Raw genomic sequence first — 56850 nt, forward strand, 5'->3', positions numbered from 1 at the left:
GTGGGAGGGTCAGGTCTTGCGCACGAATTGGTCGTGCATTTCGCTGGTCAGCCCTTCGATGCGTTCGGTCAGTTGTTTGGTCATCTCGGTGAGCTTGGTGTTCTGCTCCAACAGTTCCAGGAGTTGCTTGGTGGTCTGCGCCGCCTGGGCCTGGCGTTCGGTGTTGGCCACGGCCAGGGCTTCGCGGTGCTGGGCGTCGGCGTCGGATTGGGCCTTGTCCCGTGCGGCCTGGCGGGTCTGGGCGAGCAAAATCAACGGCGCGGCGTAGGCCGATTGCAGGCTGAACGCCAGGTTCAAGAGGATGAACGGGTAGACGTCAAAGTGCGTGATGCCGGTCATGTTGAGCACGACCCACAGAATCACGATTGCCGTTTGCGCCCCCAGGAACGTCGGCGTACCAAAGAAGCGTGCGAAGGCTTCGGCTTTCAACGCAAAGGTGTCGTTGCCAAAGGTCGGCGCGAGATGGGCGTGTTTACGATGAAAGCGCAGGTGGTCAACGTTGGCTTCAGGTTTATCCGGGGTCATGGCGGGCTCGAATCCGTGGCGTAAGACAAGCCACCACTATAGACCGAGCCCTCGGCCTGGCACATGAAGAAGCCTGTTGCTTACCTGTTGCCCCGTTCATTGGCAAACGCACTCACAGCCTGCACCGCCTCGCTGGCGCCTTCGCGAATCTGCAGGATCACGGTGCCGGCCTGGTTGGCGAGGTCCACGCCCTGGGCGGCGCGGTCGCGGGTACCGTCCATGCTGTCGATGGCCTGGCGGGTTTCGGTCTGGATCATCTCGATCATCGACGAAATCTCGGCCGTTGAACCGCTGGTGCGCGCCGCCAATTGCCGCACTTCATCGGCCACCACCGCAAAGCCACGCCCTTGTTCGCCGGCGCGTGCGGCTTCGATGGCAGCGTTCAATGCCAGCAGGTTGGTCTGGTCGGCAATCCCGCGAATGGTGTTGACGATGGCGGTGATCTGCTGCGAACGCTCGCCCAGCTTGGCGATCAGCGCGGAAGAACCGTCGATATTGGCGGCAATCTCACGCATGCCGGTGGCGGTCTGCTGGATCACCTCGGCGCCTTTTTCGGCGATGTCCCGGGTTTGCAGCGAGATGTGATAAGCCTGGGTGGCGCTTTGCGCGTCGGCCGCGTGTTTCTCCACCATGGCCGTGACGTCGGAGGCGTATTTCACCACCTTGCACAGGCGCCCGCTGGCGTCGTACACCGGGTTGTAGTTGGCTTCCAGCCACACCACCTGGCCGTTTTTGTCGATGCGTTCGAACTGGCCGTTGAACAGCTCACCCTGGTTCAGCCGTCGCCAGAAATCGCTGTAGGCGCTGCTGTTGGCCAGCTCCGGTGTGCAGAACATGCGGTGATGCTTGCCCTGCACCTGCGCCAGGTTGTAGCCCATGCGCTGCAGGAAATTCTGGTTGGCGCTGATGATGGTGCCGTCGAGGTTGAACTCGATCACCGCCATGGCGCGGTCGATGGCCTGCAACTTGGCGTTGGCTTCACTCTCGGCCTGCATTTTCGGGGTGACGTCCATGGCGTACTTCACCACTTTCACCACGCTGCCGGACTCGTCGCGCACCGGGTTGTAGCTGGCCTCCAGCCAGATCGGCTGGCCGCCGCTGGTCACCCGTTCGAAGGTCCCGGACTGGAATTGGCCGTTGCGCAATTGCGTCCACAGTTGGCCGTACTCGGCGCTGCGGGCAAAGGCCGGGGTGCAGAACAGGCGGTGGGACTGGCCCACGACTTGGTCGGCGGTGTAGCCCATGGCCTTGAGGAAATTCTCGTTGGCCCGCAGGACCGTGCCTTGCAGATCAAATTCAATCACCGCCATTGAGCGGTCGATGGCGTCGAGAAGGCTGGCTTGCTGGGCAAGGGTGGCTTGCAGGGTACTGATGGTTTTTTTATGGGCGTTGAATAGCATGGTCGTGTGCTCGGGGGAAGCAAGCGTCAGGGGTATCCATGGGGGCGCCTGCCACCGTAAGGCCTGGCCATACGGCAAACGTGCTCATTGCCAGCTTCCTTGTGCTGGCAGCGGGGTGGAACAGCGGGTTCTGAGTCGTATGGCCGGCAAGAAGTTCTATGCCAGTCGACCAATGGCGGCATTATGCTATCGGTCGGCGACGGGCGCGTTTAATTCAGACGAGATGCAGAGGGCGGGATTCAGGCGGAATGGGCGACCACGTAGTCGCTGATATTAACTCGGTTACGGCCGGTGTCCTTGGCCGCGTACAGCGCGCGGTCCGCTGCGTTGAGCCACATGGCCGCGTCGGTGAAGGTGCTCTGGAAAGACGCCAGGCCAATGCTCAGGCTGACCCGCAGTTCGGGGATTTCCGGGTTGCGGTAATTGCTGAACACCTCGCGCATGCGTTCCATGACTTGCGCGGCCTGTTCCATGGGCATGTCCGGAAGAATCACACAGAACTCGTCGCCGCCGTATCGCCCGGCCAGGTCGTTTGCCCGCAGGTTGCGTCGAAGTTCCAGGCTTAGTTGGCGCAGAACCTGGTCACCGATGATGTGCCCATAGCTGTCGTTGATCTGCTTGAAATGGTCGATGTCGATCAGTGCGATGGTGGCGTTCCCATGTTGTTGCTGGCACTTGTGAAACTTCAGGTGCAGCAGGTCTTTCCACGAACCGTGGTTGAGCAGGCCGGTGAGGCTGTCGGTGCGGCTCAAGGCGCTCAGGGCGCGTTTGTGTTCCGACAATTTGATCGCCAGGCGGTAGCAGACCATGCCCAGCGCCATGGGATACAGGGTCAGCATCGGCAGGCAGGCGTAGACCTGGACCAGGCTGACGTCGGGATTGAAGTGGATGCCAAACAGCAGCCAGGACACGCCGATACCTGCCAGTTGCGCCACGATGCCGTGGAGGAACAGGCGTTTGCCGCCGGCGGCGACGTTGTTCATGGTCATCATCGACAGGATGGTCACGGCCGTCAGTGGCGTGAACTGTGTAGTCGCCGCCCAGAACCCGCCGAGCAGTGAGTCGTAGAGCAGGTTTCGCCGTTCCGCCTTGTAGGGGAAATCGGAGCGGGTCGAAAGTTGATAGGCCAGGTGCGCCCAGCCAAAACCATTGAACAGCAGCAACGCCCAGACCCAGCCTGGCATTTGCAGTGGGTAGAGCGCGGCGATGACGCTGATGCAGCCGATGCCCAGGCCGATGATCCTTGGCCTGTAGATACGTCTGGCAAATGACAGCCCTTTGCCTCGTTGGTTTTCCATAGATTCCTGGGTCGATTCTTTTTTTGCAGGTACGACGGCACACGTGATCGGGAAAACCACTGGTCGGATAATACGTGTGAATATTGTCAGTTATTCGCGTGGGAATAATCAGTGTCCTTCCAGGCCATTTGCAAAGGACACGCGGCGAATCAGATAAAAAACGACCTTGGATGTCGTTCCTGCAACAGGTCAGTGCTGCGGCACGACCTCATAGCCTGCGAGGAACAGGTCGATGGCCGACTCGATGACGTTCGCTTGGGCGTCGGCGTCCAGGGTCGGCTGGCCGAGGGTGATCTGTGGCCAGAAGGCAAAGGCCTTGAGCAGGCTTTGCACCTGGTGGGCGGCGAAGCATGGGTCGGTGCAGCTCAGCCGGCCGTCTTCCTGGGCGGCGCGCACCCATTGGGTGAAGCCTTCTTCACGCTTGCTCAGGCGGTTGACCATGTCCTGGGCACGTTCCGGCGAGTGGATGGTGGCGGCAATCGCGACCCGGGCCAGGTCGAGGAAGTTGGCGTCCGACATCATCGTCATCTTGGCCTGCAGCAACCCGCGCAGTTGCTCCCGCAGCGGGCGGTCGCTGGCGTAGCTGACGTCCAGTTGCGCAACACTGCTGGCCCACAGTTGATGCAGGATCTCGGCGAACAGCTCTTCCTTGCTCGGGAAGTGGTTGTACACCGTGCGCTTGGAAACCCCCGCCGTGGCGGCAATCTTGTCCATGCTGGTGACCTCGAACCCGTTGTCACGAAACTCGGCAATGGCGGCTGCCACGATGGCTTCGCGTTTACGGTCGGTGAGGCGCAGGGGTACAGTCATGGTGGGAGTTCGGCTCTGAAGGGAAACTTACACTCGGTAGTTTACTTGCTCCCGGTTTTGTTGCAATCTAGAAACTACACTGTGCAGTGTAATTTTTAGAGCAGTCTGCAGGAGTTCCTCGGTAATGGCCACGATCTCAACCCGTCTCGACAGTTCTTCTACAGCGCCCAAGTCTTCCGAACAGCATCAAGGTCACTTCACCAATCAGAAGCCCATCCAGCATGGCGGCTTGGGCAAGACCCTGGGCATCATGTGGAAGATGCTCTTCCAGAAGCCCCGCAGCACGCGCCCGGTGGGTGAGATCCCGGTGCAGCCGCTGACTCGCGAGCAACTGTTTGCCGCCCCGGACCATAGCGTTTTCCGCCTCGGCCATTCCACCGTGCTGCTGAAAATGCGCGGCAAGTTCTGGCTGACCGACCCGGTGTTCGCCGAGCGTGCTTCGCCGTTCAGTTGGGCGGGCCCCAAGCGTTTCCATCAGCCGCCGATCAGCCTTGAGGACCTGCCGCCGATCGAGGCGGTGATTCTTTCCCACAACCACTACGACCATCTGGACCACAAGGCGGTGGTGCAACTGGCGGACAAGACCCGCTATTTCCTCGCGCCGCTGGGTGTGGGCGATACCCTGGTCAAGTGGGGCGTGGATGCCAGCAAGGTGCGGCAGCTGGATTGGTGGCAGGGCACTGAAGTGGACGGGATTCGTTTTGTGTCCACGCCGGCCCAGCACTTTTCCGGGCGCGGCCTGTTCGATGGCAACCAGACGCTGTGGTGTTCGTGGGTGATGATCGACGGCTCACGGCGAATTTTCTTCAGCGGTGATACCGGCTATTTCGAGGGCTTCAAGCGTATCGGCGAGCAGTACGGCCCGTTTGACCTGACCCTGATGGAGACGGGTGCCTACAACGTCGACTGGCCCCACGTGCACATGCAACCGGAAGAAACCCTGCAGGCGCACATCGACTTGAAGGGCCGCTGGCTGCTGCCGATCCATAACGGCACGTTCGACCTGGCGTTTCATGCATGGCACGAACCCTTCGACCGCATCATGGCGCTGGCATGGGAGCGTAACGTGTCGATCACCACACCGGCGATGGGGCAGGCGTTCATGCTCAACCAGCCGGAGCGCGGGCAGGCCTGGTGGCTGGACGTCGAGCATCAGGGCAGTGAAGCGCACGTCAGCGGATAATCACCGTCTGATCGCGCTTTCAGGGCTTTTGAACGAGCCAAAACCAGCCATTTCCGACAGACATCCACCTCGCTGAAGGGATGCAATCACGCCTCGAAACTTTATTCCGGGGCGTGGGAGTGTATGGACGATAAGAGTAGGAAGGTCACGGGGCCGGGCGTGCGCTGCCTGTTCAAGCCTTCAGGATCGGGGGACAGTTGTACTCCCCAGCCTTGCGCCCCCACTGTCAGCCAGGGTGTTGTGTTTGGCAGTCATGCGGCCGGTACGATCGTCAATTCGGCCACTCACCAGGGCGGCCTGGAGTTTGGCTCCACGGGCGGTTACGGCCCCAGGCTCGACCTCCCTGGCCCCATGATGCACAGCGTGCGCGATCCCGCGTTATCACTGATTGCCCTCAGCGGTGTCGACCCTGAGGGGCGGGTGATGGTGGAGATTCCACCCGTCGCTGATCCGGGTCATCTGATCAACACACCGCCCCTGGCTGGCAGCCGTATTGGTTTTGCCAGCGAGTACGTTACCGGTGATGTGCGCAAACCCGCCAAACACAGCTCGCACTTTGCCCGGGTACTGGACGTACTGCGTGCAGCCGGTGCGCAATTGGTGCCTGTGACGGCGCGGGTGACCGATGACACACGTCACTTCACCCTGGACCCCGGCAATGAGATTAACGACCGGGTCACGGAAAACCGCCTGGATGGGGTGGTGGCGGATGCGCAAGGTGTTGCTTTCCACAAAGCAGCGACTGCCGATAACCCACGCTTCAGCGTGCCCGCGGGCACCGACGTCGACGGGGTGTCGAGGGTCGTCTGGTTCTATGGTGCGCACTGGTCCAGAGATCGTCTGGCGGCGTTGGTGCGAGATTGTCAGCAGGTTCTAGGGCGGCATTAAGGGCCTACGCCATGGGGAGAGTGATCGTACGCCGCGGTAAGAGTTGCCCCCGAGTCATCGAGTATTTCGCTTCTTAGACTGAGGCAGGGATATCGAACGGTATTCCCAACATTCAGGCAGGCGGGGAGTATTTATGATCGGACCAGGTTTGGGCGCGGGATGGGCAGCGGAGCTTTTCGATGCAGTGGTGAACCCGCCACAGGCCTACAGGAGTGCCGACGATTTGGTGGCGGCCATGACCCGGCCCAATGGGGCCAGTTCCGATTCGGTGGTGAGGGATTCGCTGAAGCTGATCGCCAACATGGACAAGGGCTTGCAGGGCGGCAATGCATTCATTGAAATCAATCCTGACGCTCGTGTGAAAGCCCGTGCGCTGGATCTGGAACGGGCCGAAGGCAAAGTGCGCGGGCCTTTGCATGGCGTTCCGATAGCGCTCAAGGATGTGTTCGAAACCGGCGACAAGATGCAGACCAGCGGTGGCTCCATGGCGCTGGTGGGCAGGCCCGCTTCAAGGAACGCCAAGGTGGTGGACAACCTGCTGAAGGCTGGCGTTGTGATTATTGGAAAAACCAACATGAGCGAATTGTCCAATTTTCGCTCTGAGGCTCCGGTTGATGGCTGGAGCTCCAGGGGCGGCTTGACCCTCAACCCGCATCGGCTGGATGGCCAGGCGGCGGGATCGAGTACGGGCTCTGCGGTAGCCGTTGCTCAAGGGATTGTGCCCTTGGCATTGGGGGTCGAAACCAATGGTTCAATCATTACGCCGGCGGCTTACAACGGTGTTATTGGTTTCAAACCGACCGAAGGGTTAGTGAGCACTGAAGGGGTGATGACCAGTTCCCGCCAGGACACGGTGGGCACCTTCACCCGTAACGTACGTGATGCGGCGCAAGCACTGGATGCGATGACGGATACCAACCGCTACACCCAGGGAATCAAGCCTGACGCCTTGGTGGGCAAGCGCATCGGCTATACGCCGTTGCCTGAGTTATCAGCAGAAGATGCCAACGCCCCGGCGAAAATAGCCGACAGGCAGCACTTCGAGGATGCCATTACGTTGCTGCGGGGCAAGGGCGCGACATTGGTACCCGTGGGTCAACTGGGTGAGGGCGTCCCGTACGAAACCCATGAACAATATAACGACGCGTTGTTATCGGACGTTAAACACCAGCTTGAAGCCTACCTGGCCGGACGGGCAGGCTTGCCGGTGAAGTCGCTGGCTGAGCTGATTGAATTCAACGAGCGCAACAGCGGTCCGGGTGTGCCGGATCAACAGATGCTCACCATGATCAACGGGATGGATATCAGTGATGAGGCGCGCAATGAGTTATGGGCTGCCATCGGCCCGATTTTCAAAAGCACCATCGATAAGCCGCTGGCCGAGCATAAGCTTGACGCAATAGTGTCCAATTTTCACTCGTACAGTTACTACTACTCGGCAGTGGCCGGTTATCCCGGTATCTCCATGCCATCGGGAATGGACGACGAAGGGATGCCAACGGCTGTTCACTTTTATGGGGCAAATTTGAGCGAAGCCACGTTGCTGTCGGTCGCCTACGGGTATGAACAGGCCTCCCAGGCAATCAGGAAGCCTGCGTTTAAACCCGGCCTGCGCTAGTCCGGATTACTTCAACCCATAACGAGCGGCGGGTTCACGGTGCGACAGGTTCGGACCCAGGGCCAGCCGCGCGCGTTCGTAGGTGTCCCAATCTGCGCTGTCCGGCAGGGACGGAATCGTCACGGCTTCGCCCTGGGCAAGGCCTGCCAGGGCGGCGTCCACCAGGTTCTCGGTGGTCATCACCATGGCTTCCGGCAGGTTGTTCACAGGCAGGCCGGCGATGTCCCAGAACTCCGTGGCGGTAGCGCCTGGCAGCACCACCTGGACCACCACGCCCTTGTCACTCAGCTCATGCTGCAGCGATTCGCTGAACGCCTGTACGAACGCTTTGGTACCGCCATACACGCCGTTCAGCACTTTGGGAGCGAGAGCGACAATCGAGCCGATGTTGATGATCGTGCCACGCCCTTGGGCGACAAAGTTGGTTGCCGCGGCTTTGGCCAGGCGGGTCAGCGCCAGTACGTTCAGCAGAATCATCGCGTCCATTTTGTCGGCATCCGACTCCAGCAGCGAAGCCGTGGCGCCCACACCGGCGTTATTCACCAGCAGGCTGATACGGCTGTCTTCGTGCGCGATCCGGGCGATTCGCGCCAAGTCGGCTGGCAGATTGAGATCGGCCGCTATCACCTGCACGTCACGCTGGGTATTGGCTTTCAAGCGTGTTGCCAACTGCTCCAGACGTTGCTGGTTGCGGGCCACCAGAATCAGATCGTAGCCGGCACGGGCCAGGCGGTCGGCATACACCGCACCAATTCCTGACGAGGCACCGGTAATCAGGGCATAACCTTTGTGTTGCGACATGGCAGTTGCTCCAAATGGGCCGGGGAGGGGGGCGGCCTTGTTGGAACCAAGATTATGGGTGTAATGTGGTGGCTGCAATGTCGTATATCCCTCCTTTAGAGACATGAGGTTTGGCCATGGTGTCCGTCGGTATCCTGCTTTTTCCCGGTTTCCAGGTGCTCAGCCTGTCCACCAGTAGCGTGTTCGAGTTTGCCAACTTCGTTGTGGGGCGACCGTTCTACCGCGTGGACTTGTTGTCGGAGCATGGCGGGCCGATAAAAAGCTCCATGGGCTTTGCCATTGATAGCCTGGCGTTCGGACAGCAGGTCTACGACACGATCCTGGTGCTGGGGGACAACGAACTACTTGAGCCCACTCCTGGCATGGTGGAGTACCTGCAAGCATCATTGACGGCGTCGCGCCGGGTTACATCGGCCTGCACCGGTTCGTTCCACCTGGCAGCGGCCGGCCTGCTGGAAGGGCGCAAGGCAACCACCCACTGGTACCACGCCATGACGTTTCGCCAGCGCTACCCCAATGTGAAGCTGGAGGAAGACCGGATCTTCACCGTCGATGGCCCGCTCTGGACCTCTGCCGGGATGACCGCCTGCATCGACCTGGCCCTGGCCCTGGTCGAGCACGATTTGGGCGTGGAAGTGGCCCGCGACGTGGCGAAAAAACTGGTGGTTTACCATCGCCGTGCCGGTGGCCAGTCACAGTTCTCGGCGTTGCTGGAACTGGACCCAAAGTCTGACCGCGTACAAACCGCCCTGGCGTGGGCCAAAGGGCACTTGCACGAGGACCTCTCGGTAGAACAACTGGCGCAAGCGGCACACCTCAGCCCGCGTCAGTTCAGCCGACTGTTCCGCGCCGAAACCGGGCAATCGCCGGCCAAGGCGGTAGAACACCTGCGCATTGAAGCCGCCCGGTTGATGCTCGAATCCGGCAGCCACTCCATCGACGTTGTCGCCCGGGAGACGGGCTTCGGTGACCCTGAGCGCATGCGTCGAGCCTTCCTGCGAGCGTTTGGCCAACCGCCACAAATGATCCGTCGGGCGTTGCAGTTGCAGGCGTGAGTTGATGGCCTTGCGCGCTACGCACCATTGGGCTGAGGTGTTGTTGGGTCAATGGACGCCGCTGTTGAATCCAGAAACCTTGAGATGATCCCTTTGGCGGCCGGTTGTGCCGGAGTGCTGGCGCGGCCCCGCACATTCATCCCCCAACCCGGCGCAAAGCCCGGGAAAAACACCAACCCTTCAGCCTCCAGGCGAAACGCCACACTCAGGCGGACTTCATCGTCCACATCGCCATGGCTTTCAAAACGTTGAAGGGCGTCCACTTCCACATCCGCTTCCCGGGCCAGGTCTTCCCGGCTCCAGCCCAGCATCAGGCGGGCCTGGACGCTGTGCCGTGGGGTGAATTGATGAAGGACGATCTGCTGTTCTACGGTGCTGCTCATTGCCAGAGAGGACATGGACTTTCTCCAGGTTCGACGGGGGGAGGGCAAACTATACTGTGTTTTTGTACAGTTGTTTTGACCGCTCATCAACTGGATTTTCCGATAGCGCTGCCGCCGCTCTATTTCGCCCCTTCCAGGTAGGTGCTCGGTGACTGCCCAAGCACCCGGCGGAACATGCTGGAAAATGCCGCCGGGTTTTCATAGCCCAGGTCCAGGGCGATCCGGGTGACGCTTTCACCGCTGGCCAACCGCGCCAAGGCCTGCACAACACAGGCCCGCTGGCGCCACTGCACGAAGCTCAGGCCGGTTTGTTGGCGGAAATGCCGGCTGAAGGTGCGCAGGCTCAGGTGCGATTGTTGCGCCCATTGAACCGGTGACTGGTGCACGTCCGGCCGCTGCAGAAACGTCAGGCACAGAGCAAGCAGGCGAGGGTCCTCCGGCAGCGGGATATGCAGGGGCAAGTGCGTGGCGCGTGCCAGTTCATGCAACAGCAGGCTGACCAGCGCACCGTCGCGCCCGGCCTCGTCGTATTCCAGCGGCAGCTCCACCGCCTCCATCAGCAGCTGGCGCATCAGGGGGGAAACGTTGATGACGTGGCAGTCGGTGCCCAAGTCGGTGACGGCGTGCGGTTCGATATACAGGCTGCGCGTCGACACGCCGAGCATCAGCACTTCATGGGGCACTTGGGCGGGAATCCACACCGCGCGCTGGGGCGGCACAACCCAGTTGCCTTGCTGGGTGCTGACTTGCATCACCCCGGTGGCGCCATACAACAACTGGCCGCGCCGATGGCTGTGGCGCTTGAGCAGATAGCCGTGGGGATAGTCGGTGCCGATTGCCACGACCGTTCGCGGGGTCAGGTCGAGCTGAGCGATGGAAACGTTGCGCATGGAGCTGATCCCGGAAGTGGCAATATCTCGCACATTATTGGCCGACATGCGCAAGCGGGCCAAGCCTTGAATCTCTATCGTCGACAGCTCTCCCTGATACTGAAGGCGATTCTCGATGTTCTATCTATTACTGGCACTGTTCGGCTGCATGACCGGCGTGACCGCTGTGCTGTTCGGCTTCGGTGGCGGGTTCGTGGTGGTGCCGTTGCTGTACGGCATGCTCAAGCTCAGCCACGACGCGGGCGTGAGTGAATCAGCGATGCATATCGCGGTCGCCACCTCGACCTGCGTGATGATCGTCAACGCGCTGCTTGCCACCGGAAAACACCAGCGCAAAGGTAATCTGATTCGCCATTACCTGTGGCCGTTGGGCGGGTACATCGGGGGCGGCGCCGTGCTGGGCGCAGGGGCTGCAATGTTCGCCAGCGGTGATTTCATGCGGTACGCCTTTATCGCCTACCTGGCCATCACCATTGTCGATTGCCTGTTGCGCAGGGGCTTTCTCAGCCAGGACGACACACTCCAGCCACGACGCCTGAGCGGCATGGAAGTGACGGGCGGCGGCATCGCCATTGGCCTGATCGCGACCTTCCTGGGGGTGGGCGGCAGCGTGATGACCGTGCCGCTGTTGCGCCGTTGTGGCTTGAGCATGTCCCAGTCCACGTCCATGGCTAATCCGCTGAGCGTGCCGGTGGCGCTGGCCGGTACATTTACCTACATGCTCATGGCGGGATTCGCCAAGGTGCAATTGGGCGCGTGGTTTGTCGGCTATGTCGATTTGCTGGCGTTCGCCATCCTCACCCTGGGCTCGCTGCTGGGCATTCGTCTGGCCACGCCGTGGATCGGTCGCATCCCGGATGCACTGCATGCGCGGGTGTATATCGGGTTGTTGGGCGTGGTGATGGTGAGCATGCTGGTCTGACGCAAGTGGATTTTGCGTTCTTTTAGCCTCAGGCTAGGGTTACTTCTCTATTCAAAAGAAAGTGACCGGGGGAATATCATGTCCATCTCCGAAAGCGATTGGCAGAAGTTCAAAGTCCTCAGGGCATTGGCGCTTGAACGCTTTTACCTAGGCGTACTGGCTGATGCAAAGACCATCAGCGAGCGCGAAACGCTTTCTGCCGAGGCTCGGTACAGGACGCTGTATAGCCTCACCAGGGATCGCGATAACGATGTCGTCCGAATGTTTGATCTCTACAGTCGTTCGAAAGCCCGCGAGAGCCTTGCGCAAATGATCAGGCATGATTTGTTGAGTGATTCAGAGTTGTCGGTATTAAGCGAAGAGACATTGAGCGCTATCGGCTACGCGGTCAGGCAGCGTTACGAAATCGAGTGGGTTGCTGCACACGTACAAGGCGACTGAGTCTTGTCTTAGACTTCAGTCAGAATGTTCAGGAAATATCTTGATGCTTAGTTTTAATTGTACGCAGGCGGCTGGTAATTTTTTTAGCCGGGTTCACAAAGGCAAAAAAATTACCCCGGTTCAAAAAACGCCGACACAAGAGCGCCAGGGCGATGACCTGTTCGCCGACCCTCATCAGTGGCTGGTCCATGCCGCGACGGTGCAACGTAAACATGTGCTGTTGGCGATACATCTGAAAACCCGCTATTGCATGCTGTTTTTTGATATGAAAAAAGCCGACGCCGATGGCTTCGTGCGCACCTTTATTAATCGGTGGATGAGTGGTGTTTTGGATCTCGCCTTGAAGTCTGATGTTTTGGATTTGGTTGATCCGTCTGTGCCTGAGCAGCAATTTGTCAGTTTGGTCGAGTCGTACTCTCTACAGCAGCGGGGTGATCGGAGTGCGCAGACTCAAATCAACGAAATATTGCGGAGTTTTGAGATGGACGCAGAAGGCGTGGATCTTGTTGCAATGCCTTGGAGCGCTCTGCATTACGACGCTCGAATCAACCATACGCCTCGAAGCTTGAAAGATGTGAAGGGGCTTCATTTACCGGATGAGGAAATGCTGATTCACTGGTTGGTCACGGTAGGCGGCTTGGACCCTGCGGGCGCCGCACTTGCACGTGAAAAGTACCGTTTATTCAGCCGAAGGGCCTGACCTGGAATCGCATTACCGTTCTCCCAACCCCGGCGCCTCGCGAATAATCAGGTGATCGAGGTTCTCGATATTGGCACTGAATACCCCGAACGTCTGCTCGGGGTTTTTCTTGCTTGGCACCTGTTTCAGCTCCGGCGTTACCCCGTAGAAGAAGCAATACAGCGCTCGATCACTGTCCACCGCGGCCTTGATCTGCTCCAGGAACGCCTTGCGCTTGCGGTAGTTCTCGATCAGTTTTTTGCTCAGGTAAACGTTGATGGAATAGGGCTTTTTGTCGAGCCAGGCTTTCTTTTCGAAGTCGATGCGAAAGCTGCTGGTGTAGTCCTTGATCTCCTTGATCCTGCCCCAGTAGATCAGGCCTTTATTGTCTTGCAGGTATTCGATCCTCTTGAAAAACGTCCAGTAGGTCGCGGTGTGATCGCCGATCTTCAAGGGCATGCTTTTCAGCTTTTCCTTATCGCCAATATTGGACACGTAGCATTCCACCGGGTGGGCAAAGACGCTGGTCTTGTCCGGGGTGGTGTCGCTTGAGCTGTGAGACAAGGCGTAGCGGGTTGCCGGCGTTTTCGGTGGCTCTTGTGCGGTGCCACCCTCAGCACCGATGACCGGCGTTTTACGTTCGTACTGGCGCCGCGTCAGGACAAATTCCGACGGGAAGTTTTCCTCCGGCCCATCCTCAGATTCGCCTTTTCCGGCAGGGCGACTGGCGTAACGGCAACCCTCGATATGCCGGGTGCTGGGGATGTTCTTGAAGTGGGGCGTACGCAGGTAATTGACGTTTTTCGCATTGAACGTGCCCAACACATTGCCCGCCGCAAACGCCGCCCGGCATTCGTCGTTGGGGCACAGGAAACTGTCCTTGTCGGAATCGAAGGCGGCGGTTTCGTCGAAATTCAGGTCGCGCACGTCATAGATCGACAGCTTGTCGTCGAGACTCAGGCTGTAGGCCGTGTCGAATTTCATGGGGCTCGGGTCCGTGAGAGATTTCGCTATTAATAGCGGGATATCGAGCAAATATCAGTAGAAATTACGCACGGACCACCACACGCCGGCCACTCAGGAAACACAAGGTGCCACCCACTGCCGTCAACCCGCTCAGTACATAGAACATCGAGGCGGGGGATGCATTGATCAGCAGGTAGCCGCAGATTACCGGGCTCAAGGCGCCGCCAAATGCCGCCAGGTTTTGTGCGCCGTAATAACTGCCGCGCAGGGCGTCCGGGGCGATGGTGTCGATAAACAGGAACTCGGACGGGTAGATGATCATCTCCCCGAGGGTGAACACAAACATCGCGACACACCACGACACCAGGCCGTCCGCCATGCTGAAGCCGATCAACCCGGCAATAAACAGCGAGGTGCCAAGCACGATCCAGTAGCGCAGTTGTTCACGTTTGAGGAAGCGGCCGATCTGGTACTGCATCAGGATCACCGTGATGGCGTTGCACGCCAGCACCGCAGAGAGGATTTTCAGCGCGTTCTCCGGCTTGTAGGCCACCAGCAGAAACTGCGACAGATACAGGGTGTAGCGCCCGTGGACAATGGTGCTCAACAGGCTGCCGCTGGTGAACAGGATCAAGGTGCGATCGCTGCGCAGGGTCCTCAGGGTGCTGAGAAAACTTAAGGGTTTGTTGCTGTCGTCGCGCTGGGTCGGTGGGATGCCGATCATCAGGAACAGGCTGCCAAAGGCAATCGCGCTGGCGATCAGGAACGGTGCCAGGGGCATCTGCCCGGCAATCACCACGCCGAGCATCGGGCCGGTGGCATAGCCGACATTGGTCAGGGTGTAGCGCAGGGAAAACACCTTGGCCCGCTGGCCCACCGGCAGGTTCTCGCTGATGATCGCCTTGGAGCCGATCAGGAACAGTGCCGAAGCGGCTTCGGTGATCACCAGGGTCAGGGTGGTCAGGTACAGGTTGCTGGCAAAGGTCAGCAACAGAAAACCGATGGAGCTGGAAAGCATCGCCAGGATCAGCAGCTTGCGCTTTTCCAGGCGGTCGATGATGTAGCCACCATATAGGCCCAGCAGGGTGGCGATGAACACGGCGATGCCCATCAGCAAGCCGATGTCTTGCTGGTTGAGGCCCAGGCGGGTGCTCAGCAACAGGGCGAGCAATGGGCTGGTCATGGCGCGGCTGACGACGATGGTCACCGAGCAGATCATCAGGCGGCGGATTACCAGGGAGTACGTGGCCACGGTGGGGCGGATGTCCTTATTCTTTTTTCAAGACGATGAAGATCCAGTGTGGGAGCGGGCTTGCTCGCGAATGCGGTGTGTCAGTGCCAACTGTACTGGCTGATCCACCGCATTCGCGAGCAAGCCCGCTCCCACATTTAGATCGAGTTACTGGCCGGCATTGATGCTGATTTTTTCCACCGCACCTTGCTCCAGATCCCACTTCTGCAGAATCTTGCCGTACGTCCCGTCATCGATCATGCCCTGCAACGCCTCACTGATCGCCGTGACCAACTCGGTATTGCTCTTCTCAATCCCAAGCCCCGTGAACTGCTTGGAAATCGCCAGGCCCACCGGCTTGTATTTACCTTTGTCCAGCGACATCAGGTAAGGAATGGTTTCACTGCCTTGCATCGCCGCATCCAGACGGTTCTGCTGCAACTGTGCCCGCGCATCCGCCGAACCCTCAGTGCCAATCACTACGATGGCTGGCTTACCGGCCTTCTCGCAGTTTTCCTTGCTCCACGCGGCAATTTCCGACGGCCAGGTCGTACGTCGGCTGGTGCCGACTTTTTTACCGCACAGGTCAGTCAATTCCTTGAGGTCTTCACGCTTGGCCAGGGTGTACAGCTGCGGGCCGCTGGTGAAGTAGTCGATAAAGGTCACCGCCTTCTGACGCTCGGCAGTGTCGGTCATGCCCGACAGCACAATGTCCACGCGCTTGGTGGTCAGGCCGCTGAGCATTTGTTCGAAGCCGGTTTCCTGCCACTTGATCTTCACCCCCAAACGCTCGGCCAGGGCGTTGCCCAGGTCAAAGTCCAGGCCGGTGAGCTTGTTGGTGGCGGTGTCCTTGAAATCCATCGGCGGGTAGTTCGGCACGATGGCCGCGCTGATCTCACCCTTGTCCTTGATCGCTGCCGGCAATGCCGCCAAAACCGAAGTGGAGGCCATCAGGCCTACGAGCAAACTTGGAAGAAACAGATTTTTCATGGGGGCGTTCTCGTTAGTTTTTTAGTTAAGTGCGAACGGCAGAAATAAAGCTTTGGGTACGCGGGTTTTGTGGGCTTATTAGAATTTCTTCCGGGCTGCCGGCTTCCACAATCTGGCCGGCATCCATAAACACCATGCGGTTGGACACTTCGCGGGCGAAGCCCAACTCATGGGTGACCACAATCATGGTCATGCCGGTGGTGGCCAAATCGCGCATCACCGACAGCACTTCTCCTACCAGCTCCGGGTCGAGGGCTGACGTGGGTTCGTCAAACAACATCAGCTTGGGGCGCATCGCCAACGCACGGGCAATTGCCACACGTTGTTGCTGGCCGCCGGACAACTCCACCGGGTAGGCATTGCGTTTGTCCGCCAGGCCGACGCGGGCCAGCAACTCCAGCGCGTCCTCGGTGGCTTCCTTGGGCGAGCGCTTGAGCACCTGGCACGGGCCCTCGATGATGTTCTGCAACACAGTCATGTGCGGGAACAGATTGAAGCGCTGAAACACCATGCCGGTGGCCAGGCGCTGACGAGCAATCTGTGATTCATTCAACTCATGCAGCTTGTTGCCGACGACCCGGTAGCCCACCAGTTCGCCATCGACCCACAGGCCGCCCTTGTCGATTTTTTCCAGCTGATTGACGCAGCGCAGCAGGGTACTTTTGCCGGAACCGGACGGGCCGATGATGCACAGCACTTCGCCTTGTTCGACTTCCAGGTTGATGTCCTGCAACGCGTGATACTGGTCGTAATACTTGTTCAGGTTCACGGCCTTGACGATGCTTCTCATGGGCAAATCTCCTCAGTCAGGGCTTACGAACGCTTGCCGGCGCCGCGGGCAAAACGACGCTCGAGGCGGCTCTGACCGAATGAAAGAACAGTCACCACCGCCAGGTACCAGATGCCGGCAACAATCAGCAGCTCCATGACCCGGGCGTTGGCGTAGTAGATGTTTTGCGCGTTGTGCAGCAGCTCCGAGTACTGGATCACACTCGCCAGGCTGGTCATTTTCACCATGCTGATGAACTCGTTGCCTACAGGCGGAATGATCACCCGCATCGCCTGGGGCAGAATCACCCTACGCAGCGCCTGAAGGCTCGGCATGCCGATGGACTTGGCGGCTTCGTACTGACCGGTGTCCACCGACAACAGGCCGGCGCGCACCACTTCAGCGGTGTAGGCACCCTGGTTGATGCTCAGGCCGAGGAGGGCGGCCACGAACGGCGTCATCAGGTCCACGGTGTCGATGCTGAACAGCCCGGGAATCGCGATCACCGGGAAAATCAGCGCCAGGTTGAACCACAACAGCAGTTGCAGAATCAGCGGCGTACCCCGGAACAGCCAGGTGTAGGTGATGGCCACGTAGCGCAGGATCGGGTTGGCCGACATGCGCATGATCGCCGTGATCACCCCGATCACCACGCCCAGCGCCATGGCCAGGATCGACATGATGATGGTGTTCACCAGGCCCCAGATGATCGCCTCGGACGTGAGGAACTGACCGATGTAGGACCATTCGATCTGACCGTTGGCGAATGCACGCAGCAAGGCAGCCAGTGCGATCACGATCAACGTGGCAAAAAACATCCGCCCGTAATAGCGACGGGGCACGTGCTCGTACTGGGTGATATCGAACTGGTTCTCGGTCTGCTGGCGCTCGGCTTGCAAGCGCTCTGCCGGGGTTTGTTTCATGGTGACTCTCCAAAACAACTGAATACACTGATCGTTCCCACGCTCTGCGTGGGAATGCAGCAAGGGATGCTCTGCGTCCCCAAAGCGTGACGCGGAGCATCACAAGAGGCATTCCCACGCAGAGCGTGGGAACGATCTTTAAATTCGAAAGCCGGTGTAGTTTTCTGCCCACTTCTGTTGCGCAGCCAGGGCCACCTTCAACCGCCCAATCTGCTCCCGCACCCGCTCCGGCGCCGTACCGCCCCAACCACTGCGCGCCGCAATCGCCGCTTCCAGGGTCAGGCACTCACGCACTTGCGGCGTCAGCCGCGTATCCACCTCTGCCAACAACGCCGGCGAGGCTTCCCACAATTCAATTTCATGCTTCTCACAGGCCTGCACCAAGGCACCGGTAATCTCATGGGCCTCCTTGAACGGCACACCACGAGTGGCCAGCCAATCCGCCACCTCAGTTGCCAATGTGAAACCCATCGGCGCCTGACGCCGCAGCTCTTCCACCTGCACCTTCATCGTCGCGACCATCCCGGCCATCGCCGGCAGCACCAGCAGCAACGTATCCACGCTGTCCAACACACTGTGCTTGTCTTCACTCAAATCGCGGTTGTACGACAGCGGCAAGGATTTGAGCGTCGACATCAACCCGGTCAGGTTGCCAATCAAGCGCCCCGCTTTACCCCGTGCCAATTCGGCAATGTCCGGGTTCTTCTTCTGCGGCATGATCGAGCTACCGGTGGCGTAGGCATCGTCCAACTGCACCCAGCGAAACTGCCGCGACGACCACAGGCAAAACTCCTCCGAAAGCCGCGAAATATTCACCCCGAGCATGCCTGCCACAAACAGAAACTCCGCCACGTGGTCGCGACTGGCTACAGCATCAATCGAGTTTTCGCACGGCCCGGTGTAACCCATCTCCTTGGCCGAATACTCCGGCTGGCGAGCAATCGCCGAGCCCGCCATCGCCGCAGCACCCAACGGCGACAACGCCGTACGCGCATCCCAATCCACCAGGCGCTGCACATCCCGCAGCATCGATTGCGCATGGGCCAGCAAGTGATGGGCGAACACAATCGGCTGCGCCTGCTGCAAGTGGGTGAAGCCCGGGCAGATACTCTCGATATGCTGCTCGGCCTGGTCCACCAGCGCCTGCTGCAACCCCAACACCTCGGTGGTGATGGTGCGCGCGTGGTCTCGCAGGAACAGGCGCAAATCGTTGGCCGTCTGGTCATTGCGCGAACGCCCGGCGCGCAGCTTGCCGCCCAGGGCGCCCAAACGCTCGGTCAACACCCGCTCGATGAAGGTGTGCACATCCTCGTCATCCAGCGTCGGGTGCAGTCGGCCAGCGGCAAAGTCCTCACCAATCCGGTCCAGCGCTTCCAGGGTGCGCAAGGTTTCCGACTCATCCAGCAACCCGGCGCGCTGCAACTCACGGGCATGGGCCCGGGAGCCGGCCAGGTCGTAGGGCGTCAGGCGAAAATAGCGCTCGGGGCAACGGGACAGCGCCGCCAAAGCAGCAGACGGGCCGGACTTGAAACGAGCACCCCAGAGGCGATCGGTGGGCTGAGACATGGTGTTCCTCACGCTTGTTTTTAGAAGTGACAAGCCCGATGGACGTGGCTTGGCCTTATGGATTCGGAGGGCAGTAGCAAAACGAAAAGTCCTGATCGTAGTGTCAGGTTTTTAGGGGCGTTAAATCAGCCGGTAAAAGCTGTTCAACCCGCTATATTCAAGGTTGCCAAGGGCGGTTAAGTATGTTCATTATTGCCGCCCGGCGATGTTCATGGAGTAGGTCAAAGCCTGTTGAATATGGCACTTGAGGTCAACACGTATTATGGAAACCCCACTTTCCAATTCTGGAAACATACCGCCAAAACCCGGCACAAGACCGCCCCTGCAACTCAGCGGCCTGGACTTCAAATTGCTGCGGGTGTTCAAGGCTGTGGTCGAAGCGGGCGGCTTCAGCGCGGCGCAGAACGAGCTGAATGTGGGCTTGGCGGCGATCAGCAAGCAGATTTCCGACCTGGAAATTCGCATCGGCATGCGCCTGTGTACGCGAGGGAGGGAAGGGTTTGGCCTGACCGAAGAAGGCAAATTAGTCTATCAAGCGTCCATTGAATTATTTGCCTCGGTAGACAGTTTCAGAGACAAGCTTAGTTCGGCACAGAATGAACTGATCGGCGACCTTAGTGTGGGCGTTATTGATAACACCGTCTCCGACGTTAATTCACCATTGATTAACGCGCTGGGAAGATTACATACAGAGTCGCCAAAAATAAGATTACGTCTACATGCCTCGCAACTGGACGAAGTTGAACGGGGCGTGGTGGAAGGGCGGCTGATTGTCGGCATCGTCCCGGTGTACCAGCGACGGGAAGAATTCGATTATTTCCCGCTGTACGAAGAAAAGTCCCACGCGTACTGCGGCGTCGGGCATCCGCTGTTTGAAGCGAGTGACATCAACGCAGATGTGTTGCGCCAGCATGAAGTGGTCAACCATCGTTACGCGATCCACAGCGACAAGGCCAACTTCGTCAGCTACGACAGCCAGTCCGCCTCGGCCTCACAGGTTGAAGCCGTGGCCATCCTCATCCTCACCGGCCGCTTCCTGGGCTTCCTCCCGGAACACTACGCCGCGCCGCTGGTGAAGGAAGGGCGCCTGCGCGTGTTATGCCCGGAGCAGATCCACCTGAGCACAGCGTTCAACCTCATCCTGCGCCACAACGCCCCACGAAGCCCGCTGGTCAAAGCCTTCGCAACGGCACTAGGCGTGGACCTCAAAGCGCCAATCTAATGAATTCCCACCACCCTTAGAACCTACAGAGATCCCCTGTGGGAGCTGTCGAGCCCCAGCGAGGCTGCGATGGGATCAACTCGGTCTACCCGCAGACCCTATCCACCCGCATCACCGCCGCAACTTGCCCAACTTCGTCTTCGCATGAAAATGCGCTTCCTGCGCCGCCACCAACAGCTACCTGTTCGGCTACGCTCGTCGGGTAGCTGCTATAGAGCTATGCAATAGAGCACCTGCAAACTATCATTTTTACCTGTCTTCCCATGCCTAGAGAGGTGTTCCTTATGTCTACTGGAACGATCTTCACCAATAACCGTACACAAAATATCCGCATCCCTGCTGACATGCGTTTTCCCGCTGGGGTGAAAACTGTAGAGGTGCGTGCCGTGGGGCGCGAACTGATTATTTCGCCGGTTGAAAACACTTGGGACAGCTTTTTCCTTGCAAGCGAATCGGTATCTGATGATTTTATGGAGGAGCGCGCCGACCAAACCCAGCAAGAGCGAGAGTCCTTTGATGATTAAGTACATGCTTGATACGAACATCGTGATCTACATCATCAAGCGTCGGCCTATGGAAATACTGGAAAAATTCAATGCGAATGTAGGTCGTATGGTGATCTCTTCGATCACCCTTGCGGAATTGATGCACGGGGCCGAAAAAAGCCAGTTTGTTGAGAAAAATACTCGGGCGGTGGAGGACTTCATCTCCCGGCTTGACGTCATTCACTACGATGACAAGGCCGCTTTTCACTACGGCTCGATCCGCTCCGATCTCGAAAAGAAGGGCACTCCAATCGGCGTAAATGACCTGCACATCGCGGGCCACGCCAGAAGCTCAGGATTGGTCTTGGTGACTAACAACGAAGGTGAGTTCAAGCGAGTGAATGGCTTGATCGTGGAAAACTGGATCGCCGCCTAAGGCAGTCAATCCAGCGCACACAGATAGGTCGTCCAGGCGATTCAGCGTTGCTTGATTCGTTTCTTCTTCGCATGAAAATGCCGAAAATGCGCATCCTGCGCCGCCGCCAACAACTCCCGATCCCCGCGCGTATCACCCCAGGCCCTGAGCCGATACTCCCCCAGATCCCCATAAACCGCCTCAAGCCGAAGCACTTTGTTCTCGCACCGGCAATTATTCCCCGTGAGCTTGCCCGTCAATACCCCGTCAACCACCTCAAGCTCAGTGCCGATCAACCGGATCCCAAGCCGATCCGCAAACGGCTGCAACACCAACGCCGGCGACGCCGAACACAGCGTCACCACCGCCCCGGACTTCACCTCATCGGCCACCGATTGCAGCCCGGTTGGCCGCATCAACTTGTTCCAATAGGCCTGGCAATACGCTTCCGCTTTCTGCTGAACCCACGCCTTATCCACGCCGGTCATAAAGGTGCGGATCAACTGCGCCTTGAGCTCATCACGGCTAATGACGCGCAACAGAAACTGCGCGCCAGGCACCGCCAGCTTCACCATCCTGCGCACGAACTCGCCTTTACCAAAGGCGAACTTCAGGAACGGCACGAAGCTGTCGTGGTGGGTCAGGGTGCCGTCGAAGTCAAAGACGGAGAGTACTTTGGCATCCAAGGGGCCGGATTCGAGCATGTCTGGGTTCACGGGCGGGTCTCGATTATTTGGAGCGGGTCATCTGGTGTTCTGACAGGGACTCGTCTGCACGGTTCAGGCGGAAGACGGTGATCTGCCAGAGCGATCGCTCTCTCTGTTTTCTCGGACGCGAAAATCACACGTCCGGTTGATCGGCGCAGTTTACTACCTCAAGGTCCATGGTTGGGCCTTCTCGAACCAATCCAGCGCGCGGTCCGGCATCCAGCATGCGGCATAAGGCGAAATTTCCTACTCATGACTCGTACCGTTTAAAGCGAAGCGTCCGATATTTCCTATTTTGTATTTTTCGTAAGGTGCCCTTCAAAACAACAGGGCGCTTACCTTATGGCTAACCACGGCTACATGACCATCAGCGGCAAATCCCAGGGCCTCATCTCTGCAAGCTGTTCGACTCAGGACTCCATAGGCAACAAGTGCCAGGACGGGCATCGCGACGAGATAATGGTGCTGTCCTTCCACCACAATATGGCCAACCGCGGAAACGTCAGGGCATCGAGTCACGGCCCGATTGCCATTACCAAAAACATCGACAAGTCATCTCCTTTACTGGCGGTAGCGCTTTCCAATAGGGAAGAGCTTAACTGTGTCATCAATTTTTACCGTATTGCCCAAACGGGTTGGCACGAAAAGTACTACAGCGTCGATATTCGAGGCTGCATCATTACCGACCTCACCGTCGACGTGCCGCATTCTGTTCTGCATATTGACGCCGAGCCACAAGAGCATGTTGCGCTTCAATATCGGGAAATTATCTGGACTCACCATCAAGCCAGAACAAGTGGTTTCAGCACTTGGGAGACGGGTCGGTGACGATTGAAAAGAAAAAACAGAATCCGACGTTTCACGATATCTGGATGGTTAGTCAGGCGGGTGCATACTTGACTAATCAGGCATGTACGATAAGTGCTCGCCATATTAAAAGTGGAATTGTTCGGTTGCAGTTCAATCGGGAGGTGGCTTATTACGCTCGGAGTATTGTCAGGGATGTCGAGGAAGGCAAGAAGAGTGTTGATCAAGGTTTGCTGGAAATAAAGAACGAACAAAAAAACCTGATGAATCAGTCTCTGGAGGTGGGAAGGAAAGGCGTTGGGGTTATCGCGGGGGCGCTTCAATTTGCGACAGGTGCAGGGATTTGCTACGCCTCAGTCGGAACGCTGTGTGTGCTGGCGGGCATCCCGATTATGGCGCATGGGGCTAATAATATGTATGAGAACGGTCATAACTTATGGAAGGGGCATTCAAATACAAAGGGCCCGGTAAGGGAGCTTTATCAAAAGGCCGCTGTAGAGTTTGGACGAAATGAAGCACTTGGGGATAAGGGTTATGGAGTCGTAGATCTGGCAATGTCTGGCTACGGTGCTATGAGGCTAGTGTTGAAACCTGACTCTTGGCTCTTATTTAGATATATCCGTACTGACTACATCAGGTGATATCAAAAAATGGGGCCTGGCTCAAGGGCTGCTGAGATAGGGGCCGGTGCTCTGACTCTGGATCAATTGCTCGATGATGCGAGAGAGTAATGTGTTTGCTCATTTTTATTTTGGAAGTTCTCGGTGTCTGTTTTGCTTTTTATCTGAAGGCAAAACTATCGGGTGTTAATATTAATGAGGTAAAGATCTATGTTGGGGTTCTTGTAAATTCAATATTTATTACTGTGTATATAAAAATGATCAAGTATGACGAGTTTTGGTTGTTGGGTTATCGTCCAGATATTTTCTATGATTGTATTTTTGTAGGTTGGTTTACGTTTTTCTGTGTTTTTGCCCATGCGATGGCTATTCCGGTGGGGAGAAAGGTCAAGTGGTGGTTTTCGCGTAAAAATGGAGACTGGAATTGACCGTTTGGTTTGTTATGACATTTCCATTGTTTGCGTTATGGGGATTGCTTTGTGCTTTTGCTTTGAGGATACGATTCTCCGGAGCGCATTTGTGGGAATGGTTCGGGATAAGGTTCATAATTTGCGTCGCGTTTAATCTTTTGTTTGCGATGATCTATTTTTTTATTATGAAGCTTCAAGTTTTTCCCGTGTTGGGATATAGGCCTGACATAATTTTAGAATATCCGTTCATCGAGTGGATTGCTTTTTTCTGCGGTTATATTCATGTTTTTGCATGGCCCATCGAGAGAGAGCTTCGGTGGTGGTTTTGATTGGTAATCTTTATTGGTTTTGGTCGGGTGGGTGGCAATGAATGATCGTCTTTTGGGTGTTGGTGTTCGTGGTGGGGGGTGTCGTGTTTGCTTATTTTCTGAAGATACGTTTTTCTGGAGATAAGTTAGGTTATATAAAGTTGTATACTTGTCTGATTGTTAATGGTTTTTTCGTAGTCTCTTATATGGATGTCATTCAGTATAGCCAATTTTTATTTTTGGGATATAGGCCTGATTTGGTGGTAAGTTATCCGGCTATTGAATGGGTTGTGTTTTTTGGTATATTGGCTCACGCATTTGCACTTCCAATGAAGTGGAAGGTTAGGCGATGGTTTTTGAATGATAAAACAGAAGGCGACTGACTGGAGTGGCCGTCCGAACATCTGCTCGGACGTTCTTCGCAGGCTTATAGCCCTCGATTCGGTTCAAGCCCATACGTACGAGAACAGTGGAGATGTTTTGCACGCGAAGTTCGATAGAGCCCTTCGCGCGCCCTGCCACCGGCCCCTCACGCAGCAGACGGTTTTCGAGTGCTTTGTTGAAAGGTCGGCCGTTTTTTTCCACGGCAACATCTTCAAATAGGCCTCGACTGCCGCAGCCAACTCCGAGTCGTTCCAATCCGTTTTGTCTTTCGTAATATCCATACAGCCGCCGAGGGTAGAAAACCCTCGGACGATACTGACTAGCCATTATTGCGTCTACGAAGTTTCCTACTAGCGGGTAGGATTTTGTAGGCAACTTTATTAGAGAAATCGCTTCTTCATTCGGAATGGTTGAGTGAACCTTCTCCACCAAGGAGTCTTTGATGACTCTTTCCGATAGGTTCGATTTACCAACAGATACGGCATGTCCCGAAGCCGTATCCAGCCTTCATCCTGCCAATGCAGTAGGTTTAACGACATCTCTGGCCAGTCCAACATGCTCAACAGCGGCCGCTCCACCGTTTGGGACTGACGCTCGTCTCGCAAGGTTGGAACCACTTCATGAGTGAGCCAGCCACGTAGAAGTCGATTCCCCGGTGTGTAGTGATAAACCAGCAACGCGTAAGCACCGGACTCGCTGATCATCAGCATTTCTTCCGGCTGACCGTGGAATAGCAGCGTTATGTTTCTTCGTTGATCTCCATCGAGCTTGCGAGTCGTTCGTTCATCCAGGTAGTAGCCCATCAAGCGCCCAAGATCACGAGCGCAAAACCAGGGTTGGTTTTCTAAAAGGAGGGCGTGTAGGTGAAGATTATGACGAGTGAAAACAAGAGCGATAGACGGTTCGCGCTTTGCTATCTTATTAGTAGCCGACAAGTCGAGCAGATATTGGCTAGGCATTTCCTATGACCTCTACGTGGTGTTCGGGAGGGCCAAAGCCCAACGCAGAGGACGGATTTAAGAAACTCCAACTCGCGTAGCCTCAATACAGCATGAATTGCGCACGAATTTAGATCGGGCGGATTTTTGGCTGCGTGAGTGAGGCTGGCTTCTACGTTGGGCGTTTCTTAGGCACCGGCGGACGAGGCTATTCAGTATTGAAACTCGCATCAACCCGTTGGTGGATGATCTTTACGTACGAAGAATCTTGTTCCGAATGCTGAGCACATAAAAAAGCCCTGAACGTGTCAGGGCTTTCTAGTTTCACTTGGCGAAGGAATCAATCCCAGCTCAGCGCACCACCAGTCTGATACTCGATCACACGGGTCTCAAAGAAATTCTTCTCTTTCTTCAAGTCCATGATCTCGCTCATCCACGGGAACGGGTTGGTGGTGCCTGGGTATTCTTCTTTCAAACCAATCTGCGACAGACGACGGTTCGCGATGAACTTGAGGTAATCCTCCATCATCGCCGCATTCATCCCCAACACCCCACGCGGCATGGTGTCACGCGCGTATTCGATCTCCAACTGAGTCCCTTGCAGGATCATCTGGGTCGCTTCTTCCTTCATCTCGGTATCCCACAAGTGTGGGTTTTCGATTTTGATCTGGTTGATCACATCGATGCCGAAGTTCAGGTGCATCGACTCGTCCCGCAGGATGTACTGGAACTGCTCGGCCACGCCGGTCATTTTGTTGCGACGGCCCATGGACAGGATCTGGGTGAAGCCGCAGTAGAAGAAGATGCCTTCCAGGACGCAGTAGTACGCCACCAGGTTGCGCAACAACTCTTTGTCAGTCTCGACAGTGCCGGTTTCGAACTTCGGATCGGAGATCGAGCGGGTGTACTTCAAGCCCCAAGCCGCTTTCTTCGCGACCGATGGAATCTCGTGGTACATGTTGAAGATCTCGCCTTCATCCATGGCCAGCGATTCGATGCAGTACTGGTAGGCGTGGGTGTGGATCGCTTCTTCGAAGGCCTGGCGCAGGATGTACTGGCGGCACTCCGGGTTGGTGATCAGGCGGTACACAGCCAGTACCAGGTTGTTCGCGACCAACGAATCCGCAGTGGAGAAGAAGCCGAGGTTGCGCATCACGATGCGACGTTCGTCGTCGGTCAGGCCTTCCGGATTTTTCCACAGGGCGATGTCGGCGGTCATGTTGACCTCTTGCGGCATCCAGTGGTTGGCGCAGCCGTCGAGGTATTTCTGCCAGGCCCAGTCGTACTTGAAAGGTACGAGTTGGTTGAGGTCGGCGCGGCAGTTGATCATGCGCTTTTCGTCAACGGCGACGCGGGCGGCGGAGCCTTCGAGTTCGGCTAGGCCTTCGGCGACGTCGAGTTTGTCGAGGGCGGCCTTGGCCCGGATGATCGCGGCGGAGTCATTGGCGGTGACGGCGCGGGCTTCGATGGCGGCAGCAGCGCCGGCACCGTCGAGGCGGTCCATGTTGGCTTCGGTGGCGTGGCCGGCGTTGGCGCCTTTGGCAACTACTTCGCCGTCTTCTTCTTTGTCGAATTCGTCCCAGCTCAGCATGACGTGTCGTCTCCTGCGTGAGGGCTCTAAGGTGCCCGTGTGAAACCGGATGGTGGGGTGTTCACACGGCCCAAAGGCCGCGGTGGATCTTAAGGAATCGTTTGTTGCAGCTAACGCACGCATTAAACGGAATCAGGGTTACGGGTGTTCTGCTTGAGGCTTGAGGGGCGGAGCAATGCTTACTGGCTCCAGCGGGGGCCTCAGGTCTGGCTCTTCGTCCCAGTGTAAAGGGATATTGCAGGCCCGATTTACCCGCGCATTATAGGGAAAAATTCGACTTTGTGTTGCGGCGGATGGTCTCGGTGAGCGGCCAAAATGGTGGTGTTTGCAGCCAAGGTCCGGGTTTACAAGGCTTTGCCTGGCTTGGATTTTTTTGACGGGCGGTAGGCGTTTGTTTCAGCGCGCCGAACTGGGGCAGATTCGGTCTGGAAGTTCTTGCGCCGTTTGGCGCAAGAACGGGTCGCGGGGGGTTACTGGGCTGCGGCTTTGATGCTGGCAAACATCTGCTTGCCAGCCTTGGCGGGGTCCGCGTCTTTATTGCTCATGAAGTTGCTGACCACATCAAACACCGCCCCTTGCACCGCCTGGGACGTGGACATGTTGAAGGCCATGCTCGGCTCCAGCGTGCCGGCGTTCTCGGCTTCGGCGAAGTCCTTGGCGGAAGCCTGGGCACAGCTGTCGAACTGGCTCATGTCCAGGCCCTTGATCACCGGGATGGAGCCTTTGTTCTGGTTGAACACGCTCTGGAATTGCGGCTCCAGGGCGATCTTGGCCAGGTCGTCGCGAGCCGCGTTGTTGCCCGGCGTATCATTTTTACTGGACGGTTTGAACATGGCCAGTGAGTCGATGGTGTAGCTATAAATGCCTTGTGAGCCGGGGAAGGGCACGCATTCATAATCGGCCCCGGCTTTTTTACCCGCCGCGGTCCACTCACTCTTGGCCCAGTCCCCCATGATTTGCATGCCGGCCTGGCCATTGATGACTTTGGCGGTTTCCATGTTCCAGTCCTGGCCTGCGCCGTTGGGGTCCATGTAGGTCTTCAGCTTGCGCAGCGCGACGAAGACTTCGGTCATTTTGGGGCCGGTGAAGGTGGCTTCGTCGTTGTCGATAAAGGCTTTCTGGAAGCCATCGGCGCCCAGGATGCTGAGCACCAGGCCTTCAAATACGGTGGTGTCCTGCCAGGGTTGGCCGCCGTGGGCGATGGCGATGAAGCCGGCGGCCTTGAGTTTGTCGCCGGCGGCGTAGAGTTCTTCCAGGGTGGCCGGGGCTTTGGACACGCCGGCTTTCTTGAGCACCTCGGGGTTGATCCATAACCAGTTGATGCGGTGGATGTTGAGCGGTACGGCGACGTAGTGGTCGTCGAACTTCATCAGTTGCGCAATGCTTTCGGGCAGCAGGCTGTCCCAGTGATTGGCCTTGGCGACGTTGTCGACGCTGGTCAGCAGGCCCAGCTTGCCCCACTCCTGAATGTCCGGAGCTTTGATCTGCGCGGCAGAGGGCGGGTTGCCGGAGACGGCGCGGCTCTTGAGGACGGTCATGGCAGCAGCGCCACCGCCGCCGGCCACGGCACTGTTTTGCCAGGTGAAGCCGTCTTTCTCGATCAGTTGTTGCAGCACCTGCACAGACTTGGCTTCCCCGCCCGAGGTCCAGTAGTGGACGACTTCAACAGTGCCTTTGCTGTCGGCTGCGTGAGCGGCGAACGTGCAAAGGCTGGCGAGGGAGATGGCAACGGCAAGGCGATGGGGGATTTTCATGTGGGATAACCCTTTTTGTTGTTTTGGGGAGCGGTGCTTATTCCAGCCCCAGCCCTTTGCGGCCGAGGGTGTTCAGTTGCGGCGTCATGAAGCGGTCTTTCCACTCTTTCTCGTAGTCCTCCCGGGCAAAGTCATCCGGCGAAACCCCTTGCTCGAACGCCCTGAGCACATCCTTGGCGTACCGCAGGTTTTTCGGGCACATGGGCGCGGCGGGCACGTACATCACGTTGCCCCAGCCCTGTTGGTTTTCGACGGGGGCGACGCTGTGGATCACGTCGCAGTGCCACCACACCGAATCGCCGGCCTGTACGTCCGGAATCGGGGTCATGCCCTGGACCAGCAGCGGGTGCCATTTCTCTGAAACTGGCAGCACCTTGCCCGGCGCGACGCCGCACAGCTCATCCTCGGGGACATCGTCCAGCAACGGGCGCAGCAGCATGTATGCCATGGCTTTGGGGATCGGCAAGGTATGCAGCACGCCCTGGTCGGCCTGCATGTCGCACAGTGCGGTCCAGCCCTGGAAGGTGCGGAAGGCCGAACATTTCACTGTGTCCTTGTAGGCGTATTCATCGACTTCGGTACGATGGGCGGCGTCCCAGGGGTCGTAGGACTTGAAGTCGTTGCGGTAGATCTTGTCGAACAGCTTGAGGTAGGCGGGGTGCAGCCAGCGTTCCAGGGCGCCCGAGTCGGTGTGGGGGCCAAGCCCTTTGGAGGTGGTGCCGGGTGGGCGGCGGCGGACGCGGTCGGGGTACAGCGCATTGATGTCTGGGTCGAACCATTGCCGGCCTTGGGAGTTGTAGGTCCACAGGCGGTTCAGGAACGACTGTGCGGCGCCCATGCGCTGGTGTTGGCGCAGTTGCATCTGGGCGTCGGACCAATAGATGGGGAATATTTCCGGGCGTGAGGCTTCGAGGTTGCCGAAGAAGTTGTCAGCCGGGCCGCGATACACCTCGTCGAAATGGTTGTGGTCGAGGTAGTCCAGCAGGCTCTTGTCCCACGCGAGCACCTGTTCCCTGGGGAAGTGGTTGCGGATCACCAGGCAGCCCCGGCGCTTGATGAGGGCTCGTTGTGCTTCGGTGACCTGGCCGGTGGCGATGGTTTCAAAGTCGAGTTCGGGCCAGGCAGACTGCTGGGCCTTGATCGAGGCGATTTCAGCCCTGATGAACTCGCTGACCTCGGCGAACAGCCCAGGCACGTCGCCGATCTGCGCGCGCAGGGCCTTTTTCATGGCGACGATGCTGCGCTTGTAGTCGTCCGGCAGCTCGGCACATTCGAAGGTGTGGTAGTTGCTCATGGGGTGACCTGTCTTGTTGTTGTGCATACAGGTATGGAATCACCCCGGCCTGCTTGGGCGGCAGCCTGATTTGGAGCGTTGAGCAGTACGATTGTGGCGTTTGTTGCGAAGCGTATAGAAGAATCGGCTTATTGAAAGTGATGCCCGTGTTGCAGCCGAAACTGTGACGGCGTCATGCCTTTGTGCGCCTTGAACTGCCGATTGAACAGCGCCTGGGAGGCATAGCCGACCTGTTCGGAAATCGCGCTGACCGCCAGTTTGCCCTGCATCAATAAGGCGCAGGCATGTCCGATGCGTAGCCGGACGATGTAGTCCAGCGCCGTGCAGCGCGTGTGTTTGCGGAACATGCGATGGAAGGCTGAAACGCTGATGCAGGCCATTTGCGCCAGCTCGGGAATGCCGACAGGTTGCGCATAGTGGCCGTGCAGGTAGTCCAGAACGCGGCGGATGCGGGCGTCCTCAACGATGTGAGGGGCGGCGTTTTCCGTCGCGATGCGCTGCGCGGTGATGTCCCGGGACAATGTGTTGAGCACGGTGAGCAACGAGATCAGTCGCTGGGAAGCGTCTTGCTCGACCATTGCTTCGATCACCGGGCGCAGCGCCCGGGACGTAGCATCACTGAAACTCAACGCTTGTCGCGCAGCAGCCAATAGCGCTCGCGTCGACCCCATCTCCGGAAACAGCTGCACCAGCGAATCCGCCCAGGCCTCGGAAAACCAGATGACCAGGGCAATGTGCGGTTTGGCGGGGTCGATCAGCTCGGCGGAAGACCAGCTATGAGGCACGTTCGGGCCCACCAGCACCAGGTCGCCGTCATCGTACAGCGCCACATCGTTGCTGATATAGCGGTGCCCGCGGCTGTTGAGGGTGAGGGTCAGTTCGTATTCGGGATGGTGATGCCATTCAAACGGAATCGCCTCCGGTAGACGCCTGTTCAGCAGGGTCCAGGAGGTGTTCGCCTCGGTGGGGATTTTTTCGAAACTGGCTCGCATGAATGCATCCTGCCTTGCAGGTGAGGTGGCGGCGCCACAATCGTAGCATTCGATTCAAGCGGTAGGGGATAAGCCGGCTCTTTGCCGCAAGAACGATTTCTTGCGGCGAATAAGATCAGGTTCAGTTCAAACTAACGAAGTTATTATCCGTTAGAGCAACCGTTACCCATGACCTGATATTGAAGAATATGACGCTGACCTTGTGAGTCTTCATATTCCATTTTTACCGGTACAACTTTGCATACATCCGGGACTTCACTCATGGACACTACTTTGGCGACGTCCAGATGGGTGCTGTAAGTGTAATCCTCAACAATCGGGGTGCTCTGGCTGGCTACGTCAGTCGGGGCTTCGTCGGCCAGGGCGGCGGTGGCGCACAAGCTGCTAAGGGCCATAACTAATAACGCTTTCATTTGACTATTTACCTTTTGGCGGTCGAAAGGGGTCGCGGGGCCCTTGTGAGGCCACGTGTGTAACTTGATTGGGAAGTTCGGATTAACGTTGCCTTCGTGGGGGCTGTTACGTTGTTAATCACAGTGCCTTGATGGCGAGGTTGATTTTAGGCGTCCGAGTTATATTCATATACCCGTGCTTTTGATAAACACTATTGGTGGTTTTTGTAACAATCGCGAAATGAAGGTTTTTTCAGAAACCTGCAAAGCGCCACGGGCCGCGGGCCAGAGCGCTGCCGGGGGATAGGTGGGCAATTTGTAGGGGCTTGTTACTACCATCGTCGAATGGTTCTATAGGTCCGGCCCGGCTACAACAGGGCCATACAACAACAACTATGTCACCGAGGTAAGAAAGATGAGTGCGGCTTCTCTGTACCCCGTTCGCCCCGAAGTAGCAGCCAATACGCTGACCGATGAGGCGACCTACAAGGCCATGTACCAGCAGTCGGTGGTCAACCCCGACGGTTTCTGGCGCGAGCAAGCCAAGCGCCTTGACTGGATCAAGCCTTTCACCACGGTGAAGCAGACCTCCTTCGACGATCACCATGTCGACATCAAATGGTTTGCCGACGGCACCCTCAACGTTTCCTACAACTGCCTGGACCGCCACCTCGCCGAGCGTGGCGACCAGCCAGCAATCATCTGGGAGGGCGACGACCCTGCCGAAAGCCGCACCATCACCTACCGCGAGCTGCATGAAGAAGTCTGCAAGTTCGCCAACGCCCTGCGCGGCCAGGATGTGCACCGCGGCGACGTGGTGACTATCTATATGCCGATGATTCCCGAAGCCGCGGTCGCCATGCTGGCCTGTGCCCGGATCGGTGCGATTCACTCGGTGGTGTTTGGCGGGTTCTCGCCAGAGGCCCTGGCCGGTCGGATCATCGACTGCAAATCCAAGGTGGTGATCACCGCCGACGAAGGCATTCGTGCCGGCAAGAAAATTTCCCTGAAGGCCAACGTCGACGACGCCCTGACCAACCCGGAAACCAGCAGCATCCAGAAAGTCATCGTGTGCAAGCGCACCGGTGGCAACATCAAGTGGAACCAGCATCGCGACATCTGGTACGAAGACCTGATGAAAGTGGCGGGCACCGTGTGTGCGCCGAAAGAGATGGGCGCCGAAGAAGCGCTGTTCATCCTTTACACCTCCGGCTCCACCGGCAAGCCGAAGGGCGTGCAGCACACCACCGGCGGCTACCTGTTGTACGCAGCCCTGACCCACGAGCGCGTGTTTGACTACCGCCCGGGCGAAATCTACTGGTGCACCGCCGACGTCGGCTGGGTCACCGGCCACACCTATATCGTCTATGGCCCACTGGCCAACGGCGCGACCACGCTGATGTTCGAAGGCGTGCCGAACTATCCGGACATCACCCGGGTGGCGAAGATCGTCGACAAGCACAAAGTGAACATCCTCTACACCGCACCGACCGCGATCCGCGCCATGATGGCTTCCGGCACCGCCGCCTGCGAAGGCGCCGATGGCAGCAGCTTGCGCCTGCTGGGTTCGGTGGGTGAGCCGATTAACCCGGAAGCGTGGGACTGGTACTACAAGAACGTCGGCCAATCCCGTTGCCCGATCGTGGACACCTGGTGGCAGACCGAGACCGGCGGCAACATGATGAGCCCGCTGCCGGGCGCCCATGCGCTCAAGCCGGGTTCGGCGGCACGTCCGTTCTTTGGCGTGGTACCGGCGCTGGTGGACAACCTCGGCAACCTGATTGAAGGCGTGGCCGAGGGTAACCTGGTGATCCTGGATTCGTGGCCGGGCCAGGCACGTACGCTGTATGGCGACCATGACCGGTTTGTGGACACCTACTTCAAGACCTTCCGTGGCATGTACTTCACCGGTGACGGTGCGCGTCGTGACGAGGATGGCTACTATTGGATCACCGGGCGGGTGGATGACGTGCTGAACGTGTCCGGCCATCGCATGGGCACCGCCGAGATTGAAAGCGCCATGGTTGCCCACCCGAAAGTCGCGGAAGCGGCGGTGGTGGGTGTGCCTCATGACATCAAGGGCCAGGGCATCTATGTGTATGTCACGCTGAAAAACGGCGAAGAGCCGAATGAAGCGTTGCGCCTGGAGTTGAAAAACTGGGTGCGTAAAGAGATCGGGCCGATTGCTTCACCGGATGTGATCCAGTGGGCACCGGGCTTGCCGAAGACCCGTTCGGGGAAAATCATGCGCCGGATCCTGCGCAAGATTGCCACCGCTGAATACGACGGGTTGGGCGATATCTCCACCCTGGCGGATCCGAGTGTGGTGGCGCATTTGATCGAGACGCACAAGACCATGAACGTCGCGTAAGGCGGGTTTGTGGGACATAGCCCCATTCGGCGTAGGCCGGGTGGGGCTTTTTTGTGCGATCGGACAGGCGACCTATAACCCCTGTGGGAGCGGGCTTGCTCGCGAAGGCGGCGTGTCAGCCAGCACATCACCCACTGACACACCGCCTTCGCGAGCAAGCCCGCTCCCACATTTTGATTGCATTCCAAGATTGGTCATTCAGTGGGGCGACTTACACAAGGCCAATAAATATCGGATTGTGTTGTAGGAAGTTTCTGAATGTTACCGAACCCGGCAAATGTGTAACCCCACGCCCAAACATGAGGCAAAGTGCTACGCCCATGCCCCGAAAACCCGCGTCTTAGACGCCCTGAAAAATTAGATCCCACGCTACACTTGCCGTGCTAGAAGGGTTTGCGAATAATAGGCCCGCAACTTGCAGCGTTAACAGGTTTAATATCTTTTGCCTCTGCATAAAATCAAGAGGCTGTCAATGTGCTGGAACCGCTTTCTCGGTGCTTCTGTAAATTGTTGTCGCATTGAGGAAATATCGGCTTCCGGCCTGTCGTTAGAATGCCGATCACTCGCTCGTCGTCGCCGATGCTGAACTGGCGCAGGACGCAGCACCGCTATTCGGTTTCACTCATTCGCATCGTGGGCCCTGGCTCATACTGCTGTTTTGCCCTATACCGATGGAGTCCCAAGATGAAGAAACTCGTGCTGTTGGGCGCCCTGGCGCTGTCCGTGCTGTCCATGCAGGCTTTCGCCGAAGGCAAGCCACTGAAGATTGGTATTGAAGCGGCTTACCCTCCGTTTGCCTCCAAGGCACCGGACGGCAGCATCGTCGGTTTTGACTACGACATCGGCAACGCCCTGTGTGAGCAGATGCAGGTCAAGTGCACCTGGGTCGAGCAGGAATTCGACGGCCTGATCCCGGCGCTGAAAGTGCGCAAGATCGACGCCATCCTGTCCTCGATGTCCATCACTGACGATCGCAAGAAGTCCGTGGACTTCACCAACCGCTACTACCTGACCCCAGCTCGCCTGGTATTGAAGGAAGGCACTGCCGTCAGCGACAGCCTGGATGAATTGAAAGGCAAGAAAATCGGCGTGCAGCGCGGTTCGATCCACGACCGTTTCGCCAAGGAAGTGCTGGCTCCCAAAGGCGCCACCATTGTTCCTTACAGCTCGCAGAACGAAATCTATCTGGACGTAGAAGCCGGTCGCCTTGATGGCACCGTGGCCGACGCCACCCTGTTGCAGGAAGGCTTCCTCGACACGCCAGCCGGTAAAGGCTACGCGTTCACCGGCCCGGCCTTCACCGACGCCAAGTACTTCGGCGACGGTATCGGCATCGCGGTACGTAAAGGCGACAAGGAAAACCTGGACCGCATCAACGCTGCAATCGCTGCGATCCGTGCCAACGGCAAGTACAAGGCAATCCAGGACAAGTACTTCAACTTCGACATTTACGGCCCAGAAGCCAAGTAAACCGTCGCAGCTGTCTGTCCAGAATGGCGCAAGCACCAGGATCTCTGAAGTTTGCGCCATTTTTTCATCCCCCTTTTCGAGGACCTGAATCATGTTGAAAGGCTACGGGGCTGTCATCCTCGATGGCGCTTGGTTGACGCTTCAGCTCGCCTTGTCGTCCATGGCCCTGGCCATTGTTCTGGGTCTGATCGGGGTCGCGTTGCGCCTCTCGCCGGTGCGCTGGTTGGCCTGGCTGGGCGACCTGTACTCCACGGTGATCCGCGGGATCCCCGACCTGGTGCTGATCCTGCTGATTTTCTACGGCGGTCAGGACCTGCTTAACCGCGTTGCGCCGTTGCTCGGCTACAACGACTACATTGACTTGAACCCCTTGGCCGCCGGTATCGGCACCCTGGGTTTCATCTTTGGCGCCTACCTTTCGGAAACCTTCCGTGGCGCCTTCATGGCCATTCCCAAGGGCCAGGCCGAAGCCGGCCTGGCGTATGGCATGAGCCCGTTCCAGGTGTTTTTCCGGGTGATGGTGCCGCAGATGATTCGGCTGGCGATCCCCGGGTTTACCAACAACTGGCTGGTACTGACCAAGGCCACCGCATTGATTTCGGTGGTGGGCCTGCAAGACATGATGTTCAAGGCCAAGCAGGCGGCAGACGCCACCCGCGAACCTTTTACCTTCTTCCTCGCAGTGGCGGCGATGTACCTGGTGATCACCAGCGTGTCGTTGCTGGCCCTGCGTCATCTTGAGAAGCGCTACTCGGTAGGCGTAAAGGCGGCTGATCTATGATCTTCGACTACAACGTCATCTGGGAGGCCATGCCGCTGTACCTCGGCGGCTTGCTGACCACCCTGAAACTGCTGGCCATTTCGCTGTTCTTCGGCTTGCTCGCGGCCTTGCCCCTGGGCCTGATGCGCGTGTCCAAGCAGCCGATCGTCAACGGTGTTGCCTGGCTCTACACCTATGTGATTCGCGGCACGCCGATGCTGGTGCAGCTGTTCTTGATCTACTATGGCCTGGCCCAGTTCGAAGCGGTGCGCGAAAGCTTCATGTGGCCACTGCTGTCCAGCGCGACCTTCTGCGCGTGCCTGGCGTTTGCCGTGAACACCAGCGCCTACACCGCCGAGATCATCGCCGGCAGCCTCAAGGCCACGCCCCACGGCGAGATCGAGGCAGCCAAGGCCATGGGCATGTCGCGCTACAAGCTGTATCGCCGGATCCTGCTGCCATCGGCCCTGCGCCGGGCGCTGCCGCAATACAGCAACGAAGTGATCATGATGCTCCAGACCACGAGCCTTGCGTCCATCGTCACCCTGATCGACATCACCGGTGCCGCACGCACGGTGAACGCCCAGTACTACTTGCCGTTCGAAGCCTATATCACTGCGGGTGCGTTCTACCTGTGCCTGACCTTTATCCTGGTGCGCCTGTTCAAGTTGGCCGAAGGCCGCTGGCTGAGCTACCTGGCTCCACGGAAGCATTGATATGGAACGTATCGATCACCTGTTGCCCTGGGGTCACCTGGGCTGCGAACGCCAGCTGACGGTGTTTCGTTTCGGCAGCGGCGAGCGCAAGGCTTATATCCAGGCCAGCCTGCACGCGGATGAGCTGCCCGGCATGCGCGCCGCCTGGGAGCTGAAAAAGCGCCTGACGGAACTGGAACAGCAAGGCGCCCTCAACGGCGTGATCGAGCTGGTTCCCGTCGCCAATCCGATGGGCTTGGGGCAACTGCTGCAAGGCAGTCACCAGGGCCGTTTCGAGATCGGCAGCGGCAAGAACTTCAACCGCGACTTCGTTGAGTTGAGCGAGCCGGTTACCGAGTTGCTCAACGGCAAGCTGGGGGATGATCCTCACGCCAATGTGCGCTTGATCCGCCAGGCCATGAGCGATGCGCTCAATGCGTTGCCGGCGCCGAGCAGCCAGTTGCAAGGCATGCAGCGGGTGTTGCTGAGCCATGCCTGCACCGCCGACGTGGTCCTCGACCTGCATTGCGACGCCGAAGCCGCGTTGCACATGTACGCGCTGCCGCAACACTGGCCGCAGTGGCGTTCGCTGTCGGCGCACCTGAATGTGAAGGTCGGCCTGCTGGCGGAAGATTCCGGCGGCAGTTCGTTTGACGAAGCCTGTTCGCTGCCGTGGCTGCGGCTGTCCCGGGCGTTCCCCGAGGCGCAGATTCCCCTGGCGTGCCTGGCGACGACCTTGGAGTTGGGCGGCCAGGCCGATACCGGTCGTGACGAGGCGATTTTCCACGCCGAAGGCATCCTGGCGTTCCTCGCCGAGCAAGGCCTGATCCGTGGTGAATGGCCCGCGCCGCAGCACGAGTCCTGCGAAGGCCTGCCCTTCGAAGGCACCGAGTTGTTGTTCGCGCCCCACGCCGGCGTGATCAGCTACCTGCGTAAAGCCGGTGACGTAGTCGAAGCCGGCGACCCGATATTTGAAGTGATCGATCCCTTGTCCGACCGCGTGAGCATTGTTTGCGCGGGCACGCCTGGGGTGCTGTTTGCCGTTGAACGGCTACGTTATGCCCAAGCGGGTTTCTGGCTGGCCAAGGTGGCGGGGCGCGAAGCGCTGCGGCACGGGCGCTTGCTCAACGACTGACCAACTGTTTTTGTGAGAACCGACCGCATGTACAAACTTGAAGTCCAAGACCTGCATAAACGCTATGGCAGTCATGAAGTGCTCAAAGGTGTTTCCCTGGCCGCCGCGGCCGGTGATGTGATCAGCATCATCGGGTCCAGTGGCTCGGGCAAAAGTACCTTTTTGCGCTGCATCAACCTGCTGGAGCAGCCCCACGCCGGCAAGATTCTGCTCAATAACGAAGAGCTGAAACTGGTGGCCAACAAAGACGGCGCCATGAAGGCTGCAGACCCGAAACAGCTGCAACGCATGCGTTCGCGACTGTCGATGGTGTTTCAGCATTTCAACCTGTGGTCCCATATGACCGCGCTGGAAAACGTCATGGAAGCACCGGTGCACGTCTTGGGCATGTCGAAAAAAGACGCCCGGGAAAAGGCCGAGCACTACCTGGCTAAAGTCGGTGTGGGCCATCGCAAGGATGCGTTCCCTGGCCACATGTCCGGCGGTGAACAGCAACGCGTGGCGATTGCCCGTGCCCTGGCGATGGAGCCTGAGGTGATGCTGTTCGACGAACCCACCTCGGCGCTGGACCCGGAGCTGGTGGGCGAAGTGCTCAAGGTGATGCAGGACCTGGCCCAGGAAGGCCGGACCATGGTGGTGGTGACCCACGAAATGGGCTTTGCCCGTGAAGTCTCCAACCAACTGGTGTTCCTGCACAAGGGCATCGTCGAAGAGCGTGGCAACCCGCGCGAAGTGCTGGTCAACCCACAGTCCGAGCGTTTGCAGCAGTTTCTTTCCGGCAGCTTGAAGTAAACAGAACTGCTTTTATGCACTGAATTAGTGCAAGCTTCACAATCCTGAGGTTGCCCAATCCCCTGTGGGAGCGGGCTTGCTCGCGAATGCGGTGTATCAGTTGATACATCCGGTGACTGATCCACCGCATTCGCGAGCAAGCCCGCTCCCACATTTGGATCTTCACCCGCTTTAGAGATTTGTGTTGGTTTACCGGCTAGCATTGGCCTTTGTCTTCATTACTGTTACTCGCTTCGGATAGCACTCCATGACTGCCCATCGAATTGGTTTCCTGATTTGGCCCAGCACTAAAGCACTGACGCTTGCGCTGGCTGAGGAGGCCTTGCGCGTTGCTCAGCGGGTGCATCCGGACGTGGTGTACGAACTCTCGTTTTTGCAGGCCGAACCGCCAATCGACGGCGCCTGGCAACTGCCGGGTGAGCCCTGGGCTGGCAAGCTGGAAGGTTTCCAAAAGCTGTTCCTGCTGGCCGATGAGCCACCGACCGTCATCGCCTCCCAGCTCAGCACCGCCCTCAAGCAACTGGTGCGTGTCGGGTGTGTGATCGGCGGCCTGTCGGCCGGTGTGTATCCGCTGGCCCAGCTCGGTCTGCTCGACGGTTACCGCGCCGCTGTGCACTGGCGCTGGCAGGACGATTTCGCCGAGCGTTTCCCCAAGGTCATCGCCACCAGCCATCTGTTCGACTGGGACCGTGACCGCCTGACCGCCTGCGGTGGCATGTCGGTACTCGACCTGCTGCTGGCAGTGCTGGCCCGTGACCACGGCGCCGAACTGGCCGGGGCAGTCTCGGAAGAACTGGTGGTGGAGCGCATCCGCGAAGGCGGCGAGCGCCAGCGCATTCCGCTGCAAAACCGCCTGGGTTCCAGCCATCCAAAGCTGACCCAGGCGGTTTTGCTGATGGAGGCCAACATCGAAGAGCCGCTGACCACCGACGAAATCGCCCAGCATGTGTGCGTGTCCCGACGACAGCTCGAGCGGATCTTCAAGCAATACCTCAATCGCGTCCCCAGCCAGTACTACCTGGAACTGCGCCTGAACAAGGCCCGCCAGATGCTCATGCAAACCAGCAAGTCGATCATCCAGATCGGCCTGTCCTGCGGCTTCTCCTCGGGGCCGCACTTCTCCAGCGCCTACCGCAACTTCTTCGGCGCCACCCCTCGTGAAGACCGCAACCAGCGCCGCAGCAGCAGCCCGTTCGAATTGTCGTCGGTGCCGTCCGAGCGCGGCTAGGCATCAGTGCTCGGCCGGCATCTCCAGGCATGACGCTGTTCCTGTGCGCGGATGAGATCAACAGCAGACCAAAACGGCCATCGGCGACGGCATTGGATAGTTGTGCCTCACCGACCGCCCAAAACCGGCCCGGGCGGTTTAAACTGCGCCATTGCGATGCTATTTGTCGCATTGGCGTAAACCCGCGAAAATCGCGGGTTGGCGCTATAAGAAGTTGTCGCTTGGCGGCAAGGCCGCGCTGAAAACTGTCCTTACAATCCCTGCATCGCCCGCCAGTTTCAGGCAGGCGTTCCTCTTCAGGAGACTCCGATGTCCGTTGAGCAAGCCCCGGTGCAACGTGCCGATTTCGACCAGGTCATGGTTCCCAACTACGCACCTGCCGCTTTCATCCCCGTGCGTGGCGCAGGTTCGCGCGTATGGGACCAGGCGGGCCGAGAGCTGATCGACTTTGCCGGCGGCATCGCGGTCAACGTATTGGGCCACGCCCACCCGGCGCTGGTCGGTGCACTGACCGAACAGGCCAACAAGCTGTGGCACGTGTCCAACGTCTTCACCAATGAGCCGGCCCTGCGCCTGGCCCATAAGCTGATCGACGCCACGTTTGCCGAGCGTGTGTTCTTCTGCAACTCCGGCGCCGAAGCCAACGAGGCCGCCTTCAAGTTGGCCCGTCGTGTCGCGTTCGACCGCTTCGGCACCGAGAAATACGAAATCATCGCCGCGCTGAACAGCTTCCACGGCCGTACCCTGTTCACCGTGAACGTGGGTGGCCAGTCGAAGTACTCCGACGGCTTCGGTCCGAAGATCGTCGGCATCACCCACGTGCCTTACAACGATCTGGAGGCGCTGAAAGCCGCCGTCTCGGACAAGACCTGCGCCGTGGTGCTGGAGCCGATCCAGGGCGAAGGCGGCGTGCTGCCGGCAGAACTGTCGTACCTGCAAGGTGCCCGCGACCTGTGCGACGCGAACAACGCGCTGCTGGTGTTCGACGAAGTGCAAACCGGCATGGGCCGCAGCGGCGAGTTGTTCGCCTACCAGCATTACGGCGTCGTGCCGGACATCCTCACCAGCGCCAAGAGCCTGGGCGGCGGTTTCCCGATTGCTGCCATGCTGACCCGCGAAGACCTGGCCAAGCACCTGGTGGTCGGCACCCACGGCACCACCTACGGCGGCAACCCGCTGGCGTGCGCGGTGGCGGAAGCGGTGATCGACGTGATCAACACGCCAGAAGTGCTGGCTGGCGTTAACGCCAAGCACGACTTGTTCGTTTCCCGTCTGGAGAAGATTGGCCAGCAATACGGCATCTTCACCGAAGTGCGTGGCCTGGGCCTGCTGCTCGGTTGCGTGCTGAGCGATGCCTGGAAAGGCAAGGCCAAGGACATCTTCAACGCCGCCGAGCGCGAAGGCTTGATGATCCTGCAAGCCGGCCCGGATGTGGTGCGCTTCGCCCCGAGCCTGGTGGTGGAAGATGCCGATATCCAGGAAGGTCTGGACCGCTTCGAACGTGCGGTGAAAAAGCTGACGCAAGCCTGATGGACCGTTGGGTGCCCGGCGAGTCGGGCGCCCAACACAAATTTTGTATGCCGGACTCTTTAGTTGAAGCTGTGAAGATCAAATGTGGCAGCGGGCTTGCTCGCGAATGCAGTGGCTCAGTCACCTGAAATGTTGAATGACACACCGCTTTCGCGAGCAAGCCCGCTCCCACACTTGACCTCACTGATTTCAAGATCGTGTCCGGCATTTTTTCCTGTGAGTTTTTCGAGTTAAGGAGTGACACCATGCTGGTGATGCGCCCCGCGCAAATGGCTGATCTGGGCGAGGTACAGCGTCTGGCTGCGGACAGCCCGATTGGTGTCACCTCCTTGCCGGATGATGTCGAACGCCTGAGCGACAAGATCGCTGCGAGCGAAGCGTCCTTCGCCGCCGAGGTCAGCTTCAACGGTGAAGAAAGCTATTTCTTCGTCCTGGAAGACACCGACGCCGGCAAGCTGGTGGGCTGTTCGGCCATCGTTGCCTCGGCCGGCTACTCGGAACCGTTCTACAGCTTCCGTAACGAGACCTTCGTGCACGCTTCCCGCGAGCTGAAGATTCACAACAAGATCCACGTGCTCTCGCAGTGCCATGACCTCACCGGCAACAGCCTGCTGACCAGTTTCTACGTGGTGCCGGAGCTGGTGGGTTCGCCGTGGTCGGAGCTCAACTCCCGTGGCCGCCTGCTGTTCGTGGCCGGCCACCCGGAGCGCTTCGCCGATTCGGTGGTCACCGAGATTGTGGGCTACAGCGACGAGAACGGTGATTCGCCGTTCTGGGACGCCATCGGCCGCAACTTCTTCGACCTCAACTACGCCGCTGCCGAGCGCCTGTGCGGGTTGAAGAGCCGGACCTTTCTCGCCGAACTGATGCCGCACTATCCGATCTACGTGCCGCTGTTGCCCGACGAAGCCCAGGAAGCCATGGGCCAGGTGCACCCGCGGGCGCAGATCACCTTCGACATCCTGATGCGCGAAGGCTTCGAGACCGACCATTACATCGACATCTTCGACGGCGGCCCAACCCTGCATGCGCGCGTCTCGGGCATTCGCTCGATCGCCCAGAGCCGTGTGGTGCCGGTGAAGATCGGTGAGATGGTCAAGGGTGTCGGCCGCCAGTACCTGGTGAGCAACGGCCAGTTGCAGGATTACCGCGCGGTGATGCTGGAGCTGGACTACGCGCCGGGCAAGCCAGTGACCCTGGACCTGGAAACCGCCGAAGCCCTGGGCGTCGGCGAAGGTGCCAGCGTTCGACTGGTAGCGGTTTAAGAATGAGTTTCGCGGGTGGCTTGCAAGGCGGCCCGTTTGAGGAGATAGCATGATCGTTCGTCCCGTACGCAGCAGCGATTTACCGGCCCTGATTGATCTGGCGCGCAGCACCGGCACCGGCCTCACCACCTTGCCGGCCAACGAGGAGCGCCTGACCCATCGGGTCGGCTGGGCTGAAAAGACCTTTCGCGGCGAAGCCGGGCGCGGTGATGCGGACTACCTGTTTGTGCTGGAAAACGACGAAGGCCGCGTGGTGGGGATTTCCGCCATCGCCGGTGCAGTCGGCCTGCGCGAGCCCTGGTACAACTTCCGGGTCGGCCTGACGGTCAGCGCCTCCCAGGAGCTGAACATCTACCGTGAAATCCCGACGCTGTTTCTGGCCAACGACCTGACCGGCAACTCCGAGCTGTGCTCGTTGTTCCTGCACGCCGATTACCGCAACGGCCTTAACGGCCGCATGCTGGCCAAGGCGCGCATGCTGTTTATCGCGGAATTCCCGCAGCTGTTTGGCAACAAGATCATCGCCGAGATGCGCGGCATGTCCGACGAAGCCGGGCGCTCGCCGTTCTGGGAAAGCCTGGGCCGGCACTTCTTCAAGATGGAATTCAGCCAGGCCGACTACCTCACCGGCGTGGGCAACAAGGCGTTTATCGCCGAGCTGATGCCGAAGTTTCCGCTGTACACCTGCTTCCTGTCTGAAGACGCGCGCAATGTGATCGGCAAGGTCCACACCGACACCGAGCCGGCCCTGAGCATGCTCAAGAGCGAAGGTTTCAGCTACCAGGGCTACGTCGACATCTTCGACGCGGGCCCGGCGGTGGAGTGTGAAACCACCAAGATCCGCGCCGTGCGCGACAGCGAAGCGCTGGTGCTGGCGATTGGTACGCCGGGCGACGACGCCACGCCGTTCCTGATCCATAACCGCAAACGTGAAGATTGCCGCATCACCGCCGCGCCGGCGCGGTTGGCTGCGGGCACCCTGGTGGTCGATCAACAGACCGCCAAGCGCCTGCAACTGATCGCCGGTGATCAAGTGCGTGCCGTACCGTTGTCCGCTGCCCGGGAGTCGAAATAATGAATTCGCTATACATCGCAGGTGAATGGCTGGCTGGCCAGGGTGAAGTGTTTGAGTCGCTGAACCCGGTGACCCAGCAGGTGGTGTGGTCGGGTAATGGCGCCACCGCCGAGCAGGTCGAGTCCGCCGTCCAGGCCGCACGCCAGGCGTTTCCGGCCTGGGCCAAGCGTTCGTTGGAAGAGCGCCTGAGCGTGCTGGAAGCCTTCGCCGCCAACCTGAAGAGTCGTGCTGACGAACTCGCCCGCTGCATCGGTGAGGAAACCGGCAAGCCTCTGTGGGAATCGGCGACTGAAGTCACCAGCATGGTCAACAAGGTCGCGATCTCGGTGCAAAGCTACCGCGAGCGTACCGGCGAGAAGAGCGGCCCCTTGGGCGACGCCACTGCCGTGTTGCGCCACAAGCCCCACGGTGTAGTGGCGGTGTTTGGCCCCTACAACTTCCCGGGTCACTTGCCTAACGGGCATATCGTGCCGGCCTTGCTGGCGGGTAACACCGTGCTGTTCAAACCGAGTGAGCTGACCCCGAAAGTCGCCGAACTGACCGTGCAATGCTGGATCGACGCCGGCCTGCCGGCGGGCGTGTTGAACCTGCTGCAAGGCGCACGGGAAACCGGGATCGCCCTGGCGGCGAATCCGGGCATCGACGGTCTGTTCTTCACCGGCTCCAGCCGCACCGGCAACCATCTGCACCAGCAATTCGCCGGGCGCCCGGACAAGATCCTCGCGCTGGAAATGGGCGGCAACAACCCGCTGGTGGTGGACGAAGTGGCCGATGTGGATGCGGCCGTGTACACCATTATCCAGTCGGCGTTTATCTCCGCTGGCCAGCGTTGCACCTGCGCCCGTCGCCTGCTGGTGCCGGAAGGCGCCTGGGGCGATGCGTTGCTCGCACGCCTGGTGGCGGTGAGCTCGACCATCGAAGTCGGCGCATTTGACCAAACGCCGGCGCCGTTCATGGGCTCGGTGATTTCCCTCGGTGCTGCCAAGGCGTTGATGGATGCCCAGGAATTGCTGTTGGCCAATGGCGCCGTGGCGCTGTTGGAAATGACTCAACCCCAGGCCCAGGCTGCGTTGCTGACGCCGGGGATTATCGATGTGACCGAGGTTACGGAACGCGCTGACGAAGAGCTGTTCGGCCCACTGCTGCAAGTGATCCGCTACGCTGATTTCGAGGCGGCGATTGCCGAGGCCAACAACACTCAATACGGCTTGGCGGCCGGGTTGCTGTCGGATTCCGAGGCGCGTTACCAGCAGTTCTGGCTGGAAAGCCGTGCCGGGATCGTCAACTGGAACAAACAGCTGACGGGTGCTGCGAGCAGCGCGCCATTTGGCGGGGTAGGGGCTTCGGGCAACCATCGCGCCAGCGCCTATTACGCGGCGGACTATTGCGCGTACCCGGTGGCCTCCCTTGAGACCCCGAGCCTGGTGCTACCGGCGACGTTAACCCCGGGTGTGACGCTGATCTAAATGTGGGAGCGGGCTTGCTCGCGAAGGCGGTGTGTCATTCAACATTTCAGGCGACTGAACCACCGCTTTCGCGAGCAAGCCCGCTCCCACACTTGATTTGTGGTGTGTTCAAGTAATTTGATGCCTATAAAAATACAGATGTTCGTGGAGCCTCGCCGATGAAATCCTGTGAAGTCAATTTTGACGGTCTAGTGGGGCCGACCCATAACTACGGCGGCTTGTCCTACGGCAACGTCGCGTCCCAAAGCAACAGCCAGCAGTCCTCCAACCCGAAGGAAGCTGCGCTGCAAGGCTTGGCGAAGATGAAGGCCCTGATGGAAATGGGCTTTGTGCAAGGTGTGCTGGCGCCCCAGGAACGTCCGGATGTGGCCGCCTTGCGCAACCTCGGTTTTGCCGGCACCGACGCACAAGTCATCCAGCAGGCCGCCAAGCAAGCCATGCCGCTGCTGGTTGCCAGTTGCTCGGCGTCGAGCATGTGGGTGGCCAATGCCGCGACCGTCAGCCCGAGCGCCGACACCTTTGACGGTCGCGTGCATTTCACCGCCGCCAACCTCAACTGCAAATACCACCGCAGCATCGAACACCCGACCACCAGCCGCGTGCTGGGGTCGATGTTCGCTGACCCGAAGCACTTCGCCCACCACGCCGCGCTGCCGGCGGTGGCGCAGTTTGGCGACGAAGGCGCGGCCAACCACACGCGTTTCTGCCGGGACTATGGCGAGGCGGGCGTAGAGTTTTTCGTGTTCGGCCGCAGCGCGTTCGACACCCGCTACCCGGCGCCGCAAAAGTACCCGGCGCGCCAGACCCTCGAAGCCTCCCAGGCGGTCGCGCGCCTGCATGGCCTACGGGACGACGGTGTGGTTTACGCGCAGCAGAACCCGGCGGTGATCGATGCCGGTGTGTTCCACAACGATGTGATCGCGGTGGGCAATGGCGAGGTGCTGTTCTATCACGAGGATGCCTTCCTCAATACCGATCAGATGCTCGGCGAATTGCAGGGCAAGCTCGGCAAGCTCGGCGGCAATTTCCAGTCGATCTGCGTGCCACGGGCCCAGGTGGGTGTTGAAGACGCGGTGCGTTCCTACCTGTTCAACAGCCAGCTGCTGACCCGCGCCGACGGTTCGATGCTGCTGATCGTGCCGGAAGAATGCCGCGCCAACGAGCGTGTCTGGCAGTACCTGCAAGGCCTGACGTCTTCCGGCGGGCTGATCCGCGAAGTCAAAGTCTTCGACCTCAAGCAAAGCATGCAGAACGGCGGTGGCCCGGCGTGCCTGCGCTTGCGTGTAGCGCTGAATGAAACCGAACTGGCGGCGGTCAACCCAGGGGTTATCATGACGGCGCCGTTGTACGACACGCTGACCCAATGGGTCGACAAGCACTACCGCGACAGCCTGCGGGAAACCGACCTGGCTGACCCGCAATTGCTGCTTGAGTGCCGGACGGCACTGGATGAACTGACGCAAATCCTTAAACTGGGCTCGGTTTATCCTTTCCAGATCAATTAACGCCGCACGGCTGAGAACTATTTATGACCACCGACACCCTGAAACTGATCCTTGAAGATACCGACGGCACCCAGCTGGAAACCTCCTGCACCCGCGTCGCCGTGGTGTGGCAGGGCAAGGAGATCTGGATCCAGCACGACGGCCGTGGCCAACTGCTGATCGGCGTGGACGTGGAAGAAGGCGACGCGGAATACGCCAACCTGCTGATGCGCCCATTGGCCACCAACCTGATGAGCCTGCAACTGGAAATGGAACCGGCCGACGTTGAAGGTGATGACGACGATCACGTCCACGGTCCTGGCTGCAACCACTAAGGAAGCTGCGTATGCTCGCCCTCGGCAAACTGCTTGAACTGACCCTCGCCGGTCGCGAACCGGCGCAAAAAATTCAACTGACTGTCGACGGCGTGCAACTGCGCTGGCTCAGTGAGGGCGCGCTGGAAGTGCGGCCTCCTGAGGCGCGGGACAACGGCAGCGACGTACTGCTGTCGTCCGGCATCCATGGCAACGAAACCGCGCCGATCGAATTGGCCGACCGCTTGCTGCAGGGCATCGCCCGTGGGGAGATCAAGCCCCGTACCCGTATCCTGTTCCTGTTCGGCAACCCCGAGGCCATGCGCCGCGGCGAGCGTTACCTCGAACTGGACGTCAACCGGCTGTTCAACGGCCGTCATGAACAAAACATCGGCCCTGAAGCCATGCGCGCCGCCGAGCTTGAACAGTTGGCCCGCACCTTCTTCAGCGTGCCTGGGCGTAGCCGTTTGCACTACGACCTGCACACCGCCATCCGTGGCTCGAAGATCGAGCAGTTCGCACTGTACCCGTGGAAGGACGGTCGCCAGCATTCACGTCGTGAACTGGCGCGCCTGCGAGCCGCTGGCCTGGAGGCGGTGCTGTTGCAGAACAAGACGTCGATCACCTTCACCGCGTTTACCTACGAGCAGCTGGAGGCCGAGTCCTTCACCCTGGAGTTGGGCAAGGCCCGGCCGTTCGGGCAGAACCAGGGCGTGGACGTATCGCGCCTGGAAACCCGCCTCACGCAGATCATCGAGGGTAACGAGCCGGCCACCGAGAGCCTGGATGGCCTGCAGCTGTTCAGCGTCTCCCGGGAAGTGATCAAGCACAGCGATACCTTCGTCCTGCATTTGCCGGCGGACGTGGAAAACTTTTCGGAGTTGGAGAAGGGTTATCTGCTGGCCGAGGACATTGCCAAGACCCGCTGGGTAATCGAAGAGGAGGGCGCGCGCATCATCTTCCCGAACCCGAAGGTCAAGAATGGCTTGCGAGCAGGGATATTGATTGTGCCGACCACGGATGCCGGCCTGGCCTGAATCCCGAGACTGACTCGGTCAAATGTGGGAGCGGGCTTGCTCGCGAAGGCGGTGTATCAGTCAGACATGTATTGACTGACACTCCGCTTTCGCGAGCAAGCCCGCTCCCACATTTGCTTTGCAGTGTTGCTTAAACCGCGAGAGCCCGTGGCTCATTGCGACGCAGTGCGCGAACCTTGTGCAGGGTGTCGGCGCAGGTGCGTGCCGCTTCCTGGCCCTTGTGCACGAAGTGCTCATAGAAGAACGTATGGTGCTCGCTGCCCGCGTGGAAGTGGTGCGGGGTCAGGGATACCGAGAACACCGGCACTTCGGTTTCCAGCTGGACCTGCATCAGGCCGCTGACCACGGACTGGGCCACGAACTCGTGACGGTAGATCCCGCCGTCCACCACCAGGGCGGCCGCGACGATACCGGCATAACGGCCGGACTTGGCCAGCAGCTTGGCGTGCAGGGGCATTTCAAAGGCGCCGCCGACTTCGAAGAAATCGATGTCCGATTCCTGGTAGCCCTGGGCGATCATTTCGGCGAGGAAACCTTTACGGGATTGGTCGACAATATCCTTGTGCCAGCAGGCCTGGATAAACGCGACGCGCTCGCCGTGATGGTTTTTGCTTTTGCTGTCGATTGCGGTGGGTTGCATGTTCTGACTCCTGTTTAAGAAAAAAACAGGGCGTTATGAATCGAATGGGATTTAAGGGTACGCACAGCGGGCTCATGTGAACATGACGTCAGCGCGGCCCTTAGGTGCCAATCCCGTTCTCTCTTCATCCGGACTATGACCGTCGGCCCCGGGATCACACCGGGTCTGCTGACCTTGTCGCCGTCCTGCCGAGGCAGTTCGAGGCGCCAAGCGCTCGCGGGCTATGCACGTTGCGTGCAATTACCGCCGGTGGGGAATTACACCCCGCCCTGAGAACGTTGCCGCCAGAACCCTGGCGGCGGAGAGTTTTTATCATGGTTTTTCAGAAACTGCACGGTTGGTTTATCGATAACCTATATCGGTTTGTTTGGTTGGTATTCGATTGTGCAAGCACGGGGCTTGATATTCCGCGGGTTTGCCCGCAGTAATCGTTAACACAAGAAACGCTCCAATCCGCTAGAGGCTAGTTTGATGAACGTGATTGACCTGCGCAGCGACACAGTGACCCAACCGACCCCTGGCATGCTCGAGGCGATGGCCACTGCCGCCAGCGGCGACGACGTCTACGGCGAGGACCCGAGCGTCAATCGCCTGGAAGCCGAACTGGCCAAGCGCCTGGGTTTTGCCGCCGCGTTGTTCGTGCCCACCGGCACCATGAGCAACCTGCTGGCGTTGATGGCGCACTGTGAGCGTGGCGAGGAATACATCGTCGGTCAGCAGGCCCACACCTACAAATACGAAGGCGGCGGCGCGGCGGTTCTCGGCTCGATCCAGCCACAACCCCTGGAAGTGCAGGCCGACGGTTCCCTGAACCTGGAGCACGTGCTGGCCGCGATCAAGCCGGACGACTTCCACTTCGCCCGCACCCGCTTGCTGGCGCTGGAAAACACCATGCAGGGCAAGGTCCTGCCGCTGCAATACCTGGCGGCGGCGCGAGCCTTTACCCGGGAACACGGCCTGGCCTTGCACCTGGACGGCGCGCGGCTCTACAACGCGGCGGTCAAGCTGGGTGTGGATGCGCGGGAAATTGCCCAGCACTTCGATTCGGTGTCGGTGTGCCTGTCCAAGGGCCTGGGCGCGCCGATCGGCTCGGTGCTGTGCGGCTCCACCGCGTTGATCGCCAAGGCCCGTCGTTTGCGCAAGATGGTCGGTGGCGGCATGCGCCAGGCCGGTTCGCTGGCGGCGGCGGGGCTGTACGCCCTGGATCACCAGGTGCAGCGCCTGGCCGACGACCACGCCAATGCCCAATGGCTGGGGGATGAACTGCGCAAGGCGGGTTATACGGTGGAGCCGGTGCAGACCAACATGGTCTACGTCGACATCGGTGATCGAGCCCAGGCCTTGAAGGCGTTTGCTGCCGAGCGCGGGATCAAGTTGAGCGCGGCGCCGCGCCTGCGCATGGTCACGCACCTGGACGTCAGCCGGGCGCAGATCGAGCAAGTGCTCGCGACATTTGTCGAGTTTTCCCGGAAATGACAGTGCAGACCGTCTAATTGACTGTTTCTATCACATAAACACGCTGTACCACGGGCAAAGGGCCGATATAATGCGGCCCTTTGCCGTCGCTCCGTCTGATGACGTTTAGCACTGGCCTTTGGCCGCAGCCTCCGTGGAAGAACCTAATGAAAAGCGCAGAAATCCGTGAAGCCTTCCTTCGCTTCTTCGAAGAGCAAGGTCACACCCGTGTCGCCTCCAGCTCCTTGATCCCAGGCAATGACCCAACCCTGCTGTTCACCAACGCGGGGATGAACCAGTTCAAGGACTGCTTCCTGGGCCAGGAAAAGCGCGCCTACACCCGCGCCACCAGCAGCCAGAAGTGCGTACGCGCCGGCGGCAAGAACAGCGACCTGGAAAACGTGGGCTACACCGCCCGCCACCACACATTCTTCGAGATGCTGGGTAACTTCAGCTTCGGCGACTATTTCAAGAAAGACGCGATCACCTTTGCCTGGACCTTCCTGACCGGCGTGCTGAAGCTGCCGAAGGAAAAACTCTGGGTGACCGTCTACGCCACCGATGACGAAGCCTACGACATCTGGACCCAGCAAATCGGGGTGCCGGTCGAGCGCATGATTCGCATCGGCGACAACAAGGGCGCGCCTTACGCGTCCGACAACTTCTGGACCATGGGCGATACCGGCCCGTGCGGCCCGTGCACCGAGATTTTCTACGATCACGGCGCCGACATCTGGGGTGGCCCACCGGGCTCGCCGGAAGAAGACGGCGACCGCTACATCGAAATCTGGAACAACGTGTTCATGCAGTTCAACCGCACCGCCGATGGCGTGTTGCATCCGTTGCCAGCGCCGTCGGTGGACACCGGCATGGGCCTGGAGCGGATCAGTGCGGTGATGCAGCACGTTCACTCCAACTACGAGATCGACCTGTTCACCAACCTGCTGAGCGCTTCGGCCGCGGCCATTGGCTGTGCCAACGACAACCAGTCGTCGCTCAAGGTGGTGTCGGATCACATCCGTTCCTGCGGCTTCCTGATCGCCGATGGCGTGCTGCCGTCGAACGAAGGCCGTGGCTATGTGCTGCGCCGCATCATCCGTCGCGCCTGCCGTCACGGTAACAAGCTGGGCGCCACCGGCAGCTTCTTCTACAAGATCGTTGCCGCTCTGGTGGCCGAGATGGGCGATGCCTTCCCGGAACTCAAGCAGCAGCAAGCCAACATCGAGCGCGTGCTCAAGGCTGAAGAAGAGCAGTTCTCCAAGACCCTGGAGCACGGCCTGAAGATCCTCGAGCAGGACCTGGTCGAGCTCAAGGGCACCGTGGTGCCGGGCGACGTCGTGTTCAAGCTGTACGACACCTACGGTTTCCCGATGGACCTGACCGCCGACATCGCCCGCGAACGCGAGCTGACCATCGACGAGGCCGGGTTTGAGCGTGAGATGGAAGCCCAGCGCGTCCGTGCCCGTTCCGCCAGCTCCTTTGGCCTGGACTACAACACTCTGGTAAAGGTGGATGTGGCGACTTCGTTCATTGGTTACGAAGCCACCGTTGGCTCGGCCAAGATCGTGGCTATCTATAAGGACGGCAAGTCGGTTGACGTGCTGAACGAAGGTGACGAGGGCGTTGTGGTCCTCGACCAGACCCCGTTCTACGCTGAATCCGGTGGCCAGGTTGGCGACTGTGGTTTCCTGAGCTCCACCTCCGGTCGTTTTGAAGTGCGCGACACCACCAAGACCGGCGGTGCGTTCCTGCATCACGGCGTGCTGGTGCTGGGCAACCTGACCGTCGGCGCCCCGGTGGACACTCAGGTAGATGCCGACGTACGGCATGCAACTGCCTTGAACCATTCTGCCACTCACTTGCTGCACGCTGCGTTGCGTCAGGTGCTGGGTGAGCATGTGCAACAGAAGGGTTCGTTGGTCGATAGCCAGCGCCTGCGTTTTGACTTCAGTCATTTCGAGGCGATCAAGCCTGAGCAGTTGAAGGCCCTGGAAGACATCGTCAACGCCGAGATTCGCAGGAACACCCCGGTGGAAACCGAAGAAACCGATATCGAGAGCGCCAAGCAAAAAGGCGCCATGGCGCTGTTTGGCGAGAAGTACGGCGACGAAGTGCGCGTACTGAGCATGGGCGGCAGCTTCTCGGTGGAGCTGTGTGGCGGTATCCACGCCAGCCGTACCGGCGACATCGGCCTGCTGAAAATCATCAGCGAAGGCGGCGTGGCTTCCGGCGTACGTCGTATTGAAGCGATCACCGGTGCTGCGGCCCTGGCCTACCTCAATGCGGCAGAAGAACAACTCAAGGAAGCGGCCGGCCTGGTCAAGGGCAGCCGCGACAACCTGATCGACAAGCTCTCCGGCGTACTGGAGCGCAACCGTCAGCTGGAGAAACAGCTGGAGCAGTTGCAGGCCAAGGCGGCCAGCGCGGCGGGCGACGATCTGTCGGCTTCCGCCCTGGACGTCAAGGGTGTGAAAGTGCTGGCCGTACGCCTGGACGGTCAGGACGGCAAGGCGCTGTTGGCCTTGGTCGATCAGTTGAAGAACAAGCTCGGCCGCGCAGTGATCCTGCTCGGCAGTGTCCATGAGGAAAAGGTCGTTCTGGTTGCCGGTGTAACCAAAGACCTGACTGGCCAACTCAAGGCCGGTGATTTGATGAAGCAAGCCGCCGCGGCAGTGGGCGGGAAGGGCGGTGGTCGTCCGGACATGGCGCAAGGCGGTGGTGTTGACGCCGGCGCCCTGGACGCGGCCCTGGCCCTGACCGTGCCGTTTGTCGAGGCAGGTATTTAAGACGCTGTTAATGAGCCCGTGGTCTAGTCGCGGGCTCAGTCAGTGCTGGTTGATTGAATAACAGGCGCCCCTTTACGGGCTGAGGCGGCTTAGAAATGGCTTTGATCGTACAGAAATTTGGAGGCACCTCGGTCGGCTCTGTCGAAAGAATCGAGCAGGTCGCCGACAAGGTTAAGAAATTCCGCGATGCCGGCGATGACCTGGTGGTGGTGCTGTCGGCCATGAGCGGCGAGACCAATCGCCTGATCGATCTGGCCAAGCAAATCAGTGGCGATCAGCAACCGGTTCCCCGTGAACTGGACGTGATCATTTCCACCGGTGAGCAGGTGACCATCGCATTGCTGGCCATGGCGCTGAACAAGCGTGGTGTGCCGGCGGTGTCCTACACTGGCAACCAGGTCCGCATTCTTACGGATAGCGCGCACACTAAAGCCCGCATCCTGCAGATTGATGACCAGAAGATTCGCGCTGACCTGAAAGCCGGTCGTGTGGTCGTTGTCGCCGGTTTCCAGGGCGTCGACGAGCACGGCAACATCACCACCCTCGGTCGTGGCGGTTCCGACACCACTGGCGTGGCCCTGGCGGCAGCCCTGAAGGCTGACGAATGCCAGATCTACACCGATGTGGATGGCGTCTACACCACTGACCCGCGGGTCGTGTCCGTGGCCCAGCGCCTGGACAAGATCACCTTCGAAGAGATGCTGGAAATGGCCAGCCTCGGTTCCAAGGTGTTGCAGATCCGTGCCGTTGAGTTCGCCGGCAAATACAACGTTCCGCTGCGCGTACTGCACAGCTTCAAGGAGGGTCCGGGCACCCTCATTACTATTGATGAAGAGGAATCCATGGAACAGCCGATCATTTCCGGTATCGCTTTCAACCGTGATGAAGCCAAGCTGACTATCCGTGGCGTGCCAGACACCCCGGGCGTGGCTTTCAAGATCCTGGGCCCTATCAGTGGGGCGAACATCGAAGTCGACATGATCGTGCAGAACGTCTCGCACGATAACACCACCGATTTCACCTTCACCGTGCACCGCAACGAGTACGATGCGGCGGAGCGGATCCTGCAGAACACTGCGAAGGAAATCGGCGCCCGTGAAGTGGTCGGCGATACGAAGATTGCCAAGGTGTCGATCGTGGGTGTGGGCATGCGTTCCCATGCGGGCGTTGCCAGCCGCATGTTCGAAGCCCTGGCCAAGGAAAGCATCAACATCCAGATGATCTCCACATCGGAAATCAAGGTGTCGGTGGTGATCGAAGAGAAGTACCTGGAACTGGCTGTACGCGCACTGCATACCGCTTTTGAGCTGGACGCTCCGGCCCGACAGGGCGAGTGATGCGTTGCCAGGAAGGCGCGGTTATCCGCGCCTTTCATTTTTTTGTCGGGTGTGTGGTTAAGACCTGTTCTTTTACCTGCGCTCGACAATACTTAGGCGTGTAGGGCTATGGCCATTTGGTTGTAGGTCGAATGCCTTTTTTTTGCAGACTGTTGTTCCCGAAATGAAATGCGTGAGGAGAAAGGTATGCTGATTCTGACTCGTCGATGCGCAGAAAGCCTGATTATTGGTGATGGCGAAATCACCGTGACCGTGCTCGGCGTCAAAGGCAATCAAGTGCGTATCGGGGTTAACGCTCCGAAAGAGGTGGCTGTCCACCGCGAGGAAATCTACCTGCGGATCAAGAAAGAGAAGGACGAAGAACCAAGCCATTAATTTTTATCGTTTTTTATGTTTGCAAACGGGGATGAAGCTGGTTAATATACGCCCCGTGTTGCGGAGAGCTGGCCGAGTGGCCGAAGGCGCTCCCCTGCTAAGGGAGTACACCTCAAAAGGGTGTCGGGGGTTCGAATCCCCCGTTCTCCGCCATTATTTGCTTAGTACGTTGCAATCTGGTTTTTTCGCTAAGTTGTTGAAACTAAACGAAAAAATAGCTTTACATAGAGATTGAACGGCCTATAATGCGCGGCAACAAATGCACTCGTAGCTCAGCTGGATAGAGTACTCGGCTACGAACCGAGCGGTCACAGGTTCGAATCCTGTCGAGTGCACCATTTAAGAGTTAGTTGCAGCAATGCAGGTAGCTTGGCTTCAACCAGTTGTGATCTGGTCTAAAAACACAATCTGCACTCGTAGCTCAGCTGGATAGAGTACTCGGCTACGAACCGAGCGGTCACAGGTTCGAATCCTGTCGAGTGCACCAAACAACAAAAAGCCCGCCTAGTGCGGGCTTTTTGCCGTCTGGGGTTTTTATTTCCCGGGGCGCCTTTTTCTCCCGCCCATGTGTTTTCCTCTCAAGCTGCGTCGTCGCAGTTCATATGTGTGGCCAATGCTCAGCTTTGTGTCGCAAGCGCTTGTTCTTTCCAGTTTTTTGACGTTAAACGCGGCCGCCCGGTGTATCATTGCGCCCGTCAGCCCCGCCGGGGCTTGTGGAACACCTCCATGGACTTACCCAGTAGTTACTCAGTACCCCGTTTTACCAATCATGAATTGACTGATTGATCCTTCCGGCGTGCCCCGCTGCTGGGAGTGGAGTTCGCCTATGACCGAAGTTGAAGTAAAGAAAACACAAGAAAGCCTGCAGGATCGCCTGGCTCAAGTCGTCGAGCTGCTGCAGCGCCAGCGCGTGGTCGAAGACCTGACGCATCGCCAGGAAGGCGCGAACAATGACCGGGTCGAGAACCTGGTCCACCGGCAAAACCTTGTCGAGCTGCAACGCAAGCTCGATGACCTGCACTCCGCCGACGTTGCCTACATCCTCGAAGCCTTGCCGCTGAATGACCGCCTGACCCTTTGGCAGTTGGTCAAGGCTGACCGCGACGGCGACATCCTCCTCGAAGTATCCGACTCGGTCCGTGAAACGCTGATCGCCGACATGGACGATCACGAGCTCCTGGCGGCCGCCAAGGACATGGATGCCGACGAACTCGCTGACCTGGCTTCCGAGCTGCCGCGTGACGTCGTCCATGAGCTGATGGAAACCCTCGATGGCCAGCAGCGCGAGCGTGTGCGCTCGGCGTTGTCCTACGACGAGGAGCAGGTCGGTGCGTTGATGGACTTCGAGATGGTCACCATCCGCGAAGACGTCAGCCTGGAAGTGGTTCTGCGCTACCTGCGCCGGTTGAAAGAGCTGCCAGGCCACACCGACAAGCTGTTCGTGGTCGACTACGAAGGGATCCTCAAGGGCGTACTGCCGATCAAGCGCCTGCTGGTCAATGATCCGGACAAGAAAGTCGCGGACGTCATGGCCAGTGACCCGGTGAGTTTCCATCCGGACGAAGACGCTTACGACGCAGCCCAGGCGTTTGAGCGTTATGACTTGATCTCGGCCCCGGTGGTCGACAAGAACGGCAAGCTGATCGGCCGTCTGACCATCGATGAAATGGTCGACCTGATTCGTGAGGAGAGCGAAAGCGAAGTCCTCAACATGGCCGGTCTGCGGGAAGAAGAGGATATTTTTGCGTCGGTCTGGAAGTCCCTGCGTAACCGCTGGGCCTGGCTGGCGGTGAATTTGATTACCGCGTTTATTGCTTCACGGGTGATCGGCCTGTTTGAAGGCTCCATCGAGAAGCTCGTGGCCCTGGCTGCACTGATGCCGATTGTGGCGGGTATTGGCGGTAACTCGGGTAACCAGACCATCACCATGATCGTCCGCGCCATGGCGCTGGATCAGGTGGGGACCGGGCATGGCAAG

The 56850-nt window shown here is 59.0% G+C and carries 53 protein-coding genes, 3 tRNA genes, 1 pseudogene and 1 riboswitch (1 of these 58 running past the window's edge); of the genes and pseudogenes, 36 read left to right on the forward strand and 21 right to left on the reverse strand.

The window, feature by feature from the left end; translation table 11 throughout:
* Positions 1-9: 9 nt before the first annotated feature.
* The 4 genes from HX814_RS03745 to HX814_RS03760 form a co-directional block, all read right to left on the reverse strand.
* The gene (locus HX814_RS03745; RefSeq protein ID WP_003211469.1) at positions 10-525 is read right to left on the reverse strand and encodes a DUF1003 domain-containing protein; all 516 of its coding nucleotides are present in this window, start codon (positions 523-525) and stop codon (positions 10-12) included.
* Between the two features lie 80 nt (positions 526-605).
* Positions 606-1925, reverse strand: a complete 1320-nt coding sequence (locus HX814_RS03750; protein WP_177008446.1) for a PAS domain-containing methyl-accepting chemotaxis protein — start codon at positions 1923-1925, stop codon at positions 606-608.
* 239 nt (positions 1926-2164) lie between these two features.
* Positions 2165-3223, reverse strand: coding sequence for a diguanylate cyclase (locus tag HX814_RS03755; protein WP_003211472.1), 1059 nt, complete (start codon positions 3221-3223; stop codon positions 2165-2167).
* 189 nt (positions 3224-3412) lie between these two features.
* Positions 3413-4033, reverse strand: a complete 621-nt coding sequence (locus HX814_RS03760; protein WP_003211473.1) for a TetR/AcrR family transcriptional regulator — start codon at positions 4031-4033, stop codon at positions 3413-3415.
* A gap of 124 nt (positions 4034-4157) precedes the next feature.
* On the opposite strand from HX814_RS03760, the gene HX814_RS03765 reads away from it, so the two are divergent.
* The 3 genes from HX814_RS03765 (at position 4158) to HX814_RS03775 (ending at position 7722) form a co-directional block, all read left to right on the forward strand.
* On the forward strand, positions 4158-5216 hold the full coding sequence (locus tag HX814_RS03765; protein ID WP_008432945.1) for an MBL fold metallo-hydrolase: 1059 nt from the start codon (positions 4158-4160) through the stop codon (positions 5214-5216).
* 123 nt (positions 5217-5339) lie between these two features.
* Positions 5340-6104 carry an amidase family protein gene (locus HX814_RS03770; protein ID WP_177008445.1) on the forward strand — a complete coding sequence of 255 codons (765 nt, stop codon included), beginning with the start codon at positions 5340-5342 and terminating at the stop codon, positions 6102-6104.
* A 235-nt stretch (positions 6105-6339) separates the two neighbouring features.
* Positions 6340-7722 (forward strand): amidase family protein, encoded by a 1383-nt coding sequence (locus tag HX814_RS03775; protein WP_177008485.1) that lies wholly within the window; start codon positions 6340-6342, stop codon positions 7720-7722.
* 6 nt (positions 7723-7728) lie between these two features.
* Here HX814_RS03775 and HX814_RS03780 read toward each other — a convergent pair whose 3' ends face one another.
* Positions 7729-8523, reverse strand: coding sequence for an SDR family oxidoreductase (locus HX814_RS03780; protein ID WP_087693110.1), 795 nt, complete (start codon positions 8521-8523; stop codon positions 7729-7731).
* Positions 8524-8639: 116 nt separating this feature from the next.
* On the opposite strand from HX814_RS03780, the gene HX814_RS03785 reads away from it, so the two are divergent.
* Positions 8640-9578: a GlxA family transcriptional regulator gene (locus HX814_RS03785; RefSeq protein WP_008432938.1), complete on the forward strand. Its 939-nt coding sequence runs from the start codon at positions 8640-8642 to the stop codon at positions 9576-9578.
* A 17-nt stretch (positions 9579-9595) separates the two neighbouring features.
* On the opposite strand, the gene HX814_RS03790 is transcribed toward HX814_RS03785, so the two are convergent.
* Together HX814_RS03790 and HX814_RS03795 are read right to left on the reverse strand one after the other, a co-directional pair.
* Positions 9596-9976: a helix-turn-helix transcriptional regulator gene (locus HX814_RS03790; protein ID WP_177008444.1), complete on the reverse strand. Its 381-nt coding sequence runs from the start codon at positions 9974-9976 to the stop codon at positions 9596-9598.
* A gap of 104 nt (positions 9977-10080) precedes the next feature.
* Positions 10081-10851 (reverse strand): helix-turn-helix transcriptional regulator, encoded by a 771-nt coding sequence (locus HX814_RS03795; RefSeq protein WP_177008443.1) that lies wholly within the window; start codon positions 10849-10851, stop codon positions 10081-10083.
* 115 nt (positions 10852-10966) lie between these two features.
* Here HX814_RS03795 and HX814_RS03800 point away from each other — a divergent pair, with 115 nt between their 5' ends.
* The 3 genes from HX814_RS03800 to HX814_RS03810 all read left to right on the forward strand — a co-directional run bounded on the left by HX814_RS03800 (position 10967) and on the right by HX814_RS03810 (position 12914).
* Positions 10967-11773 carry a sulfite exporter TauE/SafE family protein gene (locus tag HX814_RS03800; RefSeq protein WP_177008442.1) on the forward strand — a complete coding sequence of 269 codons (807 nt, stop codon included), beginning with the start codon at positions 10967-10969 and terminating at the stop codon, positions 11771-11773.
* A 78-nt stretch (positions 11774-11851) separates the two neighbouring features.
* Positions 11852-12214 carry a hypothetical protein gene (locus tag HX814_RS03805; RefSeq protein WP_003211495.1) on the forward strand — a complete coding sequence of 121 codons (363 nt, stop codon included), beginning with the start codon at positions 11852-11854 and terminating at the stop codon, positions 12212-12214.
* 43 nt (positions 12215-12257) lie between these two features.
* The gene (locus HX814_RS03810) at positions 12258-12914 is read left to right on the forward strand and encodes a hypothetical protein (protein ID WP_177008441.1); all 657 of its coding nucleotides are present in this window, start codon (positions 12258-12260) and stop codon (positions 12912-12914) included.
* A gap of 12 nt (positions 12915-12926) precedes the next feature.
* Here HX814_RS03810 and HX814_RS03815 read toward each other — a convergent pair whose 3' ends face one another.
* The 6 genes from HX814_RS03815 to argH form a co-directional block, all read right to left on the reverse strand.
* The gene (locus HX814_RS03815; RefSeq protein ID WP_177008440.1) at positions 12927-13877 is read right to left on the reverse strand and encodes a hypothetical protein; all 951 of its coding nucleotides are present in this window, start codon (positions 13875-13877) and stop codon (positions 12927-12929) included.
* A 64-nt stretch (positions 13878-13941) separates the two neighbouring features.
* Positions 13942-15111 carry an MFS transporter gene (locus HX814_RS03820; RefSeq protein WP_003211499.1) on the reverse strand — a complete coding sequence of 390 codons (1170 nt, stop codon included), beginning with the start codon at positions 15109-15111 and terminating at the stop codon, positions 13942-13944.
* Between the two features lie 147 nt (positions 15112-15258).
* The gene (locus HX814_RS03825; RefSeq protein WP_102605193.1) at positions 15259-16080 is read right to left on the reverse strand and encodes an ABC transporter substrate-binding protein; all 822 of its coding nucleotides are present in this window, start codon (positions 16078-16080) and stop codon (positions 15259-15261) included.
* Between the two features lie 25 nt (positions 16081-16105).
* Positions 16106-16870: an amino acid ABC transporter ATP-binding protein gene (locus HX814_RS03830; protein ID WP_003211502.1), complete on the reverse strand. Its 765-nt coding sequence runs from the start codon at positions 16868-16870 to the stop codon at positions 16106-16108.
* Positions 16871-16893: 23 nt separating this feature from the next.
* Positions 16894-17772, reverse strand: coding sequence for an amino acid ABC transporter permease (locus HX814_RS03835; RefSeq protein WP_003211504.1), 879 nt, complete (start codon positions 17770-17772; stop codon positions 16894-16896).
* Between the two features lie 138 nt (positions 17773-17910).
* Positions 17911-19338, reverse strand: coding sequence for an argininosuccinate lyase (gene argH, locus HX814_RS03840; RefSeq protein WP_177008439.1), 1428 nt, complete (start codon positions 19336-19338; stop codon positions 17911-17913).
* 262 nt (positions 19339-19600) lie between these two features.
* Here argH and HX814_RS03845 point away from each other — a divergent pair, with 262 nt between their 5' ends.
* The 3 genes from HX814_RS03845 to HX814_RS03855 all read left to right on the forward strand — a co-directional run bounded on the left by HX814_RS03845 (position 19601) and on the right by HX814_RS03855 (position 21481).
* Complete coding sequence (locus HX814_RS03845) at positions 19601-20560, forward strand: LysR family transcriptional regulator (protein WP_032899067.1); 960 nt, start codon at positions 19601-19603, stop codon at positions 20558-20560.
* A gap of 284 nt (positions 20561-20844) precedes the next feature.
* A complete protein-coding gene (vapB, locus tag HX814_RS03850) occupies positions 20845-21084 on the forward strand; it encodes a type II toxin-antitoxin system VapB family antitoxin (RefSeq protein WP_008432930.1) in 240 nt (79 codons plus the stop codon).
* Entirely contained in the window at positions 21077-21481 is a 405-nt protein-coding gene (locus HX814_RS03855; protein WP_026077784.1) for a type II toxin-antitoxin system VapC family toxin, read from the forward strand. The genes vapB and HX814_RS03855 overlap by 8 nt, the downstream gene beginning before the upstream one ends.
* A 41-nt stretch (positions 21482-21522) precedes the next feature.
* On the opposite strand, the gene HX814_RS03860 is transcribed toward HX814_RS03855, so the two are convergent.
* Positions 21523-22164, reverse strand: a complete 642-nt coding sequence (locus HX814_RS03860) for an HAD-IB family hydrolase (RefSeq protein ID WP_003211514.1) — start codon at positions 22162-22164, stop codon at positions 21523-21525.
* 345 nt (positions 22165-22509) lie between these two features.
* Here HX814_RS03860 and HX814_RS03865 point away from each other — a divergent pair, with 345 nt between their 5' ends.
* The 4 genes and pseudogenes from HX814_RS03865 to HX814_RS03880 all read left to right on the forward strand — a co-directional run bounded on the left by HX814_RS03865 (position 22510) and on the right by HX814_RS03880 (position 24695).
* Positions 22510-22995 carry an Hcp family type VI secretion system effector gene (locus tag HX814_RS03865; protein ID WP_177008438.1) on the forward strand — a complete coding sequence of 162 codons (486 nt, stop codon included), beginning with the start codon at positions 22510-22512 and terminating at the stop codon, positions 22993-22995.
* A 44-nt stretch (positions 22996-23039) separates the two neighbouring features.
* A pseudogene (locus tag HX814_RS03870) lies at positions 23040-23612 on the forward strand (DUF4225 domain-containing protein); the annotation flags it as partial.
* 92 nt (positions 23613-23704) lie between these two features.
* Positions 23705-24022 (forward strand): hypothetical protein, encoded by a 318-nt coding sequence (locus tag HX814_RS03875; protein ID WP_218174982.1) that lies wholly within the window; start codon positions 23705-23707, stop codon positions 24020-24022.
* Between the two features lie 352 nt (positions 24023-24374).
* Complete coding sequence (locus tag HX814_RS03880) at positions 24375-24695, forward strand: hypothetical protein (RefSeq protein WP_177008436.1); 321 nt, start codon at positions 24375-24377, stop codon at positions 24693-24695.
* A gap of 381 nt (positions 24696-25076) precedes the next feature.
* Here the strand turns inward: HX814_RS03880 and HX814_RS03885 are convergent, their stop codons facing one another.
* The 6 genes from HX814_RS03885 to HX814_RS03910 form a co-directional block, all read right to left on the reverse strand.
* Positions 25077-25655 carry a Bro-N domain-containing protein gene (locus HX814_RS03885; protein WP_177008435.1) on the reverse strand — a complete coding sequence of 193 codons (579 nt, stop codon included), beginning with the start codon at positions 25653-25655 and terminating at the stop codon, positions 25077-25079.
* Positions 25656-25974: 319 nt separating this feature from the next.
* Positions 25975-27225, reverse strand: a complete 1251-nt coding sequence (locus tag HX814_RS03890) for a ribonucleotide-diphosphate reductase subunit beta (protein ID WP_177008434.1) — start codon at positions 27223-27225, stop codon at positions 25975-25977.
* A gap of 470 nt (positions 27226-27695) precedes the next feature.
* Positions 27696-28979: an ABC transporter substrate-binding protein gene (locus tag HX814_RS03895; protein WP_177008433.1), complete on the reverse strand. Its 1284-nt coding sequence runs from the start codon at positions 28977-28979 to the stop codon at positions 27696-27698.
* A gap of 37 nt (positions 28980-29016) precedes the next feature.
* A complete protein-coding gene (locus HX814_RS03900) occupies positions 29017-30273 on the reverse strand; it encodes a DUF1479 domain-containing protein (RefSeq protein ID WP_177008432.1) in 1257 nt (418 codons plus the stop codon).
* Positions 30274-30401: 128 nt separating this feature from the next.
* Positions 30402-31265, reverse strand: coding sequence for an AraC family transcriptional regulator (locus HX814_RS03905; protein ID WP_177008431.1), 864 nt, complete (start codon positions 31263-31265; stop codon positions 30402-30404).
* A 143-nt stretch (positions 31266-31408) separates the two neighbouring features.
* Entirely contained in the window at positions 31409-31678 is a 270-nt protein-coding gene (locus tag HX814_RS03910) for a DUF2790 domain-containing protein (RefSeq protein ID WP_008435250.1), read from the reverse strand.
* A gap of 394 nt (positions 31679-32072) precedes the next feature.
* On the opposite strand from HX814_RS03910, the gene acs reads away from it, so the two are divergent.
* From acs to astE, 14 genes are all read left to right on the forward strand, one after another.
* Complete coding sequence (gene acs, locus HX814_RS03915) at positions 32073-34028, forward strand: acetate--CoA ligase (RefSeq protein WP_003214346.1); 1956 nt, start codon at positions 32073-32075, stop codon at positions 34026-34028.
* A gap of 684 nt (positions 34029-34712) precedes the next feature.
* Positions 34713-35498, forward strand: a complete 786-nt coding sequence (locus tag HX814_RS03920; protein ID WP_003214343.1) for an ABC transporter substrate-binding protein — start codon at positions 34713-34715, stop codon at positions 35496-35498.
* A gap of 91 nt (positions 35499-35589) precedes the next feature.
* Complete coding sequence (locus HX814_RS03925) at positions 35590-36279, forward strand: ABC transporter permease (RefSeq protein ID WP_003214341.1); 690 nt, start codon at positions 35590-35592, stop codon at positions 36277-36279.
* Entirely contained in the window at positions 36276-36974 is a 699-nt protein-coding gene (locus HX814_RS03930; RefSeq protein ID WP_008435252.1) for an ABC transporter permease, read from the forward strand. Before HX814_RS03925 ends, HX814_RS03930 begins: the two co-directional genes overlap by 4 nt.
* A gap of 1 nt (position 36975) precedes the next feature.
* A complete protein-coding gene (locus HX814_RS03935) occupies positions 36976-38088 on the forward strand; it encodes a succinylglutamate desuccinylase/aspartoacylase family protein (protein WP_177008430.1) in 1113 nt (370 codons plus the stop codon).
* A 27-nt stretch (positions 38089-38115) separates the two neighbouring features.
* The gene (locus HX814_RS03940; protein WP_003214336.1) at positions 38116-38880 is read left to right on the forward strand and encodes an ABC transporter ATP-binding protein; all 765 of its coding nucleotides are present in this window, start codon (positions 38116-38118) and stop codon (positions 38878-38880) included.
* 247 nt (positions 38881-39127) lie between these two features.
* On the forward strand, positions 39128-40108 hold the full coding sequence (locus HX814_RS03945; RefSeq protein ID WP_177015381.1) for a GlxA family transcriptional regulator: 981 nt from the start codon (positions 39128-39130) through the stop codon (positions 40106-40108).
* 309 nt (positions 40109-40417) lie between these two features.
* Complete coding sequence (locus tag HX814_RS03950) at positions 40418-41638, forward strand: aspartate aminotransferase family protein (RefSeq protein ID WP_003214332.1); 1221 nt, start codon at positions 40418-40420, stop codon at positions 41636-41638.
* Between the two features lie 245 nt (positions 41639-41883).
* Positions 41884-42903 carry an arginine/ornithine succinyltransferase subunit alpha gene (aruF, locus tag HX814_RS03955; protein WP_003214328.1) on the forward strand — a complete coding sequence of 340 codons (1020 nt, stop codon included), beginning with the start codon at positions 41884-41886 and terminating at the stop codon, positions 42901-42903.
* Positions 42904-42952: 49 nt separating this feature from the next.
* Positions 42953-43978 (forward strand): arginine N-succinyltransferase, encoded by a 1026-nt coding sequence (astA, locus tag HX814_RS03960; protein WP_003214325.1) that lies wholly within the window; start codon positions 42953-42955, stop codon positions 43976-43978.
* A complete protein-coding gene (gene astD / locus HX814_RS03965) occupies positions 43975-45444 on the forward strand; it encodes a succinylglutamate-semialdehyde dehydrogenase (RefSeq protein WP_168197533.1) in 1470 nt (489 codons plus the stop codon). Before astA ends, astD begins: the two co-directional genes overlap by 4 nt.
* A 158-nt stretch (positions 45445-45602) precedes the next feature.
* A complete protein-coding gene (astB, locus tag HX814_RS03970) occupies positions 45603-46949 on the forward strand; it encodes an N-succinylarginine dihydrolase (protein WP_177008429.1) in 1347 nt (448 codons plus the stop codon).
* A gap of 23 nt (positions 46950-46972) precedes the next feature.
* Positions 46973-47263, forward strand: coding sequence for a hypothetical protein (locus tag HX814_RS03975; RefSeq protein WP_003214319.1), 291 nt, complete (start codon positions 46973-46975; stop codon positions 47261-47263).
* An 11-nt stretch (positions 47264-47274) separates the two neighbouring features.
* Positions 47275-48279: a succinylglutamate desuccinylase gene (gene astE / locus HX814_RS03980; RefSeq protein WP_003214315.1), complete on the forward strand. Its 1005-nt coding sequence runs from the start codon at positions 47275-47277 to the stop codon at positions 48277-48279.
* A gap of 130 nt (positions 48280-48409) precedes the next feature.
* Here astE and HX814_RS03985 read toward each other — a convergent pair whose 3' ends face one another.
* Entirely contained in the window at positions 48410-48919 is a 510-nt protein-coding gene (locus HX814_RS03985; RefSeq protein ID WP_003214313.1) for a 6,7-dimethyl-8-ribityllumazine synthase, read from the reverse strand.
* Between the two features lie 111 nt (positions 48920-49030).
* Positions 49031-49200: riboswitch (FMN riboswitch) on the reverse strand.
* Positions 49201-49390: 190 nt separating this feature from the next.
* On the opposite strand from HX814_RS03985, the gene ltaE reads away from it, so the two are divergent.
* The 8 genes from ltaE to mgtE all read left to right on the forward strand — a co-directional run.
* On the forward strand, positions 49391-50395 hold the full coding sequence (ltaE, locus tag HX814_RS03990) for a low-specificity L-threonine aldolase (RefSeq protein ID WP_003214311.1): 1005 nt from the start codon (positions 49391-49393) through the stop codon (positions 50393-50395).
* Positions 50396-50541: 146 nt separating this feature from the next.
* The gene (gene alaS / locus HX814_RS03995) at positions 50542-53160 is read left to right on the forward strand and encodes an alanine--tRNA ligase (protein WP_177008428.1); all 2619 of its coding nucleotides are present in this window, start codon (positions 50542-50544) and stop codon (positions 53158-53160) included.
* Positions 53161-53255: 95 nt separating this feature from the next.
* A complete protein-coding gene (locus HX814_RS04000) occupies positions 53256-54497 on the forward strand; it encodes an aspartate kinase (protein WP_003214308.1) in 1242 nt (413 codons plus the stop codon).
* A gap of 186 nt (positions 54498-54683) precedes the next feature.
* Complete coding sequence (gene csrA / locus HX814_RS04005) at positions 54684-54872, forward strand: carbon storage regulator CsrA (RefSeq protein ID WP_002554426.1); 189 nt, start codon at positions 54684-54686, stop codon at positions 54870-54872.
* Between the two features lie 62 nt (positions 54873-54934).
* Positions 54935-55025: transfer RNA gene (locus HX814_RS04010), tRNA-Ser, on the forward strand.
* A 108-nt stretch (positions 55026-55133) separates the two neighbouring features.
* Positions 55134-55210, forward strand: a tRNA-Arg gene (locus tag HX814_RS04015).
* A 72-nt stretch (positions 55211-55282) separates the two neighbouring features.
* Positions 55283-55359: transfer RNA gene (locus HX814_RS04020), tRNA-Arg, on the forward strand.
* Between the two features lie 339 nt (positions 55360-55698).
* Positions 55699-56850 carry the 5' portion of a magnesium transporter gene (gene mgtE, locus HX814_RS04025; protein WP_003214265.1) on the forward strand. The gene runs 291 nt beyond the window's last position, so only the first 1152 of its 1443 coding nucleotides appear in the window; its start codon is at positions 55699-55701; its stop codon lies beyond the right edge, outside the window.

It is taken from the genome of Pseudomonas sp. C8002 (genome assembly GCF_013385765.1).
GTDB lineage: Bacteria > Pseudomonadota > Gammaproteobacteria > Pseudomonadales > Pseudomonadaceae > Aquipseudomonas.

What these genes read in the sequence shown, in the direction of transcription:
- HX814_RS03745 (WP_003211469.1), bottom strand. Translation starts at nt 525, where the DNA reads ATGACCCCGGATAAACCTGAAGCCAACGTTGACCACCTGCGCTTTCAT.
- HX814_RS03750 (WP_177008446.1), bottom strand. Translation starts at nt 1,925, where the DNA reads ATGCTATTCAACGCCCATAAAAAAACCATCAGTACCCTGCAAGCCACC.
- HX814_RS03755 (WP_003211472.1), bottom strand. Translation starts at nt 3,223, where the DNA reads ATGGAAAACCAACGAGGCAAAGGGCTGTCATTTGCCAGACGTATCTAC.
- HX814_RS03760 (WP_003211473.1), bottom strand. Translation starts at nt 4,033, where the DNA reads ATGACTGTACCCCTGCGCCTCACCGACCGTAAACGCGAAGCCATCGTG.
- HX814_RS03765 (WP_008432945.1), top strand. Translation starts at nt 4,158, where the DNA reads ATGGCCACGATCTCAACCCGTCTCGACAGTTCTTCTACAGCGCCCAAG.
- HX814_RS03770 (WP_177008445.1), top strand. Translation starts at nt 5,340, where the DNA reads ATGGACGATAAGAGTAGGAAGGTCACGGGGCCGGGCGTGCGCTGCCTG.
- HX814_RS03775 (WP_177008485.1), top strand. Translation starts at nt 6,340, where the DNA reads ATGACCCGGCCCAATGGGGCCAGTTCCGATTCGGTGGTGAGGGATTCG.
- HX814_RS03780 (WP_087693110.1), bottom strand. Translation starts at nt 8,523, where the DNA reads ATGTCGCAACACAAAGGTTATGCCCTGATTACCGGTGCCTCGTCAGGA.
- HX814_RS03785 (WP_008432938.1), top strand. Translation starts at nt 8,640, where the DNA reads ATGGTGTCCGTCGGTATCCTGCTTTTTCCCGGTTTCCAGGTGCTCAGC.
- HX814_RS03790 (WP_177008444.1), bottom strand. Translation starts at nt 9,976, where the DNA reads ATGTCCTCTCTGGCAATGAGCAGCACCGTAGAACAGCAGATCGTCCTT.
- HX814_RS03795 (WP_177008443.1), bottom strand. Translation starts at nt 10,851, where the DNA reads ATGCGCAACGTTTCCATCGCTCAGCTCGACCTGACCCCGCGAACGGTC.
- HX814_RS03800 (WP_177008442.1), top strand. Translation starts at nt 10,967, where the DNA reads ATGTTCTATCTATTACTGGCACTGTTCGGCTGCATGACCGGCGTGACC.
- HX814_RS03805 (WP_003211495.1), top strand. Translation starts at nt 11,852, where the DNA reads ATGTCCATCTCCGAAAGCGATTGGCAGAAGTTCAAAGTCCTCAGGGCA.
- HX814_RS03810 (WP_177008441.1), top strand. Translation starts at nt 12,258, where the DNA reads ATGCTTAGTTTTAATTGTACGCAGGCGGCTGGTAATTTTTTTAGCCGG.
- HX814_RS03815 (WP_177008440.1), bottom strand. Translation starts at nt 13,877, where the DNA reads ATGAAATTCGACACGGCCTACAGCCTGAGTCTCGACGACAAGCTGTCG.
- HX814_RS03825 (WP_102605193.1), bottom strand. Translation starts at nt 16,080, where the DNA reads ATGAAAAATCTGTTTCTTCCAAGTTTGCTCGTAGGCCTGATGGCCTCC.
- HX814_RS03830 (WP_003211502.1), bottom strand. Translation starts at nt 16,870, where the DNA reads ATGAGAAGCATCGTCAAGGCCGTGAACCTGAACAAGTATTACGACCAG.
- HX814_RS03835 (WP_003211504.1), bottom strand. Translation starts at nt 17,772, where the DNA reads ATGAAACAAACCCCGGCAGAGCGCTTGCAAGCCGAGCGCCAGCAGACC.
- argH (WP_177008439.1), bottom strand. Translation starts at nt 19,338, where the DNA reads ATGTCTCAGCCCACCGATCGCCTCTGGGGTGCTCGTTTCAAGTCCGGC.
- HX814_RS03845 (WP_032899067.1), top strand. Translation starts at nt 19,601, where the DNA reads ATGGAAACCCCACTTTCCAATTCTGGAAACATACCGCCAAAACCCGGC.
- vapB (WP_008432930.1), top strand. Translation starts at nt 20,845, where the DNA reads ATGTCTACTGGAACGATCTTCACCAATAACCGTACACAAAATATCCGC.
- HX814_RS03855 (WP_026077784.1), top strand. Translation starts at nt 21,077, where the DNA reads ATGATTAAGTACATGCTTGATACGAACATCGTGATCTACATCATCAAG.
- HX814_RS03860 (WP_003211514.1), bottom strand. Translation starts at nt 22,164, where the DNA reads ATGCTCGAATCCGGCCCCTTGGATGCCAAAGTACTCTCCGTCTTTGAC.
- HX814_RS03865 (WP_177008438.1), top strand. Translation starts at nt 22,510, where the DNA reads ATGGCTAACCACGGCTACATGACCATCAGCGGCAAATCCCAGGGCCTC.
- HX814_RS03875 (WP_218174982.1), top strand. Translation starts at nt 23,705, where the DNA reads ATGTGTTTGCTCATTTTTATTTTGGAAGTTCTCGGTGTCTGTTTTGCT.
- HX814_RS03880 (WP_177008436.1), top strand. Translation starts at nt 24,375, where the DNA reads ATGATCGTCTTTTGGGTGTTGGTGTTCGTGGTGGGGGGTGTCGTGTTT.
- HX814_RS03885 (WP_177008435.1), bottom strand. Translation starts at nt 25,655, where the DNA reads ATGCCTAGCCAATATCTGCTCGACTTGTCGGCTACTAATAAGATAGCA.
- HX814_RS03890 (WP_177008434.1), bottom strand. Translation starts at nt 27,225, where the DNA reads ATGCTGAGCTGGGACGAATTCGACAAAGAAGAAGACGGCGAAGTAGTT.
- HX814_RS03895 (WP_177008433.1), bottom strand. Translation starts at nt 28,979, where the DNA reads ATGAAAATCCCCCATCGCCTTGCCGTTGCCATCTCCCTCGCCAGCCTT.
- HX814_RS03900 (WP_177008432.1), bottom strand. Translation starts at nt 30,273, where the DNA reads ATGAGCAACTACCACACCTTCGAATGTGCCGAGCTGCCGGACGACTAC.
- HX814_RS03905 (WP_177008431.1), bottom strand. Translation starts at nt 31,265, where the DNA reads ATGCGAGCCAGTTTCGAAAAAATCCCCACCGAGGCGAACACCTCCTGG.
- HX814_RS03910 (WP_008435250.1), bottom strand. Translation starts at nt 31,678, where the DNA reads ATGAAAGCGTTATTAGTTATGGCCCTTAGCAGCTTGTGCGCCACCGCC.
- acs (WP_003214346.1), top strand. Translation starts at nt 32,073, where the DNA reads ATGAGTGCGGCTTCTCTGTACCCCGTTCGCCCCGAAGTAGCAGCCAAT.
- HX814_RS03920 (WP_003214343.1), top strand. Translation starts at nt 34,713, where the DNA reads ATGAAGAAACTCGTGCTGTTGGGCGCCCTGGCGCTGTCCGTGCTGTCC.
- HX814_RS03925 (WP_003214341.1), top strand. Translation starts at nt 35,590, where the DNA reads ATGTTGAAAGGCTACGGGGCTGTCATCCTCGATGGCGCTTGGTTGACG.
- HX814_RS03930 (WP_008435252.1), top strand. Translation starts at nt 36,276, where the DNA reads ATGATCTTCGACTACAACGTCATCTGGGAGGCCATGCCGCTGTACCTC.
- HX814_RS03935 (WP_177008430.1), top strand. Translation starts at nt 36,976, where the DNA reads ATGGAACGTATCGATCACCTGTTGCCCTGGGGTCACCTGGGCTGCGAA.
- HX814_RS03940 (WP_003214336.1), top strand. Translation starts at nt 38,116, where the DNA reads ATGTACAAACTTGAAGTCCAAGACCTGCATAAACGCTATGGCAGTCAT.
- HX814_RS03945 (WP_177015381.1), top strand. Translation starts at nt 39,128, where the DNA reads ATGACTGCCCATCGAATTGGTTTCCTGATTTGGCCCAGCACTAAAGCA.
- HX814_RS03950 (WP_003214332.1), top strand. Translation starts at nt 40,418, where the DNA reads ATGTCCGTTGAGCAAGCCCCGGTGCAACGTGCCGATTTCGACCAGGTC.
- aruF (WP_003214328.1), top strand. Translation starts at nt 41,884, where the DNA reads ATGCTGGTGATGCGCCCCGCGCAAATGGCTGATCTGGGCGAGGTACAG.
- astA (WP_003214325.1), top strand. Translation starts at nt 42,953, where the DNA reads ATGATCGTTCGTCCCGTACGCAGCAGCGATTTACCGGCCCTGATTGAT.
- astB (WP_177008429.1), top strand. Translation starts at nt 45,603, where the DNA reads ATGAAATCCTGTGAAGTCAATTTTGACGGTCTAGTGGGGCCGACCCAT.
- HX814_RS03975 (WP_003214319.1), top strand. Translation starts at nt 46,973, where the DNA reads ATGACCACCGACACCCTGAAACTGATCCTTGAAGATACCGACGGCACC.
- astE (WP_003214315.1), top strand. Translation starts at nt 47,275, where the DNA reads ATGCTCGCCCTCGGCAAACTGCTTGAACTGACCCTCGCCGGTCGCGAA.
- HX814_RS03985 (WP_003214313.1), bottom strand. Translation starts at nt 48,919, where the DNA reads ATGCAACCCACCGCAATCGACAGCAAAAGCAAAAACCATCACGGCGAG.
- ltaE (WP_003214311.1), top strand. Translation starts at nt 49,391, where the DNA reads ATGAACGTGATTGACCTGCGCAGCGACACAGTGACCCAACCGACCCCT.
- alaS (WP_177008428.1), top strand. Translation starts at nt 50,542, where the DNA reads ATGAAAAGCGCAGAAATCCGTGAAGCCTTCCTTCGCTTCTTCGAAGAG.
- HX814_RS04000 (WP_003214308.1), top strand. Translation starts at nt 53,256, where the DNA reads ATGGCTTTGATCGTACAGAAATTTGGAGGCACCTCGGTCGGCTCTGTC.
- csrA (WP_002554426.1), top strand. Translation starts at nt 54,684, where the DNA reads ATGCTGATTCTGACTCGTCGATGCGCAGAAAGCCTGATTATTGGTGAT.